Below are 57,671 nucleotides of genomic sequence, written 5' to 3' on the forward strand. Positions count from 1 at the left end.
ATAAATGGTAAGGACATCTAAGAGGAACTCCCCTCATCCCGATTCCCATCTATACAGTCGATAGTTACATTTCAATATAGGTAGATCCTGTGGTATGATATCAGGTAGAGTCTGATGTCCGAAGGCACTGCTGTTTCTCCTTTCAGCCGGCTTAGTCCGAGACTGCTTCAATAGCATTCAGCCTAGCACATACGGCACATTCCGCTGACACAGAATTTTCATCCCCAGCCGTTAGCCCCAGCAAGAAAGGCTGACTGGGTGCATGCTCATTGCGCGAGGTTTCGGTCACCGTATGCAGCACAGGATAAACCTTTTGCTTCAGGCTTCACAAATCCCCATCGGAATGGAGGTGATATCATGTTAAAGATCAACTATTTGTCCACCTTGTTTGTAGGTATTGATGTAAGCTCAAAGACCAATGCTGTCTATGCGATGGACTTTGAGGAAAACAAATACATCTCATCGTCGTTTGGCAATAATCAGCCGGGTGCCGATAAGCTTGTAAATATGATTGCTGAGTGTATGCAGAAGCATAAAAACCTGGATACGATTCTTATCGTGCTGGAATCTACTTCTGTATACAGCGTGCATATTTCAAACTTCCTGTCGACCAGCGAGGTTCTCATGCCCTACAAGCCTTACGTCTTTTGCGTAAACCCAAAAGCCACTTCGAATTACCGAAAGTCCTATATCGGAATGGAAAAGACCGATCCCGCAGATGCATATCTCATCGCTGACTTTGGCAGGGTAGGCCGTACGAAAAAACTGGAGCCATGGCGCGGCGGGCAGTTTATAGCCCTTAAACGCCTTACAAGGCACCGTATGCACCTTTCTGAGTGCATCACCAGGGAGAAGACTTATATGGTCTCTAATCTTTATCTGAAGTTCAGTGAACTTCAGCTCCTTGAAGGTGATGACAAGCCCTTTGGCAGTCTCTATGGTGCCACGTCCTCAGCTGTCCTGACGGAATTTTTGTCTCCACAGGAGATTATCGATATGCCGGAAGAGAATCTGCTTACCTTTCTTGCCCAAAAGAGCAGGAACCGCATCTCTGACATATCCAAAACTTCTGAACTTCTGCGGAAGGCAGCCAGGGATTCCTACCGGTTAGACAAGTGCATGTACGAACCACTGAACATATCACTGGCAAGCTCGTTTAACTGCATCCATGCCTATCAGAAAGAAATCAAGCTGATAGAACAGGCGATTGAGAAATGCATCAACGGAATGAACCCTAACGCCCTGATCATCCTTCAATCCATACCTGGAATAGGTCCGGTATGGGCATCTGGGATTCTATCAGAAATAGGCGATATAACAGCGTTTCATTCATCCGATGCCCTTGCCAAATACGCCGGGCTTTACTGGCCTAAGGGTGATTCCGGAGATTTCACTTCTGAGGACAACGTTATGTCGAAAGCCGGAAATCCCTATCTTCGCTATTATCTTGGCGAAGCGGCAAACAGCGTCAGGAAGCACATCCCTGAATATGCTGATTTCTATGCCAGAAAATATGCTGAGGTAACCAAACATCAGCACAAAAGAGCACTCGCGCTTACATCTCGTAAATTAGTACGACTCGTTTTTGGATTGCTGGTCAAAAACCAACTGTACACCGGCGAAAAGCTGGACACCGAACATAATATCGAGTCGAACTGACATTCGGTTTTGCATGAAACATACCGAAGGTCTGTTAAAGTTACCCTTTTTTCTGAAAAACATATCAAAATCTTTTTCAAAAAGTTCTTGACATATCACCAGAATGCTTTTTATGCCACATAATCTATATTCTGCCCTGCCAAAAAGCTTCCTTCGATACTTTTCCGTGCCTGATCATAGGGATTATCCGAATAGGTTGCCATCGTTGTCCTTGTCGTACCACCAGCTACATAGGCTCTGCCGCACTCAGGACAGACCGCCATCTGAAGAGATACCGTTGCTGAAATAAGCTCCTTATTCGCCTTATTTCCTTCATTAACTGCATTAGCCACATGCTCCTTTTCATGAGCCATAACTACTGCATCCGAGGCTTCCGGTGAAATATGTCCCGGCGTCTTAAAGGAAACGTTTCCTTCATTGGAGCCGTCTACATACTTACGGTTTTTACAGGTCTGACATTCTCCCTTTTTTTCAGATTTTTCAACTGCATCTGTGCCTTCTGTCTTTCCAATTGGACTAATCGGATTTACATTATACTGTGGATATAGTCCGGTTACCTGACCCCTCATATTAATTCCTGCTATCATAAAGATACCTCCTTTCCTTTTTATGCATTTTGTCAGTATAATTATGCACGCTATTTCTCATACAAAAACCGAATATATTCATATATCTCCCGAAAATTTATCTCACATTTTTTCTCCCAGATGTGGACAGGCACTCTGCTGTCAAAACCATAAATTGCTGGATATTCTTCATGCTCAAAATCATATACAATTACTATCTTTTTATCCGGATCAATCAACCAGTATTCACGAACTCCTGCACTCATATATTTATTCAGCTTAATAATGGAATCTCTTTTTTTTGTGGTCGGAGAGAGAACCTCAATAATAAAATCCGGAGCTCCATAAATACAATGCTCCATAACCTTATTACGATCGCATACAACAGCGATATCTGGCTGTACCATTGTTTTTTCATCACAGTCAAGTTGGACATCTATCGGAGAAATCATAGGTACGCAGCTATTCCGGCAAGTGCTTACATATCCCAGCAGCTTACCATAAATAAGACCACAGAGCAGTTGATGAATGGAACTCGGTGAAGACATATTATAAATAACACCATCAATCAACTCCATGTGCACGTCCTCTGGCAGCTGATAATAATCCTCCAGAGTATATTCCCCCTGTTTTTTTTCCGGACAGCCAAAGGCTTCTTCGCCAATCTGTCTGTCCCCTTTTCCCAAAATCTGCTCCAAAGCATACAAGGTATCATATCGAGGAGAAGCGGTCACTCCACTAAAAACCTTTTGAACAGTTCCCAGCGGAACCCCTGACAGTTCAGAAATCTGATCATAGCTGTATCCCAGCTCCTTTTTCCGTTTTTTCATCTCATCAATCGTCATAACTCCATCCTCCTTAACCTTATTATATCCAAAATATTTCCAAGTTTCAACCGTTATCACTCAATAAGCCCAAATAAAAACATCCCACGGATAAAATCTCTATCCTGTAGGATGCCTCTATTTGTATACACTTATTTTCCAGAAATATAGTTCTACATATTGTTTATACAATATCTCATTAGAATCAGATCCACTATCAACTATAGCTACTGCATTACCTTTCATATTTATTCAGTATAATATATGCATCTTCCAGAGTGGTTTCTCTTGATGTGCATCGAATGGATGGCTGGTTAATCGAAACAAACTGCACCCGAATTCCCTCTTGTGTATGTATCTTATTAACAATCTGATAATCCGCGGCAATTATTTCTACTTCATCTTTATCCTTTACAGTAGTTTCATATGCCATTCCTTGAGTACTTTGTAATAAGCCTTGTATTGTTCCAAAATAATCTACTTTCCCTTTTGTTAATATGCAAAGTGTGTTGCTAGTAGCTGCTAAATCTTCGACAACGTGTGTAGAAAATAAAACACTGCAATTTTCCCCCAACTCACTCAACATATTACGAATTTTTATTCTTTCTTCTGGATCTAATCCTGAAGTTGGTTCATCGATAATTAAAATTTTAGGATTATTCAACATTGCCTGCGCCAATCCGACCCTTCGTTTCATCCCACCTGATAACTGTTTATTCTTTTTATTGTAATGCTCTACTAAATTGGTTTTCTCAAGCACTAATTCAATTCGCTCTTTTATATGAGTTTTTGGAATACCAGAACTCCTCCCCAGATACTCTAGGGTTTCTTTTACTGTCAGTTCTGGATAAGGTTCTAACTCTTGAGGTAAATATCCTATTAATCTTCTAATATCATCATAATTCTCTCGTTTTAATTGAATACCACATATCTCAATGTTGCCCTCAGTTGGAATTAGTAATGTAGAGATAATTCTCATCAAAGTTGTCTTTCCGGCTCCATTGTGCCCTAGCAATCCGCATACACCGTTACCAATTTCCATACTCACATTATCTAATGCTTTATAACCATTTTTATATATTTTAGATACTTGATTAATCAGAATCGACATTTTATATTTCTCCTTTACTTATTCTCATTCATATAATTACACCTTAACCCTTTTTTCCAGCCACTTTTGTTCAATCGCAGCTAGAATTATTACAAGAATTAACATAACCATTTTCCCGATGAACCATAATTTTGCGTTAGGATCTGGATTACCATCTAGTTCACGCTTTCCAAATAAAAACATATTGATCGGTACTGGCAAACTCCTCCCCCATTTGGAAATCAATGAAACCCATATAAATATGCTTATCCCAATACCAGCCCACCTATTTGAGAAAAGATTTGAAAATAACATAGACAGAAAACCAAATATTAAGCTATTCATTAAAACAATAAGTATCGAAATAAAGAAGTAGTAAATAATAGAATCCTCCTGGTTAATCACTGGGTTGTGAATTAAAAAGAATACACCATAAAATAACATACTAGCACACACTAACATTAGTAAATTCATGAATATTCTCATCAGTAAAATATACCTTTTTATTCGATATGATTTTAACATAAATATTTCTATATTTCGTCCCGGATATTCCATTAATAAAATATCAGAGAAAAACACAATGGGAAGTAAACCAAAATATCCATCCAGTAATGACGTAATATCTGATATCTGGTGTACCAAGGGCAATAAGCATAGAAAAAACATATAACAGAGTGTACTAATCCATTTATATCTAGGTACAGATAGTTTAAATAAAATTCTCAAAGCGTTGTTCTCCTTTTCCATAATTGAATCGCTGCAATTAAAATAATAAATGATACAAGTAACAATAAGATCCCGTTATAATACATCTCTTTTTTCACTACTGTTTTAAAAAGATCACCCGGAAAACGGGTTAATAATGACAACGGTCTTACAACATAAATAAATGAACCATCTGACGCTCTGCTTCCAGTGTTGGAATATAAAACTTGTAAAAATAATATAGGTATAGCAGGTACTGGCGTTTTAAAAATTAATGAGCTTAAGCAACTAAAAGAAGATATGTATATAATAGTTGGTATACAAAACATGACAAATCTCCAAAATAAACATAATATATTATAGTCCACATGAAGATTATTAGCTGTTCGCATTGAACAAATAGTTAATCCTATAAGTACAACTATGCATGCTAAAATAATTGCAGCAACTTGCCCAAATACTTTTGACAGAATATAGTTACTTGCTTTAAAGGATTTTGTATGTAGTAATTCATAGGTATCTTTTCGTAACTCATTTCTAAAAAGAAAAACAGATATAAGTATTGTAATCATAGCAAGATACAAGTTCATGAAATCAGTGAATTTATTGGATATTTTCTCACTAAATATTCCCTGTGAAAGATACTCTGAAAGTAACTCGTTTACTTCTTTCATTGTTCCCTTTTTTTCACTGTATTTCCATTCAAACTCCACAGATATATTTGTCATTCCTTTATCTTTTTCAAAATATTCATAGATTTCTCGAAAATCTAATGAATTTTCTTCAATATGAGAGCGCATCTCTTCCACATCTTCCTGAGAATATCCCATCTCTCTAAGATCTTTATAAATACTCTCTAATTTTTCGGAATATGTTGTAGGGATTCTGCCAGCAACTATTCCCTCAGAATCCACTTGATATATTTTCTCAAGTTCATTTTCATTCTCAACATAATGAAGATTTATATATTTAGCACAATTAAAGTATGTTATCAAAGCAACTATAATAATTCCTATATAAAAAAATATATTTTTATAATAAGACTTTATCTGGTTTTTAAGAATAAACATTCTAACTCTCCTTATCTTTCTCGCACTATTAATCTTAAATATTGTCTGCTGATTAAGCAGTTATTATTTATATCGGATTATACATTATTTTCCATTATCTGTAAAGTAAAATTTAGGTATTTCTTCCATTGACATCCTATTTTTAAGTGATGGAGAAATCAAAAAAATGCTAAGCCATAGGTTTTAATCCTTGGCTTAGCACCATATTTTAATGCTCAACTCCCAAAGTTAGGAATTATACACGAATTTTGTTATATAACCAACAGAGATTTGAAAATAGTATATGTCATTTTTTATTGTACAACATCATAAATACATCTGCTGCTGATAAACCAAAGCTTACTTTCCCAATGCAAAAGCATCATGGACTGCATTCATTGCCACATCAGCATACTTCTCATCAATCAGCACAGTAACACGGATTTCCGAGGTACAAATCTGCTTAATATTTACATTAGCATCATAGAGAGCCTCAAACATCTTAGCTGCCACACCCGGATTAGACATCATACCTGCACCAACCACAGAAACCTTAGCTACATTTTTCTCTACCTCAACACGACTGCATTTTAAGCTTCCCTGACGGTGGCGTTCGATAATTGCTGCTGCCTCGTCAGCAGCATCCTCATCTACCGTAAAGCTGATATCCTTTGTGCCGTCACGACCTACAGACTGTAAAATAATATCTACATTTATATTATGGTTTGCCAGATGGTTAAACAGCTTAAACGCAACTCCCGGTCTGTCCTCCAGCTCAATTACTGCGATACGGGCCGCATTCTTATCACACGCTACGCCGCTTACAAACATCTCTTCCATTTTTACTACCTCCTTAACAACGGTTCCTTCTGAATTATTTAAGCTGGAGCGAACTACCAGCTCTACTCCGTATTTCTTTGCCATCTCTACCGAACGATTGTGAAGCACACCAGCTCCTAAAGAAGCTAGCTCCAGCATCTCATCATAGGTAATTTCTTCAATCTTGCGGGCCTCCCTTACAATTCTTGGGTCCGCTGTATATACGCCATCCACATCAGTGAAAATCTCACACCGGTCCGCTCTCAAAGCTGCTGCCAGAGCGACAGCTGTCGTATCAGAGCCGCCTCGTCCCAGAGTAGTGTAGTCATCGTATTTGTTGATGCCCTGGAAGCCGGTTACAATAACAATCTTCTTGTTGGAAAGCTCATGCTTGATTCTGTCGGTATCAATACGCTTCAACCGGGCATTTCCATATACCGGTGTCGTATTCATAGATACCTGGAAGGCATTTAAAGAAATTGCCGGTACTCCTAGTGCATCCATGGCAATTGCCATCAGGGCAACTGAGGTCTGCTCTCCTGTTGTCATCAGCATATCCAATTCACGCTTTGGTGCATTTAGATTCATCTCTCTTGCCTGGTTCAGCAAAATATCTGTCGTCTTTCCCATCGCAGACAGAACCACAACCACCTGATGTCCTGCCTTATAATCCTCGATACATCTTCTCGCTACATTAAAAATCCGGTCTTTATCACCTACCGATGTACCGCCAAATTTCTTAACTATTAACATGGCTTCCTCCTAACAGTTTATTTATCAACAAATAACCATCCTTTTCCACAATTCCGGTCATAGCTGCCTCTTTTTCATTATAGGTACCGGCTGCCTTTCTCTCCATTGTACTATCATACAAGAGATACGGTACCGGCTGGGCCGTGTGGGTTCGCAGCCTTATCGGCGTTGGGTGGTCTGGCAATAAAAGCAGCCGAAAAGGCTCTTGTGCCCTTTTAAGCTCCTCTACCACCGTTTTTACAACCTCTCGATCCAGATACTCAATTGCCTGGATTTTTCGCTCTATGCTTCCCTGATGGCTCATCTCATCTGGAGCTTCTACATGAATATAGGCAAAGTCATAGTTATCCTTTAAAAGAGCGTCTACCGCTGCCTTCGCCTTTCCCTTGTAATTCGTATGAAGCGTTCCGTTGGCACCCTCTACCAGAATATTTTTCATGCCTGCTCCAGCTCCGATTCCCTTTAAGAGATCAACAGCGGAAATCATAACACCTTTCCTTCCGGTCTTTTCTTCAAAGCTATCCAGAATTGGTTTCGTACCTGCACCCCAGAACCAGATAGAATTTGCTTTATTCAGGCCCTTTTTTTCTCTTTCTATATTTAATGGATGCTGATTTAAAATATCATAGCTTTTTTTCATCATCTCCCGCAGCTTCCTGTTTTCTGGAAGATACTCTGCTATTACATTTCCCAGAATATCATGAGGCGGTGTCAGTGGAACAACACTTCCCTTATCCCAGAGGGTAAGATGCCGGTAGCTGGTTCCGGTATAAAAATGATAAACATCATTTTCCAGCTCTTTTTTTACAGCATCTATAAGAATCACCGCATCCTCGGTAGAAATCTCACTGGAGCTGTGATCCAGTATCTTTTTTTCTTCATAGGCACCTTCCTCTGATAAAGTAACCAGATTACACCGCAGCGCAACATCACTTTCCTTCATCGGAACTCCAATGCTCAAGGCCTCTAAAGGAGATCTCCCGGTATAATAAAGCTTTGGATTATAGCCTAAAACGGCCAGATTTGCCGTATCACTTCCCGGGCTCATGCCCTCGGGAATCGTATGTGCCATGCCAAGCTCAGATTTTCCTGCCAGTCTGTCCATCATCGGTGTAACCGCTGCTTCCAGCGGGGTTTTGCCGCCAAGAGTCTCTAGAGGCTCATCAGCCATACCGTCACCTAATATTACGATATATTTCATTATCTCACATCCATTTCACACACAATCTGTCTATACTTCCCTTACAAGCTAAAAATCCATACGGAGCATGCTCCGTACCTCTAATTCCTTTGCCTTTTCTTCGTATTCCCGTTCCGTCATCACCGGTGTAATAAAACCAAAATCACCCAGGATACCTGCATCAATTTCCTGCACCCTTCCAAACAGCTCTCTTGCCTTATCCTCCTGTGCAACAGGTACACGGACAAAAAATCGTCTGGAAGCATCTTTATAATCTGCCAGCTCCAGCTTTTCACTGCTCCAGATTGTCATAATGTTGGTTCCCAGATGCTTTACAGCATCCACCACATCCGATACAACAGCACTGGCAGTCGGGTATTTTCCGGCTCCGGCTCCATAGAACATAACGTCTCCTAAAAGATTACCTCTAACGAAAATTCCATTAAAAACGTCATTTACACTAAATAATGGATTATCACTATTTATCAGCACAGGAGAAATCATGGCATATACCTTGTGTCCTACCTTTTTACCTGTTCCCAGAAGCTTAATGGCAGCTCCCATTTCCTTTGCATAGCTGATATCCACATCTGTAATCCTTGTAATACCCTCCGTATAGATGTCCTCATGGTCCACCTGCATACCATAGGCTAAGGAGGTCAGAATTGCAATCTTTCTACAGGCATCAAAGCCCTCTACATCTGCCTCAGGATTTCGTTCTGCATATCCCTTTTCCTGAGCTTCCTTTAATGCAGTGGCAAAGCTTACCCCCTCCTTTGCCATTTTTGTCAGAATGTAGTTTGTCGTACCATTTAAAATACCTGTAATCTCCTGAATCTCATCTGCAGTCAGAGACTGATTTAGCGGACGGATAATAGGAATACCACCGCCTACACTTGCTTCAAAGAGAAAATTCACCTTCTTTTCCTTGGCAATTGCTAAAAGCTCGGCACCATGCTTTGCTACCAGCTCCTTATTCGAGGTACATACACTCTTTCCACGCTCTAAGGCCTCTTTTACGAACTCATAGGCTGGATTTATGCCACCCATAGTCTCTACCACAACAGAAATTTCCGGGTCCTCTGCAATAACGCGGTAATCGTGGACTACCTTTTCCTGCACCGGGTCCCCCGGGAAGTCTCTCAAATCTAATATATATTTTACTTCGATTTCTCTTCCGGCACGCTGGGTAATCTTTTCGTGGTTCTTTCCCAACACCTCGACCACTCCGGAACCCACAGTGCCATAGCCTAATACTGCAATTTTTATCATAGCCTTACTCCTCGTTATTCTCTGGCAATTATTTTCAAAGACAGTACACCATCTATTTTTTCGATTGCATTTACCATCTCCATTACATCTATGGTCTCCGGCTGAATTTCCAGGTTCAGCGTTACCGGAGCAATTCCATTGATTGGAATACTCTGATTTATCGTTAGGACGTTAGCATGACACCTGGCCACCTCATTGAGCACCAGGGAAAGTCCTCCTGGCTCATCATTAATCTGAAGCATAAAGGTAATTGTTTTTCCTCTTGCCTGATCATGAAATGGCATAATGTCACCCTTATATTTATAATAAGAGCTCCGGCTGATCCCCAGAAGCTCCGTTGCCTCCTGCACCGTCATAGCCTTACCTGATTCCAGCAAACGATCCACCTCTGCAACCTTAATCAATACATCAGGCACTGCCTTTCTCTTTACGATATAGTATTCCTTCATTTTTATCCTCACTCTCAATCTGACTTTTATTACGCCTTTTTCTCAATATAGCCCTGTGCCTTTAAAAGCTCTGCACAAAGAATCGCTCCTCCTGCAGCTCCTCTTACTGTATTGTGGGACAGACCTACAAATTTATAATCATATACCAAATCTTCTCTTAAACGTCCCATAGAAATTCCCATTCCATGCTCAAAATCCTTATCCAGCTGTACCTGTGGACGATTATCCTCTTCCAGATACTGAATAAACTGCTTTGGTGCAGATGGAAGGTTCAATGTCTGTGGCAATCCCTTAAAGCTCCTCCAGCGTTCTATAATTTCTTCTTTTGCCGGCTTCTTATCAAAGGATACAAAAACTGCTGCTGTATGACCATCTAATACCGGCACCCGGATACACTGGGTTGTAATCTTTAATCCTTCTGCCTTCACAATCTGACCATTCTCCATCTTACCCCAGAGCTTTAATGGCTCCTGTTCGCTCTTTTCCTCCTCACCGCTGATGAAAGGTATAATATTCCCCTCCATCTCCGGCCAGTCCTGAAAGGTCTTACCTGCACCGGAAATCGCTTGATAGGTCGTTGCTACAACAACCTTTGGCTTAAATTCCATAAGTGCTGTCAGAGCCGGTGCATAGCTTTGGATAGAACAGTTCGGCTTTACTGCTACAAAGCCCCTTTTCGTACCAAGACGCTTTTTCTGGAATTCAATAATCTCAAAATGCTCCGGATTAATTTCCGGCACTACCATTGGAACGTCTTTTGTCCAGCGGTGTGCACTATTATTAGAAACAACCGGCGTTTCTGTTTTTGCATAGGCTTCTTCAATTGCCTTGATTTCCTCTTTGGACATATCTACCGCACTGAACACAAAATCTACCTGGGAGGCGACCTCTTCTACCTCATTTACATTATGTACAACCAGGCTCTTTACTGCTTCAGGCATCGGCTTTGGCATCTTCCAGCGACTGCCCACAGCTTCTTCATATGTCTTCCCTGCACTTCTTTCGCTTGCAGCCACCAATGTTACTTCAAACCATGGGTGATTCTCCAATAAAGAAATAAATCTCTGGCCTACCATACCAGTTCCTCCAAGAATTCCAACTTTTAATTTTTCACTCAAATTCAAAACCTCCTGTCTTTATGTGGCACACAAATGTCCGACTACTGAATATACTACTATTTTTCTTTTTAAAATACAACAGAAAAATACGTCAAAACATCATTTTTGTTTAATATGGATATTATTTTATCTTTTCATCGCGGTCATTTGTCTATTTTCCTAAAGCTCTCTGTGTCCTATAAAGTGCATTTTACCCTTTCTGTCTGGCTCCTCTCCAATCTGAGAATCGTCAAAATCCAAAGCTCTCTTCATTTCCATCGTAAGCTGAGCAGCACAGTTAGCACAAAACCTTCCCGACTTTATTTCCTTCCTGCATCGCTCGCAATGAATAAAAACCGCAGAATCATTTGGTATTTCCAAACGCCCAGCTCTTAAAAAGCCCTCTATGATTTCAGGCTTGATATCAAGGGCTTCTGCTACCTCTATAATGGTAGCACCCTTATGCTCATAAACATAATCCCGCACCCGGTCAAAATCTCTTTTATCCTCCTCCCGGCAGCGTGGACAGATGATATGACCAGAGCCATTATACTGAAACATCATTCCACATCGCATACAATTTCGCATATTCCTTGGTTTTTCCTGCTTTCCTATCAGTTTCTCATTTTCTTTTCTGTCCATCCACTAACCTCCTGTCTGTATTCTTCTAAAAGTACAAATAGCTCCTCCATCGTATCAGCCTCATTTACTCTGCGGCGAAGAGCAGCTGACTCCGGATATCCAGCAGTATACCAGGCAACATGTTTTCGCATTTCCCTGACTCCCAGGTATTCTCCCTTAAACTGCAGCTGTAATTTACTATGCCTCTTAATCATAAAAAGCAGCTCATCAATTCCCGGCTTTTCTGGCTTAATGCCCGTCTCCAGATACGTCTTAATCTGGGAAAACAGCCATGGATTACCTCTTACACCCCGTGCTAGCATAATACCATCACAGCCGGTTTCCAAAAGCATCCTTTTAGCATCCTCCGGAGTAAATACATCTCCACTTCCGATAACAGGAATCCCAACTGCCTCCTTCACCCTCCGGATGCAGTCCCAGTCTGCCTTTCCACTATAATATTGTTCTCTTGTTCTTCCATGTACTGCAACTGCTGCCGCTCCACAATCCTCCATCCGTTTGGCAAATTCTACAGCAGTATCCTCATCCTTTTCAAAGCCTTTCCGGAACTTTACCGTAACAGGCTTATCTATCCTTCGCACTACCTCTGTCACGACTTCACCAGCTAATTTAGGATTTTTCATAAGAGCCGATCCCTCACCATTTCCCGTTACCTTTGGTACAGGGCAGCCCATGTTAATATCCAGAATATCAAAGGGACGCTCCTCTTCACATAACCGCAGAGCCATTGCTCCCATAATCTCCGGTTCTGAGCCAAACAGCTGTAATGTCACCGGCCGCTCCTTTTCCTCTATCGTAATCAGGCTTTCTGTATTTTTATTATTATAATATATGCCCTTGGCACTTACCATTTCCGTATAAATCAAATCGGCACCCTGTTCCTTGCATAAAAGCCGAAAAGGCAGGTCCGTCACCCCTGCCATAGGCCCCAGCACCAGATTTCCTTTGATATCTACCGACCCTATTTTCATTCTATTCTCCATCCTTCACTGTCTGTCCCAGGAAAAATACGCGATAATACAACTCCAGTGCCTCTAAAAGTTCTTCTTTTTCCCGTTGAATTTCCTTAATTTTTAAGACGCTGCCAATTTCATCATAAAGGAGGTCACCCTCATCCGTTTCTGTTAAAAGCATAAGCTTTCCCTCTTCATCAAACTCCAGCGTAAGGATTCCGCCAACATCTGCAGTGAAAAGCACACACATAAGCTTTAATTCTTCTTTAATACCTTCCGGCAGCCCAGAAAACTCTTCATTGAAATAATATTTTTCCTCATATGCACTGGACGCACACAATACCTTTTTTTCAGACATATCCATAAACTCCTCTTACCGATACTTCACCAGATAAAATGGTTTCTATTCCACTTTCTGTTTCTACCAAAAGTCCGCCCTGAGCATTTACTCCTCGGGCAATTCCGCTAAGACTTTCATCTCCTTTTATTACCTGTACCTGGCTGCCCCGGTTAACCAGGCGGCTGTTATAGTCCGAAAGCAGCCTCTCAAGACTTTCTTCGGCAAGAAATTCCTGATAACAGCTTTCGAATTCTTTAAGCACTACAGCTGCCAGCTCTGCCCGGTTATATTCTCTGCCACCTTCTATAAAAAGAGAGGTTGCATAGGGAAGCTCTTCAGGGAATTCCTTTATATTGGCATTGATACCAATTCCAACTACTGCATAGTGGATAAAATCCATCTCTGAGCTCATTTCTGTCAGTATTCCACAAATTTTCTTTCCGCCAATCACAAGGTCATTCGGCCATTTTATCTGTGCCGAAAGTCCTGCTACCTTTTCTATTGCCCGGCTTACCGCCAGAGCTGCCACCAGCGTAAGACTTGACGCATTTTCCGGCCTTAGCTGCGGCCGCAGAAGAAAGGACATCCAGATGCCAGAGCCCTTGGGAGAACTCCAGGCTCTTCCCCTTCTTCCTTTTCCCTGTCGCTGGAACTCTGCCACTGCCAGAGTCCCTTCTAAAGCTCCGGCCTCTGCCTGCCGTTTTATTTCTATATTTGTAGAATCAATTTCTTCTTTATATATAATATTTTTTCCAAAGAGACTATTCTCCAGACGGCTTCCCAGCTCCGCTTCCGTCAGCCGGTCCGGTACTTCTAGAAGCCGGTAACCCCGGTTAGAGGCCGACTCAATCTGATAGCCTTCTTCACGAAGCTGCTTCATCACCTTCCAGATAGCAGTCCGTGATACCTCCAGCTTTTCACAGATATCCTGTCCGGACAAATATCCATCTGCTTCCTTTAAAAGTGTTAGTACCTTTTTTTTCATCATAATTATCCTTTATCATCTTTCCTCTAACGGAATATATTCCTGGTGCTTTGCAACGGATTTATAAGCCGGACGGATAATTTTCCCTTCATTAATCAGTTCTTCTAGACGGTGGGCACTCCAGCCTGCAATTCTCGCAATCGCAAAAATCGGTGTGTACAGCTCATAAGGAAGTCCCAGCATACTATATACAAAACCGCTGTAAAAATCGACATTGGCACTTACTCCCTTATAAATCTGTCTTTCCTGTGCAATAATCTGAGGTGCCAGTCTCTCTACCATAGAATACAGAGCAAATTCCCTTTCTTTTCCCTTTTCCACCGAAAGCCGTTCTACAAAGCCACGGAGAACCCTGGCTCTTGGATCGGAAATAGAATATACCGCATGGCCCATACCATAAATCAGTCCCTTTTTATCAAAGGCCCTTTTATTTAAAATATCCTCCAGATATTGTACTACCTCTGCCTCATTTGTCCAGTCTTTTATCTTTTCTTTCATATCTTCAAACATATGCATTACCTTAATATTGGCTCCGCCATGCTTTGGCCCCTTCAATGAACCCAAAGCAGCCGCAATGGCAGAATAGGTATCAGTTCCAGAGGATGTTACTACATGTGTTGTAAACGTTGAATTGTTACCGCCGCCATGCTCTGCATGAAGCACCAAAGCAAGGTCCAGTATTTTTGCCTCCAACTCACTATACTGGCTGTCCGGCCGCAAGAGATGCAATATATTTTCTGCCGTAGACAATCCAGCTGCAGGGGTATGAATAAACAGACTATTGCCGTCATGATAGTGACTATAGGCCTGATAGCCATATACAGACAGCATCGGGAACAGAGCAATCAGCTGCAGGCACTGGCGAAGTACATTTTCAACAGAAGTGTCGTCTGCCTTGCTGTCATAGGAATAGAGAGTCAGCACACTTCTCGCCAGCGTATTCATCATATCACGACTTGGCGCCTTCATAATAATATCCCGCACAAAGCCGGTCGGCAATTCTTCCCGGTACTTGGAAAGCAATGACATAAATTCAGAAAGCTCCTCCTGCTTCGGCAGTTTGCCAAACAAAAGCAGGTACACCGTTTCCTCAAAGCCAAAGTGTCTTTCATCAATAAAGCCCTTTACAATTTCTTCTACATCCACACCCCGGTAATAAAGCTTACCTTCAATCGGAATCATATCCCTGTCGATTACCGTATAGGAGCGGATTTCCGAAACCTCAGTAAGTCCGGTCAGCACACCCTGTCCACTAATATCCCGAAGCCCTCTCTTCACCTCATACTTACTGTAAAGCTGTGCAGGAATCTTAAAATTGTCCTTACACATAGATGATAAATCAAAAATTTCCGGCTCCATAGTCGCAAAATCTCTCGTCATATACTTCCTTCTCCCTTCTTCCTTATTTTTCATTCTCTCTCATAATTGTAAATTAAGCCTTAGTATACCATAACTTTCATGCCTTGTGAAGTTTCCAGTGACTCATTTTTCAAAATCTTTTTTCTGACCTCGCACAAAAGCTCTTCCTCTGTATATACACAAAAACGCGAAATTCTAAGGAGCCTTGCCATCCGTTCCAGCCACAGAAGGTACAGCTGCTTATAGGTAAATTCCCTGCCAAGCCGGAAACGTGCTGCCATCTGCGGCAAAATCTGCTCTACTACAATCCGTATAAACAGTTCAGGCTCACTATCCTCCAAATGATACTCGGAGAGTACCTGCTCTGGATTTTCACTGCACACAGAAAGCAACTGATTTAAATACCAGCACTCTTCTCTATCACTGTCAATATAATAGTATTCACCTGCCAATCCACATAAAAACCGCAGCCCATCATAATACCCAATTTTCATATTGCGACGGCTTTTTTTACTGTCGAATTCCAGCAAATTTCCCAAATCAGCCCGAGGTGCAATTTCCAGTATATTTACATCCTCTGGAATATGAATCCGCTTTTCCCTTCCTATTCCGAAAATGCGGATTACAATAATATCCTTGTAGCCGTGTTTTACAAGCACATCCGTCGGTACATTATTCATCATACCGCCGTCCAGATAGGTTTTCCCAAGAATCTTTTCTATCCGGAAGGCTGGAAAGTATGCACTGGCAAGCAGATAATCCTTAATCGTCCCCTCCGGCAGCTCCGATGCTTTAAATTCCTCTTCCCGAAGCCGCCCTGCGTCTACAACACCCAGATAAAATTCAATCGCTGAATTTCGTATCTTTTCTTCCTCAATCTCAGATACCATTAGCTCTTGCAGCGGTGTTACATCGAAGCCCCTGTTTTTTATAATCTCCAGTGCTCTTAAAGAAGCCTCCCTAAGACTCAGCTTCTTTAGATCTCTCCGCATTAGTGTTGCCATAATCTCATCATCTACATCCATAACTCTGGAATAGGTGATATTTTCCCATATTCTTTCTGCCTTTTCTAAGTCTCCCATACATATCAATGCCCCATTTAAGGCACCTACCGATACTCCGGAAATTCCCTTTATTTTCACTCCGTATTCTCTAAATGCCTTCCATACTCCAATCTGATATGCTCCTTTGGCTCCTCCTCCCTCTAAAACAATCCCATACTCCCTTGACAAATCAATTGCCGGCTTCATAGCCCCTCCTTTTACTTCAATGCAATACGGAGTCCGATTCAACACGCATTGAACCGGGCTCCGTATCATTTAATCCTATTTTAATAATTTCCTAAATATCTCCGGATTACTTTCTGCATTTGCAGCCTCCTTATTTGACTCCTGAATCTGCGTATACAGCTCCTTTCGATATACTGGCACCGATTTTGGAGCGTTGATTCCGATTTTCACCTGTTCGCCCTTTACCTCCAAAATAGTAATTTCAATATCGTTGCCAACAACGATAGACTCATTTAATTTTCTCGACAAGGCCAGCATATTATTCCTCCCTCTTTTTCATTTTCTGGATGGCGTCATAAATGTTGTACTTGATTTCATAATCACTGTTTTCCACAATCAGCTGACATCCCTTTTTTGTGTCTGCATTAATAATAAATGGCGCCTTTAAATTGGCTGTCATTTTTTCTGCCTCCGCTGTCGCTGTCACAGAAAGAAGGATTACTAAATTTTCTTCTGTTAATTCACCAAGAGAAGCTAATAGCTCATCCTCTACCGTCGGATTATAATCCGGCTTTACCAAAAGAGGGTTAATTACGGGAATAGCTAGTCCTTCCTCATCCAAGGACTGTAGCCAGGAGATTACCGGAGTATTTTCCTCTGCATTATCATACAGAATCGTAAATTTCTTACAAGCCTCGAAGCCCATAATTCCATTATCAAAGGTTAGAATTTTATCCTCTTCTAAATCAATCTCCCCAAAGCATCTTGTTTTAATTAACATATCTGCCTCTCCTTTCTATACTCCTTTGTGTTATTTTACTTCATTTTTCTGATGAAAGCAAGTCTATCCAGCCCTTTCCTTTTACAGGAAATCCAACAGTGTATTTTTTACAATCGTAGCTGCACAGGCTAAGGACGCATTATATGCTGTACCTGCATTTTTGTAATTTATAATCGCAGTCTCCATATCTACATAATCATTATTGGTCAACATTTCTTTAAAATCTGTTTTCTGATTGGAAAGACGATCCTCTGTAAGCTGCAGACGCAGATAGCGGCTTCCGTGATTGGAAAGTGCGATGTTTACCTGTTCTTCTGCCTTCTGGGTCATAGTAAGACCGGAGGCAAAGGCATTTTGTAATACTTTCTTCTTCAGTGTCTGCTCTGTGGAAAGCTGCTCCTTTAGCTGCTTTAATGTCTCAAGCTTTGTTGCATCCTTTTCCGTTTCTATTAGCTTATTTACCTCTGTCAGTTCCTTATCCATATCAAAAACCTGATTCACATTTTTAATCAGTTCATCAATCTTTGAACTAATATAGGTAGGAATCGCATCCTTTCCTAAGGTATTTACTGTCAGCATCTGGCTGAAATTAACCTCGTACTGAATTTTCTGAATCTCCGGCGGTGCGTACTGAACTGTTGTACCTGTCACATTATTCTTAGCAGTGCATTTAAAGTAATGCTCCGGACGTACATCCCCTTTTTCAAAATTGGTTTTTTCATAGCTCACCTGGATGGAATCTGTTTTCTGAGCCTCCTTATAAAGATTTTCTCCCAGAATCAGCTCTCCTGTTTCTTTTACATAAATGATTTCGTCAGCTCCTGCTGTATAGCATGCTCCAGCTGGTTCAGAAAGGCTTTTTGGTACAATCTTATTTGAAACATCTACCCCGCCAATAAAAACCTTTGGTTTCTCAGTATCTGTATTCTGATAGGTCAGCTTAATCTTTTGTGCCATTTCTAAGGTTGGTGCCTGCTTTGCATAGTCATCTGCATTCTTTGCAGCATCGTATCTGGCTCCGCCCTTTACATAAGAGGTTGCCTCAATGTCAGCAAAGGCAAAGGTCTCATCAATCGTATAGGTATACTGCTTCTCTTCCCTGGAAAACAGCATCGGAACATCAGTTTTATAGCCGGTAAATACATAACGGCCCGCATAATCTGAATTATTCATATCTGCAATATGCTCCTTATACTGCTGCAAGGTTTCGATAATACTGTTTCTGTCATAGGTCTCCAGAGTACCGTTAGCTCCCTGGTCACAGTAGGTATTCATCTTTGTCAGAATCTCGTTGACATTTTTCATAGCACTTTCCGTAACATCCATCCAGGAAAAGGCATCCGGAATATTCTTGTCCACATACTGGGTAAGCTCTGTAAGCTGGGTTCTGTATTTTAAGGAACGTACAGCGACTACCGGATCTTCAGAAGGCCTTTGTATCTTCTGCCCCGTTTCATACTGGTTTGCTGCCGTAAACATATTTCTTTTATTTCTGCCGATGTTATTCAGTGTATTACTTGTCATCATACGATTTGTAACTCTCATGGCTGCCTCCTTACCTAAATACCAGTTTCGTTAATCAGCTTATTATAAATTTCATTCATAACGGAAATTACCTTTGAATTCAAATCATAGGCATTTTTAAACTTTACCAAATCCATAGTCTCTTCGTCAACATCTACACCGGAAACAGACATTCTCTGGCTTTCAATTGCCTTTACAATATTGTCCTGGCTTTCGCTCAGATTCTTAGCTGCCTTGGCATCAATACCCATAACGCCCACCAGTGTCTGTAAAAAGGAATCCGGCCGTCCCTGCTTAAACATAGTTACATCTGTTTTTAAAGCAATCAGCTTATTTAATACTCCTGCATCCTCAATACCATTGCTGACTCTGTCCTCTGCACAGGCAATTTTCTTCGGATCAGCTAAAATTTCTCCACTGACCTTAAAATTACCGATATTCATATGGTAATAGCTGTTTTGTACAGAGGAGTCAATTTTCTGCGGATAAACTAAATTTCCATTCCCATCCCTTACTGGTGCAAATTTCATATCCTCACCAGTGGTTGGATTTTTTGCAGTAAAGAAATCCAGTTCATTTTTATTTCCATAAAAATCCTGTCCGGTCTTGTGAATATCATTGAAGGCTGTTGCAAAGGTACGGACAAACTCATTGAACTGTCCCATATAATATGGAATACCCTTGTACTCAATACTCTCACCAATCCTGGCAGCCGTATCCTTAATCTCCTCTGCCAAAGTTTCCTTTAAGGTAAAGGTATAGGTTACTGTTCCATCTGCAACCTTCTCTGCTGTGAATTTCTCATATACATATTCCCTGGCACCGACCTTTATCCTTCCATTGGCATCAGGAATATTTAAAAGATTAAAATCTGTGATGTTGGAATTTGTTATGGTCAGGGTATTCGTTCCTGCCGTTCCTTTGGCAGTTCCTGTAAAATTCTGCTTATTATTTCCATCCCTCACCTCAAGGAGTGCCTTCAGGGTGCCGGAAAGTGATGTGCTGTTAGCATCAAAATTCTGTCCATTGTTCCACTTAATATAATACAGCCCGTCCATATCATTTTTATTGACACCTGCTTCCTGCGGAATAACCTTCAGGGTATTATATTCATAGGTATCTACCAGAGTTTTTCCATCTAAACGCACGATATACTGGTTTACACCGATACCATCTCCAGCACTTTGTTCCGTCACGGTAACATTCGCAATTTCAGAAAGCTTGTCAACCAAAAGTGCTCTGGCATCTCTTAAGTCATTTGCCTTGCCTCCTCTTACCTCAATCGTATTAATCTGCTTGGTAAGATTGGTAATCTCCTTTGCCAGAGAATTGATTTTATCTACTGCATTTTTAATTTCAAAATTGCATTCATCCTGAAGCTTTTGTAGTCCGGTGTATAAAAAATTCATATATTCTGCAAAGGTCTGTCCAAATTCTGCTACCTGGGTACGCATATTGGTGTCTCCCGGACTGGTAGCCAGTCCTGTCATCGCAGTAAATATTTTATCAAATACAGCGGTTGTACCGTCAGACTTAATTTCACTTAAATAATTCTCAATATTGGAAAGATAATACTGCTTCGTGCTGTAATTTCCATATACTGCATTATTATTCCAGTACTTCACATCATAATACTGATCTCTCACCTGCACAACACCATTTACATCAACACCAGTACCTGCCATACCATAGCTTCCTACTATGGAAATCGCAGCAGAAGCACTCCGAAGTGTCTGTTGACGGGAATATCCCTGTGTTTGTGCATTTGCAGAGTTATGGGCAGCTGTATTAATCGCTGCCTGATAGCTATATAAGCCAGACTTTCCTATTGTCAGTCCAAAGAATGTATTTGGCATACTTTGTGTCCTTTCTGCTTAGCCTAACCGCTCAATCACATGTGCCAGCATTTCATTAATTACATTAATGTATCTGGAAGAAGCGTTATAGGCATGCTGATATTTAATCAGGTTTGTAAGCTCATCATCGGAGGATACTCCCGCAACCTCCTGTCGCTTGTTATCCAGTGTACTCACCATGTCCTTCTGGTTCTCCGAAATCTCATAGTACAGCTCTCCGCGGTAAGCAATTCCCGCGGTCATAGCTGCATAATAATCAGCGAAATTATAGGTTGTCAGGGAATTCGGATCCAGCTTCAAGCCCTTATCATCCCAAATTCCCAAAAGCTCATTTGCCCTTTCCGTATCATATCCGCCATAAAAGCCGGAATAGATATTGTAGCTTAATGGTATTTTGGAAGAATCCTGCAGGATTTCCGGATTAATTTCAATCTCATCAATGGTAAACAGGCTATAATTGTTGGATTCGTATTCCTTATTGTAGATATAGACCTTAATTGGATTGTTCTTCTCGTCTAAAATAGGCTTTCCATCCTTATCCTTTAATTCAGCCTCTATATATCGTTCGGTACTCTTACGATTAAAAATTGCTTCACCAATGGTTTTTCCATCATCCATACCGGTAGAGCTCTTAATCTCATCCAGCATAAGCATATCCTCTGCCTCAAGGTCTGCCAGGGAATATATCGTTCCATCTGCCAGCTCAATCGTTGCTGTCGCAGGATCCACTGTCTTATTGCCATTCGTTTTTGTTTCCACAAGTTTTTTTATCGTATCTTTTGTGGCCTCCGTATTCGGACAAAGAATATCATTAATCCTGGTTACTACCTCATGCACCAGCTGGTCAAACTGTGCCTGGGTCATCATCAGAGTAGAAGAATTCACAGTTTTGTTATATTCCGCTATCGCTGCCCTAAAGTCCTCCTCTCCCTTTGGAGGAAGCCATTGACCCTTCTCGTCCTTATAGTCAGCCTCCACCGGGATATCTGTGTATTTGGCATCGAAAGCTCCTCTGGCTACGATAAGTCCCTTCAGAGAGCCTATATCCGTATTGTTTCTGCTGCTATAATCGCCCGTCAGCCGGAACACATCTCCCAGACCGTTGCCCTTCCAGATAACCTTTAACAGGTCAGACTGCTTTGGAAGAACCTCTACCACCTTATCATCAGCAATTAATGGAATATCATTTCTTTCCACATACAGCTTATCTTGTGCATCTGCCTTAGCTGAAAGATTCCCATATCTTCTTAATTCTTTCCATTCATCCGATGCCCTTACTGCTGCAAGCTTTGCTGTCGTATCGCCTGCTGTATCCGTATACTTCTTCTGCAATGCCTCTGCCAGTTGATTTATCCTATCTGCCTTTTCCTGCTCGCCGTCGGTCACCATCCGCTCCGTAGCCATATAGGTAAGCTGGTCATCTACCAGGAACTGTACACCCTCGACATTGATTGTTACCACACCCGTGCCATCCTCCCTGTAGGTACAGTTAACCAAGCCTCCCAGCTCGTCCAGCAGAAGATTGCGAGAATCCCGTAAATCATTGGCCTGCTGACCACTGCTTTCGTACTGGCGGATTGCTTTGTTTAAATCCCGGATTTCCTCGCCAATTTTATTAATCCGGTTTACTTTTTCCTGAATCTGAGAATTTAAATTTTTCTGGTATTCCTCCATCTGCTTACTGATTACGGAAGCACGATTGATAAATTCCTGTGCCATAGATACCAGAATTCCTCTTTTCACAATACTATCCGGCTGCTTTGCCAGATTAGCGAGAGAAGACCAAAGCTCCGACAAATTGTTTTTAAAGGCTACACCCTCCAACTCTCCGAAAAGATTTTCTATCTCCTTCACAGAGTCATGCTGTGCCTCATAAAACCCCTGCCGTCCTACCTCTAACCGATAGGCCTTATCCATAAAGACATCCCGGACCTGGCGGATAATGCTCATATCGGTACCGAGACCAACCTGCATGGCCGAATTATAAGATTGTCCAATTGTATTATACGTAAAATCCTTTGTTAATACCTGCTGTCTGGTAAAGCCTTTGGTATCTACATTCGCTATATTATGTGCTGTGACATTTAGAGAATGCTGGTTTACCCTAAGTCCGGACACACCGGTATACATACTTGTCATTAAATTACCCATTGTAACACCTGCCTACTGTTTTGTATCAAACCTCCGGGTCTGCTCTATCTGCATTTCTATACCCGAAGCATCCTTGTTATAATTATTCCCTGGCGACATCCGTGTACTCTGGATAAAATTCATATTGAATTCTATCATCTCAAGGGATTGTTCTATTAAAGACTGGTTCTGATGATTGATCTCTGTCAACCGATGAACTGTTTTCTGAAGTTTATCATGAATAATACTTAGCTGCTTCTGCTCCTTTGGCTGTTTTTCCAGAAGCTGTATCAGATTTTTCAATGTTAAAGTTCCAGGATTGCGATTAATTACGGTTCCTATATTAATAATAACCTCTTGCCTTTTTGTTTCCAGAGCAGAAATCTCCTGTACCATCTCCTGCTCTGTCTTTGTAATCTCCTGCAAGGCTTCGAGGTCATTATTAATAATTACCTTTGTTTTCTTTTCATTGATAGGAATCAGGCCTTCGTAAATTTCATTTTCCTGGTTTAGGGTTGCTATTAATTCTTCTATTAAGCTTGCCAACCTTCTACCCGCCTTTTTCTATATAATCGTGTTAAAGTAACTGTTTACAATCTTGTCTGCAAACTCCTCTGCAGATACATCATAGGTTCCAGAAGCTAACTGCTCCTTAATCTTATTTACCTTGTCCTCCCTGACATCCGGTGCAGCCTTAACTGCCTGCTTCAATACCTGTAAGTCCTTTCCTGCCTGAGAAATCTCAAACACATCTGTAGAGCTTACCTTACCCTTAGCCGCTGTCGGCTTCGTCTTAGTTGCCTGATACATCTGGGTAATCTGGTTATAGGCGTCAACTCTCATTTTTTCCACCACCTTATCTGGTATTATTTCTTTTCTATGTCATATATATCGGTATTCCCGGAAAAAACTTTAGAGTGAATGTAAAAGTTTTCTTACTTTGTTATTTTCTCCAGTTCCAGATATAGGAAAGGCCAAAAAACCACACAATTCCCATAACAGACAAGGGATGCAGGACTACAAATATCGTCCATTTTCCCCGGAGCAGTGCCGTCAGAAGCTGACAAGCCACAAATACCACTCCTGTCCGCAGACAGAATTTGTCCAGATACTCCCTCCTTACCCTGTAAATATCCTTCCATGTCACCGGCATTTCTTCCAGAACAGCATATATTTTTCTTACTTTCCCATTTTCCTTAATATACATATAGGGCTGAAGATACATAATAAGAGCCATACCAATAATGTAAATAACCATTAAATGTGTAATTCCGAGTTCTTTTGCCTCAAAAGGAAAGGTCATCATAATTACCATAGGTAAAACCAGAATCCACATTACCGCTGCTGCTATCGTAAAGGTCTCTGATTCTTTTTCCTTTAACATCGCATCAAATTTTCTAACACTTTCCATAGTCATCCCTCTTTTCTATACAGGTGTATTTTCTCCAAAGGAAACCATAATGCCCTGCTCTAAAATGCCAATATAATCCATCTTCTCCTCCAGCTCCTCCTGGATATGGGTCGCCATAAGTACAACTGCTTCTTCTGTTTTTAATATTTCACGGAGAAGTCGGAAAAATTCCCGCCGAAATACCGGATCCATGCCACCAGTTACCTCATCCAGAAGATAAAGCTTCGGATGGTAAGCCATCACAAAGGCCATTTGAAACTTAAGCCGCTCTCCCCGGGACATTTTTCCAAGTAGCTTTCCTGTCGAAAGCTCCATCTGCTTCATTACTCTGCAAAAGACCTCTTCCTCCCAGTTTTCATAAAATACAGAAAACAGTCTTGCATTTTCCATTGCTGTATATTCCTCAAAAAACTTCCGCTCATCTGCTATATGTCCAATTTTCCTCATCTGCCGTGTATGCACTGCTTCCTCTCCTCCGTGCAGCGGTTCTCCGTCCAGAAGGATTTCTCCCTGATATAATTTCTTTCCAGACAGCATATAGCGAAACAACGTCGTTTTCCCAGCTCCATTCCTTCCAGCAATTCCAGTCAGATATCCGGCCTCTGCCAAAAAGGAAATCTCCCGCAGGCAAAAATCCTTTTCTGTCCCACTAACTTTCTTCCATTCCAATTGCATAGTTCTCCCTCCTAGAGCTCCCACAGGGCTTCTGCCATATCCAGTGCATCCTCTTTTGTCATTCCTGCCTTTTTGCAGTCAGAAAGCACCTCCTGCATCCGTCTTTCTAATCCAATATACTGCTTTTCCTTCAAATATTCCTTATTATATTCACAAACATAAAAGCCCTTGCCCGGTACAGAACGAATTAGCTTCTCCTTTTCCAGCTCCTCATAGGCCCTTTTTGTCGTAATCACACTAACCTCCAGCTCCCCTGCCAGGGATCGGATAGAGGGCAGTGCCTGCCCAGCCGAAAGCTCCCCTGTCACAATGGCATTTTTCAGCTGATCAGCAATCTGTTCATAGATTGCCAGTGTTCCCTGGGTTCTGATTATTACCTTCATATTCCGACCATCCTCTCTGCCAGCCTTTGATTTCATAGTCTACCGTCTGTTCCATAACCGGCTCATAATATTTTTGTATCATTCGAAGAACAAGCAGAAGATAGCCTATGGCCATAATTACCAAAAGCCCCCATTCCCAGCTGCGAATCATCTCTTTTCCCTCTAATGCTGCAAATTCCATAATTCCAACAGTCAAAATGCCTCCTATCTGAATAATTACATTCCACACTTCATAGCTCCCCGGCAGATGATAGGTCTCTTCCACCAGGACGGATTTCTTTTTAACAGGCTGACAATACATATTAACTGCCAGAATATAAGCTGTCGCTACAAGTCCTATCAACAGCCCCAGTATTCTTTCCCTCTTTCCCGCTAACATCAATATAATATTTGTCACCCATAAACAGCTGATAGGAAATAAGGTCCGGATACCATATCCTGTTTTAAAGTATTTTATTCTTTCCTCTCTGGACAGTGGGCATAAAAATAAAGTTTTATTTCGTTCTCCCCCATACATCCGGGATAGCAAAAGGCCCAGAAGCATTGGTATAAAACTTGCATAATAGACAAAAGAAATACGATAGAAAATCAACGGAAAGGTCAGTAAATAAAGGTAAAAAAAGTAACCATTTTTCCCTGCTTCCCGCTTCACACCTTCTTTGAAATGATACCGGTAATCCAGCAGCACCATTTTCCACATACTATCGCACCCCTTTCTTTCCCTTTAAAATATAATACATAATATCTTCCAGTGATGGTATCTCCACCTGCAGTTCCCTGTCATAGCCTGCCAGCCGATTATGCTTTACCAAAGCTCTGGAACAGAATTCCCGCTTCTCCTTGTAAATCACCCGTTCCTTTGGCAAAAGCCTCAGCTTATAAGCCTCGCCACTCACCATACGGTAACGTTCCTCCAGCTGCCCTCTCTCCAGTGAAAATACCAGTCTTCCCTTATCAAGGAAGGTAACATAATCTGACAGACGCTCTAAATCTCTGGTCAGATGAGTTGCCAGGACAATACTGTGCTCACCGTTCTCCATAAATTCCATTAACACCTTCACAAATTCCTGCCGGAATTCCGGATCAAAGCTTGCCATCGGCTCATCCAGCAAAAGAAGCTTCGGCTTATGAGCCAGAGCAAAGGCAAATTGAAATTTTAATTTTTCTCCCTTTGAATACTTTTTTAACGGTTTATTCACCAAAAGCCCAAAGCGACCGCAATAAGCCTTCAAAAGCTCTCTATCATAGCTTTCATAATATTTCCCATACAAATCGCCATTCTGTAAAAGGGTCATTCCTCCACAAAAAAGCTCTTCATTTAACACATAGCCAATCTCACCTCTCACCCTTACTTCTTCATCATAAGCCTCCATTCCATCAATCTTCACAGAGCCCTCGTCGGGTGCATAAAGTCCCAGTAAAAGATGAAGAAGTGTTGTTTTTCCGGCACCATTAGCTCCAATGAGCCCCATAATATAGCCTTTTGGGAGAGAAAAAGAAATATCCTCTAAAACAAAGCTTCCCAGCTGTTTTTTTACATTTTTCACTTCTACCATAAGCAACCTCCCATTAACTCAGCGTTTATATACTGTATATATTAATATATACAGTATATAAACGCTTTTGTCAATAGAAAATTATAAATTCTTTCGCAGACGGTTCACCGCACTAAAGATAGCCCGTAGGGAAGAACGTGTAATATTGGAGCTGACACCAACACCATAGGTCACTTCATTGGTATCTCTATTTAACATATGGATATAGGTAACCGCCTGGGCATTGGAGCCGGTGCTTAAAGCATGCTCATTATAATCAAGCACCTTCAAATCCATATGGTACTGCTCTTCCATACCTCTTTGTACCGCATCAATCGGTCCGTTACCAACTGCCTCAAAGCTCTTTTCCTCACCGTGGTCTGTATAGGTCACAAATACTCTGGTTTCATCGCCTTCCATATCCTCAATTTTGCATTTTTTAAAGTGCAGCGGCTCTTTTGCTTCCAGGTAATTTTTTCTGAATTCCTCCATGATTTGCTCTGGAGCCACTTCACCCTGCCGTTCTGCAATCCTCTGGATGACATCTGCAAATTCCTTGTGCATACCCTTTGGAAGACGGAAACCAAAATAAGTATCCATTACAAAGGCTACGCCACCCTTGCCGGACTGGCTGTTGATGCGGACAATCGGCTCATACTGCCGCCCGATATCGGATGGATCAATTGGCAAATAGGGTACCTCCCAGTGCTTCTGCTTCCGCTCCTCCATTGCCTTGACACCCTTGTTGATGGCATCCTGATGAGAGCCGGAAAAGGCAGTAAATACCAGTTTACCTGCATAGGGATGTCTTGGATGAACCGGTATCTTATTACAGCGTTCATAAACCTCTATAATCTCATTTATATTTTCAATCGCCAGGTTAGGATTGATACCCTGGGAAAACATATTATAGGCAATATTCATTATATCTACGTTACCAGTTCTCTCTCCATTTCCAAAAATCGTACCCTCAATACGGTCACAGCCGGCAAGCAAGGCAAGCTCTGCAGAGGCTACTGCTGTACCCCGGTCATTGTGCGGATGAATACTTAAGATAACCGCCTCCCGGTTTTTAAAATGACGGTGCATCCACTCAATCTGGTCTGCATAGACATTTGGTGTATTCATTTCTACCGTAGAAGGCAGATTAATAATCACCGGCTTTTCCTTAGAAGCTCCCCATTCATCCAGTACAGCCTCACAGACTTCCAGTGCATAATCAAGCTCCGTTCCGGTAAAGCTCTCCGGTGAATACTCTAAGATAATCTTTCCCGGAAAGTCCTTCACTCTTTCCTTTACCATCCTCGTTCCATCGATAGCAATCTGTTTAATTTCCTCTTTGCTTTTGTTAAAAACAACAGCTCTTTGCAGGGTAGAAGTAGAATTATAAATGTGAACAATCGCCGTCTTAATTCCCTCCAGAGCCTCAAAGGTTCTGTCAATCAGATGTTCCCGGCACTGTACCAGCACCTGAACTATCACATCCTCCGGTATCAGCTTCCGCTCTACCAGCTGTCGCAGGAAATCATACTCAATCTGGGAAGCGGAAGGGAAGCCGACCTCTATCTCCTTAAAGCCCAGCCTAACTAAAAGATTAAAAAATTCAATTTTCTCTTCTACTACCATCGGCTCAATCAAAGCCTGATTGCCGTCACGCAAATCTACACTGCACCAGACTGGTGCCTTTTCAATCTCCTTATTCGGCCACTGCCTTTCTGGATAATCTACTACTGGGTTTCTTTTGTATCTGCCATAATTCAGCATTGCATTTCCTCCTTCATAAAAAACTAAAAGCCTGCGTCTCTATCCCAAGAGACGCAGGCTGGCTACGCGGTACCACTCTTTTTCACACCTTATCGTGTGCACTCACTGGATACAGGCCAATGGCTGTATATCCTGCTGTCTGATAACGGTCAGCTTCCGTCCTTACCTACTAAAGGTTCAGTAAGACTGCTCAAGGGCGAGTTCCACTTTCCTCTGCAGTTTTATTATTACCTATAATAATAGATAAATTGATTTCTGTCAATCCTCAAAATATTTTTATTTTGTCAAATATTTTAATGCCTTTACGCTGCTTTTCTGATTTTGAGTATTTGCCACAATGCCAATTACCGGAGTCTTCATTCCCGTCCCCAGCTCCTCAAACCGCTGCAATCCCTTCAGATAAATCCCATAAGCCATCGTTTCTCCGTAGCTTACCTTTTCACCTTCCATCTCTTTTGTCCGATCCAGATAGATTCTGTCGGACAATCGGCTATACAGATCCGTCGGCAGAGCTTCTGCCAGATCCATAAAATACCCCTGCTTTGCAAAATAATGAAATTCTTCTTCCCCAGCAATTACAATATCCAGCATTTTGGAATGTGCCTGTGCCGAAAGCTTCTGTATAGCTCCCAGGCTTCCCTGGTCCATTCCCTCAAGCTCTATAAAATAGGAGCTGTCCAAAACAACATTCTCCAGATTCTCGCATTCTAACAGTCCTGCCAGGGATTTCATCATCTCGTCTTCTTTTTCCTGAGTTGAACTGCTATTAATCAAAGCAACATACAAATCTATCTCATTTTTAGGTGAAAGTATGTTAGAAAAAAACCAGAGACCAAAGGCTAGTGCTCCAAGTATCGCCAGCGTTTTTATCAGATAGTAATCCTTAAAATACTGCCATCTCTCTGCACCGCTTAATTCCTTCCATTTCTGCCTTTCTGCCTTATTCTTTCTTTTATCATAAATATAGGCATCCTCCTGCAAACGCGTTTCCTTCACGGAAAAATTACCCCCAATCCTGTTTATTCTCTATTTAATAGTACCACAGTCCTGCCATTAAAAAAAGAAATTAACGGCTGTGGTTTCACAACGAAACACTTCGTTTTAAAACCACAGCCAGACTCTTTAAACGTAATTTATTCCTCTTCCTCAGAAGCTTCCTCTACAGCCTCTTCCTGCTTCTTGCTATCCTCAATAAACTTCTGGATGTTCCGCTTTTCCTCCTCCGTAAGCATACCCTCCAGGTCGATCATGATGGCCAGTGTATCCTTAAGATGTACCACCTTGGAAATATAGCCAGTATTCTGGTTCTGAATCAGAGCCGGCACAGCGGTGAACTCCTTATCATCTACCTCTATAATTTCCCGCATTCGGTCTACTTCCATGGCTAGCATAACTCCATTCTTAAGACCGCCAATAATCAGCTGAGTTTCACTGTCTGGCTGTTTTGGCAAAAGCCCCAGCTTGGTACGGAGGCTATAAACAGGAATTACCTCTCCACGCAGGTTTAAGAGTCCCTTAATGTGGGGCAAACTGCTTGGTACTGGGATAAAATCCAGCATTTTTTCAATCCCTTTGGTTGCTTCTACATCCAGTCCGTATACATATCTGTCCAGATAGAAAAATACAACTCTTTTTGTAGCCATAGCTTACTCCTCTCTACTACTTGCTGATGCTCTTTAAATATGCGTTAATAAACAAATCAATATCTCCATCCAGTACAGCACTTACATTTCCCGTCTCTACATTGGTTCTGTGATCCTTTACCATCGAATATGGCTGCATAACATAGGAACGAATCTGGCTTCCCCAGCCAATCTCCTTCGTTTCACCACGGATTTCCGATTCCTTCTTTGCATTCTCCTCCTGTTTTAAAAGATAGAGCTTTGCCTTTAACATCTGCATTGCCTTATCCTTATTCATGTGCTGAGAACGCTCATTCTGGCACTGTACTACGATTCCTGTCGGAAAATGAGTAATACGGATTGCCGAAGAGGTCTTATTAATATGCTGTCCACCGGCACCACTGGAGCGATAGGTATCGATATGAATGTCATCATCTGCAATCTCAATATCAATATCCTCTTCAATATCTGGCATGACATCACAGGATACAAAGGAAGTCTGCCGCTTACCTGCCGCATTAAAAGGGGAAATCCGTATCAGACGGTGTACTCCTCTTTCGGATTTTAAATATCCATAAGCATTCTCTCCGGCAATCTCTAAGGTTACCGACCTAAGCCCAGCCCCATCACCATCCAGATAATCCAGCATAGTAACAGAAAAGCCCTTTTTCTCTGCCCATCTTTGGTACATCCGGCACAGCATGCTCGCCCAGTCACAGCTTTCCGTACCACCTGCACCGGCATGAAGGGTAAGAATCGCGTTATCCTTGTCATATTCCTCAGAAAGAAGGGTCTGGATACGCAGGTTCTCATAGTGTTCAATAAACTCCTTCAGGGCTTCATCTATCTCCGGAATCAGAGAAGCATCACTTTCTTCATAGCCCATCACCAGCAGAGTCTCAATATCCTCGTATTCTCCCTTCAGCTGGTTATAGGTATCCAAAGTACCCTTCAGACCTTTTAATTCCTTCATACACTCCTGAGACCTCTCCGGGTCCTCCCAAAAGTCCGGAGCCTCCATAATCAGCTCCAGCTCTTCAATCCTAAGCTTTTTATTAGCCAGGTCAAAGTGAATCCCCGATTTCTTCTAATGGCTTTGCATAGGTACCCAGAGTATACTTAAACTGGTCTAACTCTACCATATCATTCACCTCTTTTTCATTTCTTTTCTGTGGCTACGCATTTCTTCCACAGCAGAACTTATATTTCTTACCGCTTCCACAAGGACATGGATCATTTGGCATAACCTTCTTGCTGGTTCTCTTTACAGGAGTCTTTCCCGCAGAATCATCCTTGTTTGTTCCCGTCACCTTGGCAACCTGTTCTCTTTCTACCTTCTGCTCAATCCGTACATGGAGAAGAGCACCTACCGTATCCTCTTCAATAGACTCTGTCATCTCTTCAAACATCTCATAGCCCATGAACTTATACTCTACCAGAGGGTCTCTCTGTCCATAAGCCTGCAAACCGATGCCTTGACGCAGCTGATCCATATCATCAATATGATCCATCCACTTATGGTCGATTACCTTTAACAGGATAACCCGCTCAATTTCACGAATCTGTTCTGGCTCTGGGAATTCCGCTTCCTTTGCCTCATAAAGCTTCACAGCAGCCTCCTTTAGCTGCTGAATCAGCTCGGCCTTCTTTCCATGCTTTATCTGTTCTTCGGTAAGCTTAATCGGAGGCATAGGATAAATCCGTAAAATTAGCTGGTTTAATTCCTCCATATCCCATTCTTCCGGTGTCTGGTCATCACCAATGCAACGATTCACCAGACGTTCTATCGTATCTGTCATCATCTTATAGATGACATCACGCATACTTTCGCCATTTAATACCTTTTTACGCTCTGTGTAAATAATCTCACGCTGGTCATTATTTACCTGATCGTACTCCAACAGGTTCTTACGAATGCCAAAGTTGTTAGACTCTATCTTCATCTGAGCCCTCTCAATGGCACTGCTTAGCATCTTATGCTCCAGCTGCTCACCCTCTGGAAGTCCCATAGAGGTAAACATAGACATCAGCCTCTCAGAGCCGAACAGTCGCATAAGGTCATCCTCCAGGGAAATATAGAAACGGGACTCTCCCGGATCTCCCTGACGACCGGCACGGCCACGCAGCTGGTTATCAATACGACGGGACTCATGACGCTCTGTACCGATAATCTTCAGACCTCCAAGCTCTACAACTCCCTCGCCCAGCTTAATATCCGTACCACGGCCTGCCATGTTGGTAGCGATAGTTACTGCACCGTACTGACCGGCATCAGCAATAATTTCTGCCTCAATTTCATGGAATTTCGCATTCAGTACCTTATGTGGAACTCCTTTTCTGCGGAGCATATCACTTAATTCCTCAGAAGCTTCGATGGTAATTGTACCAACCAGTACTGGCTGGCCTTTCTCATGAGCCTCTACAATAGCATCTACTACCGCATGAAGCTTTTCTTTCTTTGTCTTATATACCGCATCCTGCAAATCCGCTCTGGCAATTGGTTTGTTGGTCGGAACCTCAATAACATCCATACCATAGATTTCACGGAACTCTTTTTCCTCTGTCAAAGCAGTACCGGTCATACCAGATTTCTTTGCATACTTATTAAAGAAGTTCTGGAAGGTAATCGTAGCCAGAGTCTTACTCTCACGCTTTACCTTTACATGCTCCTTTGCCTCAATCGCCTGATGAAGGCCGTCAGAATAACGGCGGCCCGGCATAATACGTCCAGTAAACTCATCTACGATTAAGACCTCATCATCCTTAACTACATAGTCCTTATCGCGGAACATCAGGTTATGTGCCCGCAGAGCAAGAATAATATTATGCTGGATTTCCAGGTTCTCCGGGTCAGCCAGATTCTCAATCTGGAAGAATTTCTCTACCTTCTTAACACCCTTTTCTGTCAGGTTTACATTTTTATCCTTTTCATTAACAACGAAATCACCGGTTTCATTGTCATCTTCCTTCATCAGAATATCCATCTTGGTAAGCTCTTTTGCAGTACCACGCTCCAGCTGTCTTGCCAGAATATCACAGGCTTCATAAAGCTTGGTAGATTTACCGCTCTGACCGGAAATAATCAAAGGTGTCCTCGCCTCATCAATCAGTACAGAGTCAACCTCATCAATAATCGCATAATGCAGGTCACGGAGCACCAGCTGCTCTTTATAAATAACCATATTATCTCTTAAGTAATCAAAGCCCAGCTCGTTGTTCGTAGCATAAGTAATATCACAGGCATAGGCAGCTCTTCTTTCTTCGCTTTCCATACCATTTAAGATAACGCCGACCCTTAAGCCCAAAAACTCATGAATCTGTCCCATCCATTCTGCATCACGCTTTGCCAGATAATCATTAACGGTAACGATGTGTACACCTTTACCCTCTAAGGCATTCAAATAGGCAGGCAGAGTAGAAACCAGGGTCTTACCTTCACCAGTACGCATCTCGGTAATACGACCCTGATGAAGAATCACACCACCAATCAGCTGTACACGGTAATGTCTCATACCCAGCACACGCTTAGAAGCCTCTCTTACCGTAGCAAAAGCCTCCGGAAGCAGGTCATCCAGTGTCTCTCCATTCTGCAATCTGTTTTTATATTCATCGGTCTTAGCTCTCAGTTCTTCATCTGTCAGCTTTTCAAGCTCCGGCTCCATAGCCTCAATTTTATCTACAATCGGATAAATCCGCTTCAGCTCATGCTGGCTATGAGTACCGAACATCTTTGTTATAATATTCATGTTCCCTTTCACTCCTATATAAATTTGTAATGGAATCCCTCTCATTCCACAACACTAATTTATATTCTAACATTAATTCATCATCCTAGCAACTGTTTTTTCCTTAAAAAAGCTGTCACCTCACGATACCATTATCGTTCAAGTGACAGCTTTTTTCATCATCATTTGTAAGTATAAAAATAAGCTCCTTTTTCATCTATCCCATAAAAATCTCCAAAAGAAAGATGGAAAATATCCTTTTTAACCATACTCAAATCAACCTCATTTTTAATCAGATACTGGTAAATTCCTGCATAATCGATAGAACCCTGAAGCAAAATGCTTTCTAATCTTCCATTTCGAAGAATTGCTCTCTTATAATTTCCTGAATCCTCACATTCCAGCACAGTATCTCCAGCCTCTTCCACTCCACGCCCTAAAGAAAGGGTCGTAAGTCCATAAAAATTCATGGTATTTTTCATAGCATAGCGGTCAACATAATATCTTTGTTGTCCACACATATTATAAGCAGCCGTTTCTCCCTGTTTCATGGCATTTGGCCATATTGCCGAAAGCCCTGTTACATCTCCTGCTGCATAAACTCCCGGACAGCTGGTTTCCATAGTATCTGATACCTTGATAAAACGTTCCACTGCAATTTTTGTATCTAACACACACTCCAAAGCCGGACGAACGCCTGCAGCCACGATGACAAGATCACAATTTATTTTTGTTCCATCATCAAGAATAACAGCATCTATGCTTCCATTTTCATCCATATGAGTTTCAGAGGCCTTTTTCCCAAGCAGGAACTGACAGCCCCTTTGCTCAAACAGCTCTTTATAAGCCTTTCCAGCCTTTTCATTGAGCTGTATCGGCAGAATACGGTCTGCCATCTCCACCACTGTTACCTTCTTATCCTGTTCTAAAAAAGCATAAGCTGCGTCCATGCCTACCAGGCCGGAGCCTATAATCAAAATATGAGAAGCCTGCTCTGCCATTTTCCGGATTTTCTGGGCATCTGAAAGATGACGGAGCCCAAATACATTACCAGCCTCACGAAGCTGTCCTACCGGTGGTATGATACTGTTAGCTCCTGTTGCAATCAGAAGCCTGTCATAGTGATAGCTCTGCCCATTCTCCAAAACAACCTCTTTCTCTTTCGTTCGAATGGTTTTTACCGTTGCCTTTGAGATCCAGTTAATTCGATCAGAAACGAAAAATTCCGGTTCTACAAAAGATAAGCTTTTCTCGTCACGCTCATAGCTTAAGTAGCGGTGAAGCATACAGCGGGAATGAACATATTCATCCGTCGATATTATCGTAATATAAGCCTCCGGGTCTAAACGATGTATTGTTTTTGCTGCTGTTATACCGGCAGCTCCAGCTCCAATAATCATATGTATCATGGCGTCACCTCCTCAATATAAATTGCCTCCTTCGGACAGGCCTTAACACAGCTTGGCTCACCACCATTCTCCAGACAAAAATCGCATTTTATAACTCTTGTTCTGGTTGCCTGATCTGGCTTCAATACTCCATAGGGACAATTCATTACGCACATAAAGCAGGAACCACATTTTTCTTCATCATAAGACACAAGTCCGGTGAGAAAATCCTTTGTAAGAGCCCCACTCATACAGGACATAACGCACTCAGGCATATCACAATGACGGCAGAATATAGGACGGTATTTGCCATCTAAGACTGATTCGATATGATTTCTGGACTCATTCCGGATATCTGTTAAATCCAGATCATAGATTGTACCTGGAGCTTCTCTATGTGCCTGCATACACGCCACTACACAGTTTTTACATCCGTCACATTCAGCTGCGTTTATCATAATCCTTCTCATAAGCACTCCTCCTAAATATGCAGACCCTGTCGCTTTTCCTGAATAATTTCTTCCAGAATATCTGCTGACTCCTTTGCATCTCCATTGATAATTATCTGTCCACCCGTTAATACCTTCATATCCTCTGTCAGCACCTTTACTGCTGTTTTGCTTCCTGTCACAAAGGGTGGAAGTCCCAGATGCAACGGCAGTCCCAGTGCCAGACCAAAGCAGCCGTCAGCCAGAGCCTGCTCCTCCAGCCACTGTGCAGCAGATAAAACAAGCGGCAGCTGTGGCAAATCTACCCCCAGCTCAGCAGCAATTTCTGTTGCCACGATTTCAAGACGCCCAATCGCCAGACATGGTCCGAAGTTTAATACCGGTGGGATATTAAGCTTTTCACATACGGCACGAAGTCCCGGGCCAGCCATTTTAGCAGCCTCATTTGTCATAAATCCACAATTTTCAATGCCTCCCGAAGAGCAGCCCGCAGTAAGTACAATGATATCTCTGGCAATCAGCTCCTTTGTCAGCTCTACACTAAGTACATCATGTCCACCGGCGGTAAGGTTAGAACAGCCTACCACACCTGCAATTCCCTTAATCTTTCCCGCAACAATCAAATCAATCAGTGGTTTCCATTTTCCTCCAAGAAACTCCTTAAGAGAGCCTTCACTAACTCCGGTAAGGGTATGTTCATTTCCATGATCCTTCATAAGCTTAAGCTCTACGCTGCCTCTTCGCTCCTTATAGGCAGCAATAATCTTATCAATGATTTCGTTACTCTGCTCCTCCCGGTTTTTAAAATCAAAGGGAATAAGCTCTGCATTTGCCTTCTTTGCCACGTCATCCAGGCAAATCTGCTTTATTTTTAACTCATCACAAATTGGCTCAATTCCCGGAAGAGTACAGTTGAATTCAGACAGAACAGCATCAATTGCTCCTGTAGCGAGAATTGCCTCACTTGTATAATTATTTCCTGCATGTCCATCAAATACCTCTGTGTAATGAGCACCTCTAAGCTGTAAGTCCTGTCCCACACAGGTACAGCCTACCAGCTTAAAGCCCTTTGCCCCAGCTTCCCTTGCCTTTCTTTTTGCAGCATCAGAAATCAGCTTTTGCTGAAGATCCACAAAAATTGTATGCTGATGCCCGGTAATCATAATATTGATATAATCCGGATCAATCACACGAAGTCCCACAGGAGCCGTTCGAAGCTTTGGCTGCCCTAAAAGCACATCATTTAAAAGATTGGTAAGCGTCAATCCATAAATGCCTGTAGAGATACCAAGCTTTAAGCAGTCAAGCAGCATATCCACCGGGTCAGAATTAAGGTTGGTAGAGCACTTTACAACCCCCTTGAAAACCTCTGCCTTGGCACCACCAGGCATGATTCCCAGCTCCTTCCAGCGCTGAACCCGCGGCTGATAAGCAATCTTTTCAACCAGGGCTGCCGGTACATATTCCGGTCTATAAATATCTTCAAGTACTGCATCGGCAACCTTTTCTGCTTTTACATAAGGATCCTCTTCTGTAATCTGTAAAAGCTCTGCCAGATGGTTTAAGGATTCCATTCCCTTCAATTCTCCTCGAGCCTGTGCTGTCTTTTTCAGATTCAGAGCTGTATTTTCTACAACATGAATGTAGCAGCCACTTCCTGCGGCTACTGCCCTTAAGAGATTTCTAGTCACAATCGTATCTGCATTGGCACCACAGATTCCCCTCGGAGCCTTTGGTGTAATCCGACATGGTCCATTTGAGCATAACCGGCAACAGACTCCCTGCAATCCAAAACCACATTTTGTGCTTTGTCCCTCTACTCTATGGTGGGAAGTCTCCATCGGAAGAGATCGAATAAACTCTTCTAATGGCTTATCTGCACTTTTACAGGTATTGCATCCATAACATTGATTCATTTTTGGTCCCTCCTACATACTTTACTAAAATAGTCAAGATTTTGATAAGCTTACTTACCAAAGGATTTCTTCTAAAGATTTTCTTTTCAGCTCTTCTATAAGAATCTTCTGTAGCCGTGCCATTTCGCAGTGAATTTTACAAGGCTTTTTTTCTGTATTTTTAGGACAGCTATGCCCCTCCTTCATGCATTCAAAAACTAAAATATCCGGCATGATAACCACACAGATATCATAAAGGGTAATTTCTGCTGAATTTCGTTTCAAAGCATAGCCGCCCTTACTTCCCCTATAGCTTTTTAACAGGCCAGCCCTTTCCAGCTTTCTGGTAATCTTATAGGTCATGGCATAAGGCAGCCTCTCTATCTCGCTTATCATGGAGACACTCATGCATTCTCCCGTAGAAAGCGTCCGCATGACACGAATTGCATAATCACATTCTCTGGTAAATAACATATTTTTCCTCCTGCTGCCTTAACTATACTATATCATACTAAATTAGTCAAGTATCTCCCTCTCAAAATTTTTACGCAGTTATGACAGCATCATTCTGTCATTGGAGAACTCTCCTCCGCTGGCTTCTTCAAACTTGGCAAGTAAATCTGCTACCTTAAGAATCTTCTTTTCCTCGCCGCAGACATCATAGATAATCCGTCCCTCATGCATCATAATCAGTCGGTTGCCCAGACGAATAGCATCCTTCATGTTATGGGTAATCATAAGGGTTGTAAGATGATCCTTTTCCACGATTTCCTCTGTCAGCTCCAGCACCTTCTTTGCCGTTTTCGGGTCTAAGGCTGCCGTATGCTCATCTAAAAGCAGAACCTTTGGCTTTTTCAGGGAGGCCATCAAAAGCGTCAGGGCCTGTCTCTGTCCACCAGACAAAAGTCCTACCTTAGCTGTCATCCGGTTTTCCAGGCCCAGATCCAGAGTCTTTAGCTTTTCCTTATATTCCTCTCGCTCCTTTGCTGTAATTCCCCAGCCAAGAAGCCGCCTCTGTCCACGTCTTGCCGCAATTGCCAGATTTTCCTCTATATTCATATCTGCAGCTGTTCCTGTCATAGGATCCTGGAACACACGCCCCAGATATCTGGCACGCTGATCCTCTGAAAGCCGGGTAACTTCTGTATCATCAATAAAAATAGAGCCTGCATTTACCGGATACACCCCGGCTATCATATTTAAGAGTGTTGACTTTCCTGCACCATTTCCACCGATAACAGTAACAAAATCGCCCTCATTTAATACCAAATCGACCCCATTCAGGGCCTTCTTTTCATTTATCGTTCCCGGATTAAAGGTCTTATACACTCCTTTTATTTTAAGCATCTGCCCTTCCTCCCTTCCGTCCTTCAAAATATTTGCCCTTCAGATGAGGCAGTGCCAAAAACAGTGCTACAATCAGTGCGGAAAACAGCTTCAGGTCATTGGTGGACAATCCCAGCTGCAGTACCAAAGCGATTACAATAAAGTAAATAATCGCACCAAATACTGCCGCCAGCATCCGTAAAGCAAAATTCTGAAAAATCTTTCCAAAAATAACCTCACCTATAATAACTGCTGCCAGACCAATTACAATCGCACCCCGTCCCATATTTACATCTGCACTTCCCTGATACTGTGCATACAGACCGCCAGCCATACCTACCAGGCCATTGGAAAGCATCAGTCCCAGCACCTTCTGGCGGCTGGTGCTGATACCCTGGGCTCTAGCCATCCGCTCATTACAGCCGGTCGCACGCACAGCAGCTCCCAGCTCAGTTCCGAAAAACCAATAAAGAACACCTATAACAACTGCACAAAAAATTGCCGCGGTCAGGCAGGCCTCTTTAATATACCGGAGGCTTACTATCAGGCTATAGGTGTCAACACTGACTGCCTGGTTTGATTTTCCCAGAATTCGCATATTTACAGAATACAAGCCCAGCTGGGTCAGAATCCCCGATAAAATCGATGGTATTCCAAAGGCGGTATGAAAAATACCCGTCACAAGCCCAGCCAGCATTCCTGCCAGAAAAGCCAATGCTAAAGCCAGGTATGGATTCATTCCTCCTAAAATTCCCATGACTGCTACAGCACCGCCGGTCGCGATACTGCCATCTACTGTTAAATCTGCATAATCCAATACCTTATAGGTTACATAAATTCCAATCGCCATAATTCCCCAGATAAGTCCCTGGGCTATGGAGCCCGGAAGTGCATTAATCAGTGACATCATTTCTAATCCTCTTTCTCAATTGCGACCATATCCTCCGGCATTGTCATTCCCAGTGCCTCAGCTATTTCCGCATTATATTTTACTGTAGTTTCATCTGCATATTCAATTGGCATAGCCGCCGGGTCCGCTCCATTTACCAGAATTTCATATGCCATAAGACCTGCATTATAGCCCAGGCTATAATAAGAAATGCTTAAGGTAGCAAGGCCGCCTCCGGCACAGGCATTTTCTTCTCCTGAGATTACCGGAAGCTTAGCCGGAAGGGTAACATTTTTTACAACCTGCATATTATCAGCCATGGTATTATCTGTCGGGATGTAAAGGACATCACATTCCTCTGCCGCCTTCGTCACAACCTGCTGAACATCGTTGGAGTCGGCCACTGTATAACGGTTAACCCTAATCCCCTCCTTTGTAAGCTCAGCCTCTGCTTTATCTGCCTGGAATACAGAGTTAGCCTCTGCAGAGCAGTACAAAATTCCTGCTGTTTCAGCCTCCGGTACCAGTTTTTTCAAAAGCTCAATCTGCCGGTCGATCGGGGCCAGGTCAGATGCTCCGGTTACATTTCTTCCCGGTGCTTCGTTGCTTTCAGCAACACCTGCAGATACGAAGTCAGTAACCGAGGTACCAACCACCGGAATATCTGCAGTAGCTGCTGCACAAGCCTGAAGTGCTGTAGTTGCATTTGCCATAATTAAGTCAACCTTATCATTTACAAACTTGGTTGCAATCGTTGCACAGTTGGCCTGCTCCCCCTGGGCATTCTGATAATCAAACCTCACCTTATCTTCCCCCAGCTTCTCTACCAGAGCTGCCCGAAAGCCTTCTGTCGCTGCATCCAGAGCCGGATGCTCCAACTGCTGACAGATACCGATTTTAAATACCTTATCCTCTGTGCTTTCCATCTCAGCCGATGCTTCTGGCCTTTTTGCTTCACCGCCCACAGTACCACAGCCACTAAGCAGTGTAACTCCCATCATTATTGCCATAAACAGGGCAAGTGTTTTCTTCCTCATAAGCCTATCCTCCTGAAACATTTTCGCTTTAACACTTAAACGCGTTGATAAGACATACTATAACATTCCTGTCATGATAAGTCAATAGCTGATATTCCACCAGGAAACGCAAAAATCCAAATGAAAATTTGTAATCTGTCATCCTTACAAATTTTCATTTGGATTATCCTTTTTAGTCAAGCAAATTCGCTGCTCCAATCATACCCGCATCATTGCCAAGCTCGGCAATCGCAATTTCCGGAATATCTCCTCTCTCACCACCAAAGCAGCTTTTCTTTAATATCTCACAAAGAGGTTTGGTAAGAACGCTTCCCTGTGCCGATATCCCCCCGCCAAGAAGCACGATCTGAGGCCGGAAAATATTTACAATATTTGCAATTCCTACCCCCAGCCTGCGGATATACAAATCTACTATTTCCTTCAGCTCTCCTGCCTCATCAGCCGCTTCAAAGATCTCCTTTGGTGTCATATCCTTTCCGACTGCCCTTTTCGCATCCCGAATCAGGGCTGTAGCAGAGCAATAGGCCTCCAGACAGCCTCGCCTGCCACAGGTACACAGCTCTCCATCTTCTATAATAACCATATGTCCCAGCTCGCAGCCGCCGATTCCTTTTCCCTGATATACCCTGCCATCTAAAATAACGCCGCCGCCAACTCCGGTCCCAAGGGTAAGCATAATAACATCCTGATATCTCTTCCCTGCCCCGGCAGCCGCCTCTCCCAGAGCAGCACAATCTGCATCATTGGCAATGGAAACGGGTATCGGAAGATATCTCTCCAGCTCCCTTACAATAGCAACATTTTCCCATTTTATATTATTGGAATAGATTACCACTCCGTTTTTACAGTCTAGCGTTCCCGGCACACCAACTCCCACACCGCTGCACTCCTCTATTCCAATTTCCTCTCTTTCTAAAAGCTCCAGCGTCTTTTCGCCAATCTCTCTGACAATCTCCTCCGGTGTACGCCCTCCATTGGTTTTTATTGTTTCCCGTGCAATAATTTTATTCTGCTTATCTATCAATCCGATTTTTGTATCGGTTCCGCCAATATCGATTCCAATACGGATTCCCTCTTTTTTCCCGGGAATTGTAGTAACCAAAGCCTCACAGCAGCCCTCTATGGTATAGTCTCCGCTTCCTGCAGGTATAAAAAGACTATCTCCCTTTTTGAAGGTAAGCACTTCTCCCTGACTGGAAATAGCTCCTGCTCCCTCCAGAACCAGAATACTGGCAAAGGATTCTTCCAAAACCCTTCCTTCCACCCTTTTTATAAGCTCACCATCCAGATTCAGCTTATCAACCGTAAAATAATCACAAGCTGCCACATGAGGGAGACATCTGCTATTTTTGACACTTGGCTTCCGATTGGTTACCTCAAGGGCCTCCTTAATATGTAATTCTCTTGTTTTTCCATCCTTACCTGTTCTTCCGTAATCATAGACCCGGTAGGTTACATTGGAATTTTGCTGGATTTCCGCGATCAGAATGTCTCCACCTATGGCATGGATAGTGCCTGCTTCAATAAAGAATACATCTCCCTTTTGAACTGGAACTGCATTGAGTACTTCCGTAAGCGTTTCATCGTAAATACGTCTTTCCAGCTCTTCCCTGCTGATTTCCCTTTGGAAGCCATAGTACAAAAATGCATTTTCTCCGGCATCCATTACATACCACATTTCGGTCTTTCCATACTGCCCCTCCTTTTTCAGGGCATAAGCATTATCCGGATGTACCTGGATGGATAGCTTATCCTTTGCATCAATCAGTTTTATTAAAATCGGGAAGTCACAAAAGCTTCTGCAATTCCTTCCCAGAACCTCTCTTCCCTCCTCATCAATATACTGCCGCAATGTCTTTCCTGCGTAAATACCATTTTCTATCACCGATGGTCCATCGGGATGGCAGGACAGCTCCCAGCTTTCTGCCAGCACTGCCTTATCATACTCCTTCCCATATTCCTCCACCAGCCTGTGGCCTCCCCAAAGGTAATCCTTACAGCTTGGCTTCAACTTTAATATACTTCTTTCCTTTTGCATGATTACTCCCTTCTCTTTATCCTTTCATCGACAAGTTGTTTCTTATTCATAGGAAACCCTCCTGCTCATTACCTCTATTCCGGAAGCCTCTATCACCTCAAAAGCCTCCTGTTCAAGGCGCAGACAAATGGCGATTGCCTCTATTCTCTCTTTAAATATAAACGCATACCTGTTTTTTCCCAGCTCTGTCTTTCTGTACTCTGTCTCCTTCCATTCCACACCATCCAGAGTGTAGGAAAAGGAAATACTGCTATCCAAATAAAGATTAACACTGTCTATCCAGTGAACGGTAGCCCAGGTCAGGGTAATAAGCAGCTTTTTTCTTTTCTCTTCTCTTTTTTCCAGTCTTAGCAGCTGATCCATAATGTTTATCTCTTCCCCGTAGATAGGGACAGCTACACGAATAAAGGCTCTGATCGGGTAAGCCTTCCCATCCATAGGAAGAGCCTCTCCTTCAATCTCAACCATATCTCCCGCATGTGCAAAGGACGCTGCATTCATATTTTCCATGTGCCATACTGCTTTAGCCTCTTCAAAGGCACTTCCGTCGGATAGATAGGTCATAACCTGTGCCGGAAGAACAGGTATTACTCCCGGCCTTGTCATCCCGGAATAATTCTTTCCTCCCGCAATTTCACTATACACATGGATAGTGATAGACAAATTCAGAGCCTCCGAGGCCAGGGTAAGCCTTCCTGTTACCTGGAAATTTCCCCTTTGCTTCAGCCTTTCTCTGTCAAAAGGGCTCCAGCTCACAGGGCAGGTTTCCTTTTTTCCGTTTCTTAAGGTAACCTCTATGTTCTCTGGGAGCTCTACCCTTGCAGCTCCTAAAGGCACATAGCAATGTCTTGGCATCCGATAGCTGATAAGCTCTCCAGCCTTTTTATTCCTCGCTTCCATGATTTGCACCGTGGTCACTGCAGGCTCTAAGCCATCGGACTGGGCTGTTACCCTTACTTCACCGGAAGCCTCTGTGGAACGCAGAATAACCAGAGCCTTGCCGGCATAGGCAGCAATTTCAGCTGTTTTTTTATCCTCTGACAGAACAGCTGGCTGCTGATACTTAGCCAGCGTAGCCTGATCTCCATTATCCACACCGGCTATCTGCGCATTCCCTTCCAGTGTGATTCGGATTATATGGTTTGCCGTGGTATGGATGACTCCCCGGTCATCTACCACATCATAGGTAAGATATACCAGGCTTTTCCCATCAGCAGCGATACACTCTCTATCCCTTGCCACTCTTAATTTCACAGCCGCCTCTGGCGTATATACCATTGCCTTTCCAACGGTTTTTTTTATTTCCTTTCCCTGTTCATCATAGGCCTTTGCCCAAATCCTCCCTTTTTCATATGCCACCATAAATTTAGCATAAAGGCTTTTTCCTTCACTTCCCCTTACGGGTGTGCAATTAACCATATCCCTTGTTTCCATTTCATAGGTAAAATAGCAGTGTCCGGCCTTCGTTCTGTGAACCCTTCGTGTAGCTGTACCAATATGCTCTTCATTACGGTAAAGCTCCACCCTGGCCCCGTTGGTATAGATAGCAACGGGAGTTTTTCCCTCTTCCTTTCGCATATTTTTTTCATCCCAGGCTGTGACCAGATGCAGGGTTGTATCCTTCCTGTTCCACTGGCTGCGGTAAAGATAATAGCTATCCTTTGGAAAACCCGTGGTTTCCACAATCCCAAAGTAGCTGCTATTAGGAAGAGCTCTCCCATCCGTTTTACTTCCCCTGTCAATTCCATTCCATGGAGTAGGCTCTCCGATATAGTCAAAGCCCGTCCAGACAAATTCTCCTGCTACAAAATCCCTGGTCATGGTATCGTAAATGGAGGCACTGGCGGTTTTTCCCCAGGCCACGGTAGAACTGTCATAGGAGGTAAGATGGTATTTTCCATCAGCATTTGCTCTGCTTTGTTCTGTTGTATAGACCCCACGGCTATTGACAGCAGAAGCAGTTTCTGAGCTAATCAGACAGCCATAGACCCTTGTCAGGGCATCCAGCTCAGAGGCAGCTGCATAATTAAAGCCAACAATGCCACCACTATTCCTTACAACCTCCAAAACCTCTCTTAGTACCTCATTCCCGGCCCTGGTATTATCTCCATGGGTTACTTTTCGTTCCTTGTCCTCTTCTCTGATCCATGCAATCAGCTTTTTTGCAATATTCGGAAACTCCTTACTGACAGCGGCTCCCTCCTGAATTTCATTGCCCAGGGACCATAGCATGAGGGACGGGTGATTACGGTCACGCCTTACCGTAGATTTTACGGCAAATTCTGCCCAGGTCATGGCTCTGCTTCCACCTATAAGCCCCTGCTTTTCTGTCAGCCTCTCATTAAAATAGGCTGCAAAATCATGGCTGTTTCCATTTTTGGAGACATTCCACCCGTCGAAAAGCTCTTCAATCACTAAAAGCCCCAGCTCATCGCAAATCTGAAGGAAATGCTTATCAGCAGGATTGTGGGCAGTACGGACGGCATTTGCCCCCATCTCCTTCATCAGCGATAGCTGGCGATAGACGGCATCATAGCAGGCTGCTGCCCCAAGAGCTCCCTGATCATGATGCATGCATACCCCACAAAGCTTTACATTCCTTCCATTCAAGCGAAAGCCTTCCTGCTCATCAAAGGCAAACCAGCGAAAGCCAAATTTTGTTTCCCGCTGCTCTATCACCTGGTTACTTACCAAAAGCTCTGTCCTCACACAGTACATCACCGGATCCTCCAACGACCACAGCAAGGGATGGGATACCTTCGCACTGGCTATAAGACAGCTCCTTGTCCCTGTCTCCAGCCTTTGGCCTGTCTCCACTGTCTCTGACACAGGAATTCCATCGGCATTGTAAATCTGATTACGGACAATTACCTCTCTTCCTTCCTCCAGAAGATTTTCTATCTCCACCTCACAGCTTACCGTAGCAGTCCCATTCCCATATTCTCTGGCAAGCCTTGGGGTGCTTATTCTGATACCATTCAGGGCTATATGCACCGGGGGAACAACAAGCAAAGCTACCTCCCGGTAAATACCACTGCCCGAATACCAGCGGCTGGAGGGTATTGTGTGCTCGACCCTGACTGCCACTGTATTCTCTGTAACGCCATCGCAGACAAGCAAAGCCGTAATATCAAAGGAAAAGGGCATATATCCATAATGATTTTCCCCAACTAAAATACCATTGACATAGACATAGCTATCCTTATAGACACCATCGAAGCTTAAAAGGATGGTTTTGTCCTTACAGGCTTCGGGCATAAGAAAGGTCTTGCGATACCAGCCTGTGCCACCTGGGAGGAAGCCGCTTTGGGCTTCCCCCTCCACAGTAAATTCCTGTTCTATACTAAAGTCATGGGGCAGGCTAAGGCTTTGCCATGAAGCATCGTTAAAGTCGCTCCTTTTTGCAGACTCCGATTCCCCCATATAAAATTTCCATCCCTCATTAAAAGGGATATCCCCTCCAAGGATGGGACTGCCTATCCGGATTTCCTCCTGTCTTGTAAATACCATGATACACTTCCTTAGTCTTTGAATTGTCCTAAAATTTCCAGCTCAGGGATGGCTACTATACCTGCCTTCACCTTTGTTATATTGAAGCACCAATACCTCGCCTCTATGTTTTCAAGCTTGCTGCTATAAGCATTGGCCTCCCCCAGATTATCAAAGCTGTCTGCCTTCACCCAGCCAGCTCCAAATTCGTATTTTTTGGTATCATTATTCCAGCTGAGTTCTGAAGGTTTTCCTTCTCCTGTATAGTACCAAAGCTCCCCGTCCACTGTCTCTCTGGCAGTATTTCCATACACATTCTTATATGCATTGTAAAAAATCCATTGCTTTGCTACTGCTGACCCTTCGCCAAGGTCAAAGATAATATATGCCTCACTGCCACCTAGTCTAAGTGCCTCTCCCTGCTTCGGCTCCTTCACTCCATCAAATATCGTTTCCTTTTTTTGATTAAAGTCGTAACTGTACATCCCACCTGAAAAGGACGAATGGATAATGCCGGCCTTATTTTGTGTCAGATTTTCCAGCCGCTCCTTGCCTTCCCCTACGATCACCTCAAAGCGGAAGCATTCCTTATCATCATATACCTCAGTACCCTTACGTTTTACCTTTTCTAAAACCTGGACAGTATAGCTTTCGTCCTCTGCCAGTGAAATCTGGTTATCTACATCCGTACCGGTATGATTTACTGTCCTGAAGCTGTATCTTGCTATAGCTGTATTTTCTACCTCCTTCCCCTCTTTAAGCTCTTTGAAGAAGTAGGCTTTTGCAAATTCCTGGTAGCTATAGGTCTCATCTACAAAGGCAATACCATCCAGCTTGCTTTCCCTGAAGGCCTGGAAGCCGGCTTCTCCTCTTTGGATATAGGTTCCCCCACTGGTATAGGCACCCATGGAAAAATTATCCACTGTAATCGCCGAAGCTGTAGAGACAGTCAGCTTAAATTTCTTCTCTCCATTCACCATATAAGCCCTTGGCTTTTGCTTGTCAAATAAAATCTCACCTGCTGTAGCCTTAAGCTTCTGAAGCTTTTTGGCATCCTCTGTCCCATTGGAAAAATCAATCCGATTTTCGGAAATATCCAGGGTCTTCAGAGCTTTAAAGCTCTCTGTATCAGCAAAGGGCAGATGCTCTAAATCCAGATTCTTAAGCTCAAGGGTGTTAAGTGCCGGCAGTTCTGCCAGTTCAAGCCTGACCTCTTCCTTTTCATAAGGTGAGCCTTGCACTCCCCGGATAGACGCAGGAAGCACAGCGGTTGTTATCTCCTTAAGCTTTGTAAGTCCCTTTATCGTAAGCTTCTTTAAATTTGCAAAATTTTCTAGTCCCTGCAGACTTTCGATATTCGGGTCATCGATAACCAGCTCTCCGGAAAAGCGTGCTATATTGCCCTTATAGTCTCCAATTTGCCTGATAACACAATTCCGCAGTGCCTCATCCGGAAAATCCTCCGCTGTAATCCTTGCATAATCCTCATGCTCCACCATCTGCTTTTTCAATGCAATGGACCACTCATATTCCGTTTTGACCTGAGGTGTATTATCGCCCCATTTACTATCCCTTTTTCTGGAGTCTGTATCTTTGATAGTACAATTATTTTTCTTTGCACTCTCTGCGCCAACACCTTCCTTTACTCCATCTCTATCCACAGCATAAGCAAAAATACCAGCCTTTACCCCATCCTCCGGCTGCCACACAGCATGCCTGCAGGCTCTGGAATCCGTTGGTGTTCCAGGGTTTTTTCCATCTTTGGAAACCGTATCTCCCCAGATATTATCCCCCGCATCGCCTCCCTCCTCATAGAAGGAAAAGCCTATCATAAATTGCTCTGGCTTAATATATTCTTTAAAACCATTCCACATAGAGTCTCTGGTGCCATCCTTAAAGCCTGCTTCATCTACCTCCCAGGTCCCATTTTCACTTGTCACTCCATACATCTGGACAAGCACATAATTATATTCCTCATAGGTCTTTTGAAAAACCCGGCTTTTTGGTGCAGGAATGGTGGTATCCAGAATAAAAAGCTTCTCTGGATGCTCACTGCCTGGACCTATCAGCTTTCCTATCTCCTTTATCACAGAAATAAGCTGCTCATAGCACTGCTCCTTCTGTTCCTCTGAATAGTTCTTTGTAAGACCATTCCATGTATTGTCCGGTAAATCCATTCCCTCAAGGTCGATATCCAGGCCATCTAAGCCATAGGCATTTACATACCTGTCAACAATGGCCCCGGCCAGCTTCTTATAGCCCTCTTCATTCTTTTCATATTCCAATTCTTTAGAAAGACCACGGACTCCATATACATCCTTTATGCCTATGGTACGGATTACCTTCACACCCTTTTTGTGCAGTGCCGGCACATACTCCTCCTTCAGCACCCTCCAGAAATCGCTTTCATCAGCAGTCCAGTCTGCAAATACAAAAGCCAGATCCACACTATCCGGAATATCTGACATTTTATTTAATCCACCATGGGATTTCAGATTCTCTGGTTTACGCTCTGTCTCATTCTCGTCATAGCCCGTAGATGCTACATCCTTCCAGGTTCTGTAATAGGCTCCATACAAGGGTGCTCTCTTTAATTCCACTTCCTTCTTTGGTTCCTCCGGCTTCACTGGCTGCTCTTCCTTCTTTGGTTCCTCCGGCTTCACTGGCTGCTCTTCCTTCTTTGGCTCCTCCGGCTTCGCTGGCTGCTCCTCTTTCTTTGGCTCCTCCGGCTTCACTGGTATCACAATCTGCCCATAAGAAGGGGAAGGCTCATTTTCTACCTTTGTCATTCCTTCCGGAGTTCTTATTTCCACCGCATCCCTTGTATCATTTTTAACAATCAGCGGAATGTCCCTTCTGGAAGTCTCTATGTAGCTTCCCTCTGCTCCCTGCTTTAAGTGAAGCTCTACCCTGGCGGAAAGCTGAGCTTTGACCGGAAGCTCTGTTGTTATTTTACTATTCTCTGCCTTCTCTTCCACCAGCAGCCTTACCTCTGAAGGGGAAGTGTCCTTCTTTCCCGTGAGAGATAAAGCACAAGGCTCCTTCAGGGAGATTTCCTTTACCTTGCCAAGCACCTCCACTACTACCCTTGCCTCTTTCTTCTCAATTGCGATTGCCGCAAGCTCTGCTTCCTCGGATACTAAGATTCTTCCGCTGTCTGCAAGCACGGTAAGACTGTTCCCCCTTGCCTCTTCATGCCAGGTATCTGCCTTTATCTCATGGATGGTTATGCTTTCAAATCTGCCACTATTATAGATATCAGCCTTTGGAGCCTTCACTACAAGAGCAATATTCCCATAATCACCTCTGCCTATCCTCAAGGCAGTCTCAGCCTTTGTTTTTATAGTAATTTTCCTGATATCCTTATTAAGAAGAGCCCTATCCAGCTCTGATTGTCCAGAAACCGTGACCTCGGTTATTTTTTCACTCTTCTTTACAGTTACCTTACAGGTTAGTTTATAGCTTTTTTTCTCAGCCTTAATCATAGCTGTAACCATGGTACTTCCTGGTTTTACTGCTTTTATAAGGCCCTTCCTGCTAACGGTGGCTACCTTTTTATTAGCTGATTGAAAGGATACGATTGCTTTTTTTGGCAGATTTTTGATAACCAGCTGGTATGTCCTTTTCTTGCCACTGGTCTCTAAGGAAACCTTCGTTTTGTTTAAGCCTGGCTTTGATGCTGCATAAGCCGGAATGCTGGTCATGATGATGGCAAGAATTAAAAGTATTGCCATACCTTTCTTTTTTCTATCTCTCATTTACCTTCTCCTTATTATTTTTTAATATCCTAATACAGGCTATGACTTAAAAAAATCATAGCCTGTATTCTACCGCAGTATATCAGCATACCAGTAAACTACCTCCTGGATTCGATATAGCTCCGATTCCCCACTTATCATTCTCCACATTTTTTTATAATGATAAAACCAGACCTCTAAAGCCTTTGCAAGCTCTTTTGTCTCCTCCGGTTCTTCTCTTTCTCTTTTCCAGAGAGCAACGCCAATTCGATTCCATAGCTCCATTCCCTCTATCGCTACAAAATAAGGCCAGACATCCCTTCTGCTCTCCTTTTGCAGATAAGGGAGGCTTTGGCAAAATTGATCTGTCAGCTCCTTCAATCGATTGTTATTTTCCTCTGCCTTCAAAAGCTTATCCTCAGGAAGGCAGGCTTTTCGTTCCTCTTCGCTTTTATCAAAAATAACTGCCTCTCTGTATTTTACAGCAAGCTCCCATCCAAAGGAGGAGCATTCTGCAAGATCTGCTATAGTAGAGACAATGGTTTCTCTGCTGTCGCCAAATTCCAGACGGGAAATCTGGCGATTTATCTCTTCAAATTCCGGAATATCTGTATTCCAGGAAAAAGCGGCCCCATAAATCAACCCCATCCGTCCAAATTCCGGATGATTAATATGCCCAAAATCTCCCCAGTCCGTATTCAGAACTCCCAGACATTGGTACTTTTCTGCATAGTGGCACATCCGCTTTATATTTTCATAGGAATCTCTTACTAAATTGACCAGCTGATTCCAGCCACACACTCCGGGGCAGGTATACTGAGTCGCCCCTGCCTCCCAAAGCTTTTTAGTTTCCTCTTCTCTTTGTTCCGGTAAATATCCCCAGTTAAGACAAATCGTCTCCTTTGGCAGCTCCTTCACTGCTTCCGGGAACTTACAGATAATATCTCCCCAGAACATAGGTCTTTTTCCCTTTTCTATTAAAAATTCACACAGCTCTTTTACAAAATTAATATACATCCTGTCCTGACCAATTTGTTCAGCCAATTCCCTGCCTCTTCCCTTACCTAAATCAAAGGTTTCATCTCCACAGAGATTAAACTGCTTCGAAGAAAAGAACGGAAGAAATTCTTCTATCATCTTCTTTATAAAGATATGGCTTTCCGGATTGGATACATCAATGGTATGATGCTGCATCCTTGCCAGAAAAGAAAATGGCTCCTTTTCAGCTCCTTCCAATTCGCACAAATGGCAATAGCTCTTTGTGGAAAGAACCTTATACAAGTGTCCAAAGCAGGAAAGAGAGGGAATTAATTCAATCCCCAGGCCTGTGCAGTATGCATCAAGCTCCATAATTTCTTCCCCGGTAAGAGGGGTGTCATCTCGCCACACCTCACTAAAATCCTCAAACAGAAAGCTGTGCTCAATATAGAGCTGCAGCTGGTTTATCTTATAGAAGGCCAGTCGGTCTGCCAGCCTTTTTAAATAAGCAAGGGTCGGAACTCTTCCCCTGGTCACATCATGGAAAAAGCCACGGTTCAGAAGAGAGGGCTCATCCCTTATCACCAGAAATGGAAGCCATGGCCCTGTCTGTCTTAAAATCTGACGCAGTGTCTGTATCCCATAGCGTACACCATTGATATCCCCACCTGAAATTTCAATTCCTTCTGATGTAATTTTAAGACGGTAGGATTGTTCCTTATGCTCCGGGCTGACTAAAAGCCAGATTCCTTGTTTCTTTTTCTTTCCTCTCTTTATTGGCAGTAAAAAGCCTGTAGTGTCTTCTATTTCCTTCTGCAAGCATCCTGAAAGCTCCACCAGCTGTTGGGTGCTCTCTTCATCAAACACAATACTGTCCTGATAGGAGAGTCTGTAAATCCCCTCCTGCCTCTCTATTTCCTTTGGCTGTGGCAATATATACATTTCTCTTTCCTCCTTCTTCCCAAGGCTACTCCATCCGTATTCGATAGGTCTTTATTTCATATGGCTTCAGGGTGACAGAAAAACCATCCCCCTCCACTGGAATTCTTTCCAGCTCCTCCTCGATCAGATTACATTCCATAATTTCTCCTATACCGCCAAAATTCAAACGAATATGAGCCCTGGTAAGACTGTTTTCAAATTCGTACAAACGCAGGATAATACCATTTTCATCCTCTGCAAGCTTTACTGTCTCTATCATGACATTGGTCTTATCAACAGACACAGCCGACATCCTCTCGTAGCCCTTGCCACCCTGATGGGCATAAGCCGGATAGTTAAGCTTGTAGGCCTCCTCTACCGTCTTTGCCTGACGCCAGCCCTCTGCATGAGGATATAGTGCATACGTAAAGAAGTGCTCCTCCTGGTCTGCCGTTTTATTCGGCTCAATTCCTGATTTTATCAGGGTGAGTGCCATATCCGAATCCTTTACCGAATGTCCGTACTTGCAATCGTTTAACAGGCTGACTCCATAGTGTCCCTCAGATAAATCCATCCATTTTTGTCCACAGCTTTCGAAACGGGCCATATCCCAGCTGGTATTGGTATGAACCTTTCTGGTCAGATTACCAAACTGGATATCAAAGGTTGCCTCATCCGTGTGGATATCCACCGGAAAATGAACCTTTAACAGATGCTGATGCTCCTTCCAGTCCACATAGGTATCAAAATCAATTCTGCGGCTCTTAGCATAAAAATGGATTTTTTGCCGGATAAGGGAATTACTTATCCTTCTCTCTATTTCCAAAGTAGCCCGAACCAGGCCAAGCTCTGTCCATTCCATATGGGTTACATTGTCCACATCCCAGTATTTCTCAGAATAATAGATATCAATATCCCAGTTATCATAGTAAATTGGCTTATCCTCATACATCCGGAACAGATTCGCAGTCTTTCCTCTTTGCAGAACCTCCCGCTGATTTTCCTTATCATAAATGGAGGTGAAAAGCCCCTTCTCATTCCATTCTATACGATAAATCGGAGTATCCAGCACATTCTCTTTAAGCACAAATGGAATCTGTTCTTCCTTTCCCTCTGCTATCTGGAAGGTCTGGCTTCCCTTGGATGGTAAATGCTCCAGATACACAAGGCCTCCCTCTTTCGTCCTTTGTACCGGGTATACCCTGCCCTCTTCATCTGTCAGAGCCTCTGCATTGAGCTCTCCCAGATTTACAATGTCATTTCTTTCAAAGCCCAGCGTATTAAAAATGGTAATACCATTTCCATCGGGAGTTAACACGCCAATACACTCCTTAAGCATGGAAAAACCTTTCCTTTCCAATTCCTCATACTCCTGGCGAGTCACCTCATATACCTCCTTGATAGAGGACCCAGGTAAAATATCATGGAACTGGTTGCATAAGATAGTTTTCCACATCTGATCCATTTCCGCTTTCGGATAAAGACGTCCGCAATAGCCTGCCAGCACAGAAAGAAGCTCCAAATCCATCATCATAATTTCGCTTTTTCGATTAGAGCGCTTATTTCTCGCCATAGAGGTATAGGTTCCCCTGTGGTATTCAAAATAAAATTCTCCCTCCCAGACAGGAAGACGCTTTTCATCCTTCACTCTCTCCCACAGCTCATCAAAATAGGTTCTCGCAAAGGCCTGACGCACCTTTGGTATGCCCTTTAGTCCCTTTTCCATACGGCGGGAGGTCTCCAGCATCTGGCGGGTAGGACCACCACCGCCATCTCCATAGCCATAAGCAATTAAAATATCATTGTTGATATCCTTGTTCTGATACCGCTTCCAGCCACCCATGATGGCATCCGGATGGAGCATTCCATTATAGGTTGTAAAAAAGTTGCTGGTATCCTGACCTACTCCCAGAGTGGTAATCAGATGGGTCAAAATTTCTGTTCCATCAATCCCCCTCCACCGAAGGGTATCATATGGCATTTTATTAAACTGATTCCAGGCAAGCTTGGTTGTCATAAAATAATCAATTCCACACTTCTTCATAATCTGAGGCAGTGCCCCTGAATAGCCAAAAACATCTGGCAGCCAGAGAATGCGATTTTCTACTCCAAATTCATCCTTAAAAAATCGTTTTCCATAGATGAACTGGCGGACCAGGGATTCCCCGGAAGTCAGATTGCAGTCAGCCTCGACCCACATACCGCCTTCCGGTTCCCATCGTCCTTCCTTCACTCTTTCCTTTATCTGGTCATACAGCTTAGGATAGCGTTCCTTCAGAAAGTAATATAGCTGGGGCTGGCTGGACATAAACCGATAGTCCGGATACTCCTCCATCAGCTTTAATACGGTAGCAAAGCTTCTGGCAACCTTTTCCTTTGTCTGTGCAACGGTCCACCACCATGCCACATCAATATGGGTGTGGCCAATGCAGGTAGCTATTACATCCTCATAGCCCGCCATATCCTCATATAAAGCCTTTCCAAGATATGCCCTGGCTTCTTTCAGAGAAGCATAAAACTCCTCCGAGTATGGAGTTCTCAAATCAAGATAATTAATGCACTGATTTAATACCGCTTCGATATCCCTTCGTACCTTATCATCCTTTTCCATCCGGTCAAAGGCACTCAAAGGAACAGACAAATCATAATATAGCTCTTCTATTCTGGGATCCACATATTGTATCTCCATAAACAGCCGGAATTCTGAATGGAGAATACCTGTATAGGCCTGAAGATCCAGCTGATAGGATTTCCCTGCTACAGCCTCCCGGGTAAGAAGCACCTCCCTGTGATTCATATCGATTCCCTGTACTGGTATCTCATCTACAAAGAGCAAAAACTGAGGATTTTTTGCATCATCTGCCTCATCAATCTGAGTCCTTACCTTCAGCCACAGTGGCAGACCATCAAATTCCTCCGGTACTGTAAGCTCTGTCCGAAACCAGTCATGCTGATCCGTCCCATACCAGTGCATAGTCCGGCTGTCAAAGGTCTCCCACTCCTCCCCGGCAGCCTCAGCCTGTGCCGGAGTCAGGAAAAATCCATGCTTTCTTTTCAAGCCCGAAAGCTCTCTTTGAAATACCACAGAAAGTCTCTTGAGCTCCTCACATATTACTTTAATTCTCTTGTCAATCAGCTCCATTTTCGTCTCCCTCCTACCTGTCTGCCAACGGGTATTGCTTCATAAAATCCAGAAGCTCATCTACGGTTGTAAAGGCTAAGCCGGTTACTGTATCTGCACATCCATAATACATTGCAATCCTTCCTGTTGCCGCATCTGCAAGAGCTGCACAGGGGAATACCACATTTGGTACATCCCCCACACACTCATAGATTTCCTGCGGTGCCAGAATATAGGCTGCCGACCTTTCCTTTACCCGCCACGGCTCATCTAAATCTAACAGAGCACAGCCTGTTCGATAGACAAAGCCGTTGCAGGTATGGATCACTCCGTGGTAAATCAGAAGCCACCCCTCGTCCGTTTCAATCGGAACAGGTCCCGGTCCGATTTTCGTACTCTGCCATGCCGATCTGTCCTCTTTGCAGACAGACATAACATGCCTGTGATGACCCCAGTATTCCATATCCTTACTTTGGCTGTAGAAAATATCGCCAAAAGGCGTATGCCCGGTATCGCTTGGCCTGCTCAGCAATCCATAGCTTCCATGAATCTTTCTCGGAAACAGCACACCATTGCGATTGTAGGGAAGAAAGGCGTTTTCCATCTGATAAAAGGTCTTAAAATCAAAGGTATAGCCCATTCCTATCGTTGGTCCATAGTATCCGTTACACCAGGTGATATAATACCGATCCTCAAGAAAGCACACTCTCGGGTCATAGCGGTATTCTCTTTTTAAAATCTCCGGATCTGCTCCTTCAAAAACAATCGGTGTCTCATTAATCTCCCAGTGGATTCCATCTTTGCTAAAGCCAGCATAGATATCCATACTGATACATTTGCTATCGCAACGGAAAACCCCCGCAAAGCCATCCTGATACGGTATAACCGCACTGTTAAAAACACTGTTTGATGCTGCGATTGCATCCCTTTTAATAATTGGATTTTCCTGATATCTCCACACCGGCATCCGGCAATTTTCAGGTTTTTCCTGCCATGGAATATTGGCAATGGACTTTCCTATGATTTTTCCCATGCTGACATCCTCCTGATAGTCTTAAAATTTCCTGTCCATTTTATTGGAAAGCTTCATTAATCTGTTTTTGTGTTTCCTCTACTACTTTATCATAGCCTGCTGCCTTTAATTCTTCGCTAATTTTCTTCACCAGCTCTCTTGGCTCCTTAGCTCCTGTGAATAATTCACCCTCATATTTTTCATATACGGAACGGCAGTTTGCAAGCTCTGTTTCAATGTTAGCGGTATCCAGGGTAAAGCCAAGAAGTACGGATGGCTTTGCCTGTTCATTTAATTGCTTTACCTCATCCCACTGGTTAAATTCCACATCAGCTAACTGAGATATCTGGAAGAAGGTTCCCTGTGTGTAGCCTGCCATTGGCCACTCATTATTGATCTTTTCAACCTTGCCATCTGCAGTATAGTTGAAGTTTTCTCCCTCTAAGCCATAGAAGAAGGCATCTCTTATCTTGGAATCTGTGTTAATCAGCTGTAAGAACTCCAGGCACTTTTCCGGATACTTTGTTCCGGAATAGATTGCATTCAGGGAACCACGAACGGTTCCGTTATTTACCATGGTGTCACCAAGCTGAATTGCTTCTGCATCTATGCCACCCATGTTTGGTCCCCATACTGTTTTAGCCGCTCCGGACCATCCCTGTGCAGTAAATACCATTCTGTAGTCAGGAATCTGCTCTGCATTTGGAGCATCTCCGTTAATCAGTCCCTTTTTATACATACTATGTACAACATCTAACTGGGAAAGAATGTCCTCCTGCTCCAGTGGATTTACTACTGTACGGGAATTATCGTCATATCTTACACCCAGACATGGTCCCAATTGATCGTATACATTCAGAATTAATTTAACTCCAGTCTTATCCATGATAAACGGAGCAGTTCCTTCGCCATCCTTTATCTTCTCCAGAGCAGGCTCTAAATCCTTAAAGGAATGGATATTCTTGTAATCAACACCATTTTTCTCAGCTACTGCCTTATCCCATACTAAAT

Annotated in this window: 48 protein-coding genes (1 of these 48 running past the window's edge); 1 reads left to right on the forward strand and 47 read right to left on the reverse strand. The window is 43.0% G+C overall.

The window, feature by feature from the left end; translation table 11 throughout:
• The first annotated feature begins 357 nt into the window (after window positions 1-357).
• Window positions 358-1,659, forward strand: a complete 1,302-nt coding sequence (locus ASU35_RS00005; protein ID WP_058351075.1) for an IS110 family RNA-guided transposase — start codon at window positions 358-360, stop codon at window positions 1,657-1,659.
• 110 nt (window positions 1,660-1,769) lie between these two features.
• On the opposite strand, the gene ASU35_RS00010 is transcribed toward ASU35_RS00005, so the two are convergent.
• The 47 genes from ASU35_RS00010 to ASU35_RS00240 all read right to left on the reverse strand — a co-directional run.
• Window positions 1,770-2,246: a hypothetical protein gene (locus ASU35_RS00010; RefSeq protein WP_058351076.1), complete on the reverse strand. Its 477-nt coding sequence runs from the start codon at window positions 2,244-2,246 to the stop codon at window positions 1,770-1,772.
• Window positions 2,247-2,296: 50 nt separating this feature from the next.
• A complete protein-coding gene (locus ASU35_RS00015) occupies window positions 2,297-3,070 on the reverse strand; it encodes a Uma2 family endonuclease (RefSeq protein WP_058351077.1) in 774 nt (257 codons plus the stop codon).
• Window positions 3,071-3,284: 214 nt separating this feature from the next.
• Window positions 3,285-4,160: an ABC transporter ATP-binding protein gene (locus tag ASU35_RS00020; RefSeq protein WP_058351078.1), complete on the reverse strand. Its 876-nt coding sequence runs from the start codon at window positions 4,158-4,160 to the stop codon at window positions 3,285-3,287.
• A 36-nt stretch (window positions 4,161-4,196) separates the two neighbouring features.
• Entirely contained in the window at window positions 4,197-4,868 is a 672-nt protein-coding gene (locus tag ASU35_RS00025; protein ID WP_058351079.1) for a hypothetical protein, read from the reverse strand.
• Window positions 4,865-5,917, reverse strand: coding sequence for an ABC transporter permease subunit (locus ASU35_RS00030; RefSeq protein ID WP_058351080.1), 1,053 nt, complete (start codon window positions 5,915-5,917; stop codon window positions 4,865-4,867). Before ASU35_RS00030 ends, ASU35_RS00025 begins: the two co-directional genes overlap by 4 nt.
• Before the next feature lie 339 nt (window positions 5,918-6,256).
• Entirely contained in the window at window positions 6,257-7,468 is a 1,212-nt protein-coding gene (locus tag ASU35_RS00035; protein WP_058351081.1) for an aspartate kinase, read from the reverse strand.
• Window positions 7,455-8,669, reverse strand: a complete 1,215-nt coding sequence (locus ASU35_RS00040; RefSeq protein WP_058351082.1) for a cofactor-independent phosphoglycerate mutase — start codon at window positions 8,667-8,669, stop codon at window positions 7,455-7,457. The genes ASU35_RS00035 and ASU35_RS00040 overlap by 14 nt, the downstream gene beginning before the upstream one ends.
• Window positions 8,670-8,717: 48 nt before the next feature.
• Entirely contained in the window at window positions 8,718-9,920 is a 1,203-nt protein-coding gene (locus ASU35_RS00045) for a homoserine dehydrogenase (protein WP_058351083.1), read from the reverse strand.
• A gap of 14 nt (window positions 9,921-9,934) precedes the next feature.
• Window positions 9,935-10,369 carry an ACT domain-containing protein gene (locus ASU35_RS00050; protein WP_058351084.1) on the reverse strand — a complete coding sequence of 145 codons (435 nt, stop codon included), beginning with the start codon at window positions 10,367-10,369 and terminating at the stop codon, window positions 9,935-9,937.
• 29 nt (window positions 10,370-10,398) lie between these two features.
• Window positions 10,399-11,487, reverse strand: a complete 1,089-nt coding sequence (gene asd / locus ASU35_RS00055; protein ID WP_058351085.1) for an aspartate-semialdehyde dehydrogenase — start codon at window positions 11,485-11,487, stop codon at window positions 10,399-10,401.
• A 159-nt stretch (window positions 11,488-11,646) separates the two neighbouring features.
• Complete coding sequence (locus tag ASU35_RS00060) at window positions 11,647-12,108, reverse strand: hypothetical protein (protein WP_058351086.1); 462 nt, start codon at window positions 12,106-12,108, stop codon at window positions 11,647-11,649.
• A complete protein-coding gene (dusB, locus tag ASU35_RS00065) occupies window positions 12,081-13,079 on the reverse strand; it encodes a tRNA dihydrouridine synthase DusB (protein ID WP_242861163.1) in 999 nt (332 codons plus the stop codon). The genes ASU35_RS00060 and dusB overlap by 28 nt, the downstream gene beginning before the upstream one ends.
• Window position 13,080: 1 nt before the next feature.
• Window positions 13,081-13,419 carry a DUF6145 family protein gene (locus tag ASU35_RS00070; protein ID WP_058351212.1) on the reverse strand — a complete coding sequence of 113 codons (339 nt, stop codon included), beginning with the start codon at window positions 13,417-13,419 and terminating at the stop codon, window positions 13,081-13,083.
• The gene (locus ASU35_RS00075; protein WP_058351088.1) at window positions 13,412-14,386 is read right to left on the reverse strand and encodes a biotin--[acetyl-CoA-carboxylase] ligase; all 975 of its coding nucleotides are present in this window, start codon (window positions 14,384-14,386) and stop codon (window positions 13,412-13,414) included. The genes ASU35_RS00070 and ASU35_RS00075 overlap by 8 nt, the downstream gene beginning before the upstream one ends.
• Before the next feature lie 15 nt (window positions 14,387-14,401).
• Window positions 14,402-15,766 carry a citrate/2-methylcitrate synthase gene (locus ASU35_RS00080; protein ID WP_058351213.1) on the reverse strand — a complete coding sequence of 455 codons (1,365 nt, stop codon included), beginning with the start codon at window positions 15,764-15,766 and terminating at the stop codon, window positions 14,402-14,404.
• 59 nt (window positions 15,767-15,825) lie between these two features.
• Window positions 15,826-16,995 carry a patatin-like phospholipase family protein gene (locus tag ASU35_RS00085; RefSeq protein WP_058351089.1) on the reverse strand — a complete coding sequence of 390 codons (1,170 nt, stop codon included), beginning with the start codon at window positions 16,993-16,995 and terminating at the stop codon, window positions 15,826-15,828.
• Window positions 16,996-17,070: 75 nt separating this feature from the next.
• The gene (gene csrA / locus ASU35_RS00090) at window positions 17,071-17,292 is read right to left on the reverse strand and encodes a carbon storage regulator CsrA (protein ID WP_058351090.1); all 222 of its coding nucleotides are present in this window, start codon (window positions 17,290-17,292) and stop codon (window positions 17,071-17,073) included.
• Window position 17,293: 1 nt separating this feature from the next.
• Window positions 17,294-17,755, reverse strand: a complete 462-nt coding sequence (gene fliW / locus ASU35_RS00095; RefSeq protein WP_058351091.1) for a flagellar assembly protein FliW — start codon at window positions 17,753-17,755, stop codon at window positions 17,294-17,296.
• Between the two features lie 81 nt (window positions 17,756-17,836).
• Entirely contained in the window at window positions 17,837-19,300 is a 1,464-nt protein-coding gene (gene flgL, locus ASU35_RS00100) for a flagellar hook-associated protein FlgL (protein WP_058351092.1), read from the reverse strand.
• A 14-nt stretch (window positions 19,301-19,314) separates the two neighbouring features.
• On the reverse strand, window positions 19,315-21,135 hold the full coding sequence (flgK, locus tag ASU35_RS00105; protein WP_058351093.1) for a flagellar hook-associated protein FlgK: 1,821 nt from the start codon (window positions 21,133-21,135) through the stop codon (window positions 19,315-19,317).
• 18 nt (window positions 21,136-21,153) lie between these two features.
• A complete protein-coding gene (gene flgK / locus ASU35_RS00110; protein ID WP_058351094.1) occupies window positions 21,154-23,286 on the reverse strand; it encodes a flagellar hook-associated protein FlgK in 2,133 nt (710 codons plus the stop codon).
• A gap of 12 nt (window positions 23,287-23,298) precedes the next feature.
• Complete coding sequence (locus ASU35_RS00115; protein ID WP_058351095.1) at window positions 23,299-23,811, reverse strand: flagellar protein FlgN; 513 nt, start codon at window positions 23,809-23,811, stop codon at window positions 23,299-23,301.
• Between the two features lie 18 nt (window positions 23,812-23,829).
• Entirely contained in the window at window positions 23,830-24,108 is a 279-nt protein-coding gene (gene flgM, locus ASU35_RS00120) for a flagellar biosynthesis anti-sigma factor FlgM (RefSeq protein ID WP_058351096.1), read from the reverse strand.
• 100 nt (window positions 24,109-24,208) lie between these two features.
• Window positions 24,209-24,676, reverse strand: coding sequence for a hypothetical protein (locus tag ASU35_RS00125; RefSeq protein WP_058351097.1), 468 nt, complete (start codon window positions 24,674-24,676; stop codon window positions 24,209-24,211).
• 15 nt (window positions 24,677-24,691) lie between these two features.
• Window positions 24,692-25,351 (reverse strand): ATP-binding cassette domain-containing protein, encoded by a 660-nt coding sequence (locus ASU35_RS00130; protein ID WP_058351098.1) that lies wholly within the window; start codon window positions 25,349-25,351, stop codon window positions 24,692-24,694.
• Window positions 25,352-25,362: 11 nt separating this feature from the next.
• Complete coding sequence (locus tag ASU35_RS00135; RefSeq protein WP_058351099.1) at window positions 25,363-25,734, reverse strand: GntR family transcriptional regulator; 372 nt, start codon at window positions 25,732-25,734, stop codon at window positions 25,363-25,365.
• Window positions 25,691-26,434 (reverse strand): hypothetical protein, encoded by a 744-nt coding sequence (locus ASU35_RS00140; RefSeq protein WP_058351100.1) that lies wholly within the window; start codon window positions 26,432-26,434, stop codon window positions 25,691-25,693. Before ASU35_RS00140 ends, ASU35_RS00135 begins: the two co-directional genes overlap by 44 nt.
• Before the next feature lies 1 nt (window position 26,435).
• On the reverse strand, window positions 26,436-27,290 hold the full coding sequence (locus ASU35_RS00145; protein ID WP_058351101.1) for an ABC transporter ATP-binding protein: 855 nt from the start codon (window positions 27,288-27,290) through the stop codon (window positions 26,436-26,438).
• An 81-nt stretch (window positions 27,291-27,371) separates the two neighbouring features.
• Window positions 27,372-29,033 carry a 2-isopropylmalate synthase gene (gene leuA / locus ASU35_RS00150; RefSeq protein ID WP_058351102.1) on the reverse strand — a complete coding sequence of 554 codons (1,662 nt, stop codon included), beginning with the start codon at window positions 29,031-29,033 and terminating at the stop codon, window positions 27,372-27,374.
• Between the two features lie 276 nt (window positions 29,034-29,309).
• On the reverse strand, window positions 29,310-30,029 hold the full coding sequence (locus tag ASU35_RS00155) for a hypothetical protein (protein ID WP_147525313.1): 720 nt from the start codon (window positions 30,027-30,029) through the stop codon (window positions 29,310-29,312).
• A 137-nt stretch (window positions 30,030-30,166) separates the two neighbouring features.
• On the reverse strand, window positions 30,167-30,676 hold the full coding sequence (locus ASU35_RS00160) for a chemotaxis protein CheW (protein WP_058351104.1): 510 nt from the start codon (window positions 30,674-30,676) through the stop codon (window positions 30,167-30,169).
• Between the two features lie 16 nt (window positions 30,677-30,692).
• Window positions 30,693-31,797 (reverse strand): peptide chain release factor 2 gene (gene prfB / locus ASU35_RS00165; RefSeq protein WP_147525314.1). Its coding sequence is split into 2 segments (ribosomal slippage): window positions 30,693-31,721 and window positions 31,723-31,797, totalling 1,104 coding nucleotides; the frame shifts between segments, so codons are not numbered across the junction.
• 33 nt (window positions 31,798-31,830) lie between these two features.
• Window positions 31,831-34,401: a preprotein translocase subunit SecA gene (secA, locus tag ASU35_RS00170; protein ID WP_058351106.1), complete on the reverse strand. Its 2,571-nt coding sequence runs from the start codon at window positions 34,399-34,401 to the stop codon at window positions 31,831-31,833.
• Between the two features lie 161 nt (window positions 34,402-34,562).
• A complete protein-coding gene (locus ASU35_RS00175) occupies window positions 34,563-35,789 on the reverse strand; it encodes an NAD(P)/FAD-dependent oxidoreductase (RefSeq protein ID WP_058351107.1) in 1,227 nt (408 codons plus the stop codon).
• Entirely contained in the window at window positions 35,786-36,238 is a 453-nt protein-coding gene (locus ASU35_RS00180) for a 4Fe-4S dicluster domain-containing protein (protein WP_058351108.1), read from the reverse strand. The genes ASU35_RS00175 and ASU35_RS00180 overlap by 4 nt, the downstream gene beginning before the upstream one ends.
• An 11-nt stretch (window positions 36,239-36,249) precedes the next feature.
• The gene (cooS, locus tag ASU35_RS00185) at window positions 36,250-38,133 is read right to left on the reverse strand and encodes an anaerobic carbon-monoxide dehydrogenase catalytic subunit (protein WP_058351109.1); all 1,884 of its coding nucleotides are present in this window, start codon (window positions 38,131-38,133) and stop codon (window positions 36,250-36,252) included.
• A gap of 54 nt (window positions 38,134-38,187) precedes the next feature.
• The gene (locus ASU35_RS00190) at window positions 38,188-38,586 is read right to left on the reverse strand and encodes an RrF2 family transcriptional regulator (RefSeq protein WP_058351110.1); all 399 of its coding nucleotides are present in this window, start codon (window positions 38,584-38,586) and stop codon (window positions 38,188-38,190) included.
• Window positions 38,587-38,664: 78 nt separating this feature from the next.
• Window positions 38,665-39,459, reverse strand: coding sequence for an ABC transporter ATP-binding protein (locus ASU35_RS00195; RefSeq protein WP_058351111.1), 795 nt, complete (start codon window positions 39,457-39,459; stop codon window positions 38,665-38,667).
• Window positions 39,452-40,348 carry an ABC transporter permease gene (locus ASU35_RS00200; protein WP_058351112.1) on the reverse strand — a complete coding sequence of 299 codons (897 nt, stop codon included), beginning with the start codon at window positions 40,346-40,348 and terminating at the stop codon, window positions 39,452-39,454. The genes ASU35_RS00195 and ASU35_RS00200 overlap by 8 nt, the downstream gene beginning before the upstream one ends.
• 2 nt (window positions 40,349-40,350) lie before the next feature.
• On the reverse strand, window positions 40,351-41,364 hold the full coding sequence (locus ASU35_RS00205; RefSeq protein ID WP_058351113.1) for an ABC transporter substrate-binding protein: 1,014 nt from the start codon (window positions 41,362-41,364) through the stop codon (window positions 40,351-40,353).
• Window positions 41,365-41,536: 172 nt separating this feature from the next.
• Window positions 41,537-43,402, reverse strand: a complete 1,866-nt coding sequence (locus ASU35_RS20545; RefSeq protein WP_058351114.1) for a type I phosphomannose isomerase catalytic subunit — start codon at window positions 43,400-43,402, stop codon at window positions 41,537-41,539.
• A gap of 42 nt (window positions 43,403-43,444) precedes the next feature.
• Window positions 43,445-46,912, reverse strand: coding sequence for a glycoside hydrolase family 2 TIM barrel-domain containing protein (locus ASU35_RS00215; RefSeq protein WP_058351115.1), 3,468 nt, complete (start codon window positions 46,910-46,912; stop codon window positions 43,445-43,447).
• A gap of 11 nt (window positions 46,913-46,923) precedes the next feature.
• On the reverse strand, window positions 46,924-50,649 hold the full coding sequence (locus ASU35_RS00220) for an EndoS/ChiA family endoglycosidase (protein ID WP_058351116.1): 3,726 nt from the start codon (window positions 50,647-50,649) through the stop codon (window positions 46,924-46,926).
• Between the two features lie 69 nt (window positions 50,650-50,718).
• Window positions 50,719-52,548, reverse strand: coding sequence for a glycoside hydrolase family 20 zincin-like fold domain-containing protein (locus tag ASU35_RS00225; protein ID WP_058351117.1), 1,830 nt, complete (start codon window positions 52,546-52,548; stop codon window positions 50,719-50,721).
• Between the two features lie 25 nt (window positions 52,549-52,573).
• A complete protein-coding gene (locus ASU35_RS00230; RefSeq protein WP_058351118.1) occupies window positions 52,574-55,669 on the reverse strand; it encodes an alpha-mannosidase in 3,096 nt (1,031 codons plus the stop codon).
• A 13-nt stretch (window positions 55,670-55,682) separates the two neighbouring features.
• Window positions 55,683-56,681 (reverse strand): glycoside hydrolase family 130 protein, encoded by a 999-nt coding sequence (locus ASU35_RS00235; RefSeq protein WP_058351119.1) that lies wholly within the window; start codon window positions 56,679-56,681, stop codon window positions 55,683-55,685.
• Window positions 56,682-56,721: 40 nt separating this feature from the next.
• On the reverse strand, window positions 56,722-57,671 hold the 3' portion of the coding sequence (locus ASU35_RS00240) for an ABC transporter substrate-binding protein (RefSeq protein WP_058351120.1). Its footprint extends 526 nt past the window's final position; only the last 950 of its 1,476 coding nucleotides appear in the window; its start codon lies beyond the right edge, outside the window; the stop codon is at window positions 56,722-56,724.

Origin of the sequence: Acetivibrio ethanolgignens, assembly GCF_001461035.1 — a bacterium.
In the GTDB taxonomy this organism is placed as follows: Bacteria; Bacillota; Clostridia; order Lachnospirales; family Lachnospiraceae; genus Velocimicrobium; species Velocimicrobium ethanolgignens.

Excerpts from the sequence above, each read along its gene's own strand:
- ASU35_RS00175 (WP_058351107.1), bottom strand. The coding sequence starts at position 35,789 with ATGATACATATGATTATTGGAGCTGGAGCTGCCGGTATAACAGCAGCA.
- ASU35_RS00075 (WP_058351088.1), bottom strand. The coding sequence starts at position 14,386 with ATGAAAAAAAAGGTACTAACACTTTTAAAGGAAGCAGATGGATATTTG.
- ASU35_RS00045 (WP_058351083.1), bottom strand. The coding sequence starts at position 9,920 with ATGATAAAAATTGCAGTATTAGGCTATGGCACTGTGGGTTCCGGAGTG.
- ASU35_RS00205 (WP_058351113.1), bottom strand. The coding sequence starts at position 41,364 with ATGAGGAAGAAAACACTTGCCCTGTTTATGGCAATAATGATGGGAGTT.
- ASU35_RS00215 (WP_058351115.1), bottom strand. The coding sequence starts at position 46,912 with ATGGTATTTACAAGACAGGAGGAAATCCGGATAGGCAGTCCCATCCTT.
- ASU35_RS00010 (WP_058351076.1), bottom strand. The coding sequence starts at position 2,246 with ATGATAGCAGGAATTAATATGAGGGGTCAGGTAACCGGACTATATCCA.
- ASU35_RS00035 (WP_058351081.1), bottom strand. The coding sequence starts at position 7,468 with ATGTTAATAGTTAAGAAATTTGGCGGTACATCGGTAGGTGATAAAGAC.
- ASU35_RS00160 (WP_058351104.1), bottom strand. The coding sequence starts at position 30,676 with ATGGCTACAAAAAGAGTTGTATTTTTCTATCTGGACAGATATGTATAC.
- leuA (WP_058351102.1), bottom strand. The coding sequence starts at position 29,033 with ATGCTGAATTATGGCAGATACAAAAGAAACCCAGTAGTAGATTATCCA.
- ASU35_RS00085 (WP_058351089.1), bottom strand. The coding sequence starts at position 16,995 with ATGAAGCCGGCAATTGATTTGTCAAGGGAGTATGGGATTGTTTTAGAG.
- ASU35_RS00135 (WP_058351099.1), bottom strand. The coding sequence starts at position 25,734 with ATGAAGGTAATAATCAGAACCCAGGGAACACTGGCAATCTATGAACAG.
- flgK (WP_058351094.1), bottom strand. The coding sequence starts at position 23,286 with ATGGGTAATTTAATGACAAGTATGTATACCGGTGTGTCCGGACTTAGG.
- ASU35_RS00040 (WP_058351082.1), bottom strand. The coding sequence starts at position 8,669 with ATGAAATATATCGTAATATTAGGTGACGGTATGGCTGATGAGCCTCTA.
- ASU35_RS00060 (WP_058351086.1), bottom strand. The coding sequence starts at position 12,108 with ATGGACAGAAAAGAAAATGAGAAACTGATAGGAAAGCAGGAAAAACCA.
- csrA (WP_058351090.1), bottom strand. The coding sequence starts at position 17,292 with ATGCTGGCCTTGTCGAGAAAATTAAATGAGTCTATCGTTGTTGGCAAC.
- ASU35_RS00050 (WP_058351084.1), bottom strand. The coding sequence starts at position 10,369 with ATGAAGGAATACTATATCGTAAAGAGAAAGGCAGTGCCTGATGTATTG.
- ASU35_RS00145 (WP_058351101.1), bottom strand. The coding sequence starts at position 27,290 with ATGGTAGAAGTGAAAAATGTAAAAAAACAGCTGGGAAGCTTTGTTTTA.
- flgK (WP_058351093.1), bottom strand. The coding sequence starts at position 21,135 with ATGCCAAATACATTCTTTGGACTGACAATAGGAAAGTCTGGCTTATAT.
- flgM (WP_058351096.1), bottom strand. The coding sequence starts at position 24,108 with ATGAGAGTTGACGCCTATAACCAGATTACCCAGATGTATCAGGCAACT.
- secA (WP_058351106.1), bottom strand. The coding sequence starts at position 34,401 with ATGAATATTATAACAAAGATGTTCGGTACTCATAGCCAGCATGAGCTG.
- ASU35_RS00015 (WP_058351077.1), bottom strand. The coding sequence starts at position 3,070 with ATGACGATTGATGAGATGAAAAAACGGAAAAAGGAGCTGGGATACAGC.
- dusB (WP_242861163.1), bottom strand. The coding sequence starts at position 13,079 with ATGAAAATAGGGTCGGTAGATATCAAAGGAAATCTGGTGCTGGGGCCT.
- ASU35_RS00235 (WP_058351119.1), bottom strand. The coding sequence starts at position 56,681 with ATGGGAAAAATCATAGGAAAGTCCATTGCCAATATTCCATGGCAGGAA.
- ASU35_RS00200 (WP_058351112.1), bottom strand. The coding sequence starts at position 40,348 with ATGATGTCACTGATTAATGCACTTCCGGGCTCCATAGCCCAGGGACTT.
- ASU35_RS00130 (WP_058351098.1), bottom strand. The coding sequence starts at position 25,351 with ATGCAATTGGAATGGAAGAAAGTTAGTGGGACAGAAAAGGATTTTTGC.
- ASU35_RS00005 (WP_058351075.1), top strand. The coding sequence starts at position 358 with ATGTTAAAGATCAACTATTTGTCCACCTTGTTTGTAGGTATTGATGTA.
- ASU35_RS00180 (WP_058351108.1), bottom strand. The coding sequence starts at position 36,238 with ATGAGAAGGATTATGATAAACGCAGCTGAATGTGACGGATGTAAAAAC.
- flgL (WP_058351092.1), bottom strand. The coding sequence starts at position 19,300 with ATGAGAGTTACAAATCGTATGATGACAAGTAATACACTGAATAACATC.
- ASU35_RS00030 (WP_058351080.1), bottom strand. The coding sequence starts at position 5,917 with ATGTTTATTCTTAAAAACCAGATAAAGTCTTATTATAAAAATATATTT.
- cooS (WP_058351109.1), bottom strand. The coding sequence starts at position 38,133 with ATGAATCAATGTTATGGATGCAATACCTGTAAAAGTGCAGATAAGCCA.
- ASU35_RS00225 (WP_058351117.1), bottom strand. The coding sequence starts at position 52,548 with ATGTATATATTGCCACAGCCAAAGGAAATAGAGAGGCAGGAGGGGATT.
- ASU35_RS00140 (WP_058351100.1), bottom strand. The coding sequence starts at position 26,434 with ATGTGGAAAATGGTGCTGCTGGATTACCGGTATCATTTCAAAGAAGGT.
- ASU35_RS00080 (WP_058351213.1), bottom strand. The coding sequence starts at position 15,766 with ATGACGAGAGATTTTGCGACTATGGAGCCGGAAATTTTTGATTTATCA.
- ASU35_RS00195 (WP_058351111.1), bottom strand. The coding sequence starts at position 39,459 with ATGCTTAAAATAAAAGGAGTGTATAAGACCTTTAATCCGGGAACGATA.
- ASU35_RS00190 (WP_058351110.1), bottom strand. The coding sequence starts at position 38,586 with ATGTTATTTACCAGAGAATGTGATTATGCAATTCGTGTCATGCGGACG.
- ASU35_RS00070 (WP_058351212.1), bottom strand. The coding sequence starts at position 13,419 with ATGTCTGAAAAAAAGGTATTGTGTGCGTCCAGTGCATATGAGGAAAAA.
- ASU35_RS00125 (WP_058351097.1), bottom strand. The coding sequence starts at position 24,676 with ATGGAAAGTGTTAGAAAATTTGATGCGATGTTAAAGGAAAAAGAATCA.
- ASU35_RS00230 (WP_058351118.1), bottom strand. The coding sequence starts at position 55,669 with ATGGAGCTGATTGACAAGAGAATTAAAGTAATATGTGAGGAGCTCAAG.
- ASU35_RS20545 (WP_058351114.1), bottom strand. The coding sequence starts at position 43,402 with ATGCAAAAGGAAAGAAGTATATTAAAGTTGAAGCCAAGCTGTAAGGAT.
- fliW (WP_058351091.1), bottom strand. The coding sequence starts at position 17,755 with ATGTTAATTAAAACAAGATGCTTTGGGGAGATTGATTTAGAAGAGGAT.
- ASU35_RS00220 (WP_058351116.1), bottom strand. The coding sequence starts at position 50,649 with ATGAGAGATAGAAAAAAGAAAGGTATGGCAATACTTTTAATTCTTGCC.
- ASU35_RS00020 (WP_058351078.1), bottom strand. The coding sequence starts at position 4,160 with ATGTCGATTCTGATTAATCAAGTATCTAAAATATATAAAAATGGTTAT.